This window comes from Nonomuraea sp. NPDC059023 (assembly GCF_042740095.1).
Lineage (GTDB): Bacteria > Actinomycetota > Actinomycetes > Streptosporangiales > Streptosporangiaceae > Nonomuraea.
The window spans coordinates 112,869-160,859 of record NZ_JBHYIO010000030.1; the positions used below are offsets into that span (position 1 = coordinate 112,869).

The window sequence follows — 47,991 nt, forward strand, 5'->3', positions numbered from 1 at the left end:
GACCGAGTCGTTGACGACCAGCGGGGCGGGCATGGGAGATCTCCTTTGGTGAGTGCTCCTCTACGGTATCTGCCCGGTATGTGCGGCCAGCAACGGATTTTCCGGATGTGCCGATCAGCGCGCGCATGTGACTATGAGGGGAACGCTCTGCGGGAGAGGCGGATTCCATGGACGACCTTGCCGTGCGCATAGGCCTGACGGTGGTGCTGGCCGTGATCTCGGCGACGGCGTTCCTGCTGCTGCGCTGCCAGGGCAAGGGCCGCCCTTTCGGACCCGAGGGACGCTGGCTGGCGGTGTCCATCATCCTGCTGACCGGGCTGGTCTCGGCGGGGGTCGCCCTCCTGTTCGGCGCGATGCTCAACGACAACCTCGCCACCCTGCTCGGCGCGGTGGCGCCCAGCGGGTTATGGCTCAGCCAGGTACGCGCCCACGAGGAGGGCCGCCGCTCGCTGGCGAAGGAGGCGGCGACGTTCTGGCTGGTCTCGCTGCTGGCCAGACTCGACCAGGCGATGGCCGAGGATCAGCGCGCCTGGTGCGAGAGACGGATCGACGACGAGTGGAGCGTGTACGAGCTCAGCATGGCCGCCAACCGCTACCACGAGCGCATCGGCGAACGCCTGACCCCCGAAGAACGGCGCCGCGAACGCATCCACGCCCGCCTCGACGCCATCGACAGAAAACTCGACGTGGCCGCCCTGATCGAGGACGGCGCCCCGCGCTCCAAGGTCGTCACCGCCCTGGGCGGCTCCCGCCACACCCGCCTGGCACGCTACGACCGCTACCTCAACGACCTGACCCGCCTGCGCGGCATCCTGCGCCACGACGCGGAGAGCGAACTGCTGCGCCTGCTGTCGTCGGCCTATCGCAGCGGTTACCGTTCGCTACCCCTCTACACTCCGCCCTCACGTCTCGCCGCCGGGCCGGTACGCCCGCATCCCTAGCCGCAACCGGCTGCCGCGCGGGAGCGGGAGGTGACACCATGGCCGCATCTCCCAGAGGAGGCGGGATGGATCCGGTCACCTTGGTCGTGACGGCGCTGGCCGCGGGCGCGGCGCTGGGGCTGAAGGACACCGCGTCGGCGGCGGTCAAGGACGCGTACGAGGCGTTGAAGGGGCTGGCCAGACGGCGGCTCGACGGCCGTCCCGACGGCGAGCTGGCGCTGGATCGCCACGAACAGGCACCCGGCACCTGGCGCAACCCCCTGCTGGCCGAGCTGGCCGCCGCCGGCGCCGAGGGCGACGGCGAGCTGGTCACGGCGGCGCGGACGCTGATGGAACTGGCCGACGCGGCGGGGTCGCGGGCGGGCAGGTACACGGTCGACGCGCGCGGCGCGCACGGCGTGCAAGTGGGTGACAACAACCAGCAGGCCAACGTGTTCCACGCCCCGCCCGGCCGGTGACCGGGTGGACGCGCGCGCCGCCCAGGGCGTCCAGATCGGCGACGGGAACCAGCAGTTCAACACGTTCATGGTGGTTCCGGAGGCGGCCGGCGCGCCGCCGTTCACGGCGCCCGGCCTGCCGCGCCACTTCGTGCCACGGCCCAGGGAGCTCGAAGGCGTCGTCGGGCGCCTGCTCGGCGGGGCCGTCGTGGTCGTGCACGGCGGCGGAGGGTTCGGCAAGTCGACGCTGGCGGCCGCCGCCTGCCACGACGACCGCGTCCGCGCCGCCTTCCGCGACGGCGTCCTGTGGCTGCGCTTCGGCCAGGCCACCACGCGCGAGGGCGCGGTCGCGCTGCTGCACGACCAGATCCGGCTGCTGGCCCCGCACACCCACGCCGCCAACGACCTCGGCGCCGCCTCCGCCCAGCTGCGCTCCCTGCTCGCCGGGCGCGCCGTCCTGCTCGTGCTGGACGACGTCTGGTCGGCGGGCCTGCTGCCGTACTTCCTCTTCACCGGTACGCCCTGCCTGGTCACCACGCGGCTCGACGCGGTCCTGGGCCGGGCGGGCGGTCGTCCGGTGCCCGTCGGGGAGCTCACCGCGGAGCAGGCCGCCGAGCTCCTCATGAGATGGCAGCCGGAGCCGCCGGACGCCGCGGCCGCGGCCCTGCTGACCGCTCTGGCCGGGCGGCTGGGGGAGTGGCCGCTCATGCTCGAACTCGTCGGCGCCGAACTGCGCTCGCTCGTGGCCGCGGGCCGTACGACGGCCGAGGCGGTGGCGCACGTGGAGCGGCGCCTCGCGCTCGACGTCGGCTACCTCGACCGCCACAGCGACGAGGACCGCAACGCGGCGATCTCGTCGTCGCTGGACGCGAGCGTGTCGCTGCTCAGGCCCGAGCACCGGGCCCGCTTCGCCGAGCTCGCCGTCTTCCCGGCGGGCGCGGACGTCCCGTTCGGCACGATCTGGCGACTGTGGCGGGCGACGGCGGGTTACGACGCGCTGGCCGCCGAGGACGCGGTGGAGGAGATGTACCGGCTGGCCCTGTTCACCCGCTACGACGTCAGGCGCCGCCTGCTGCGGCTGCACGACGTCGTCCAGCGGCTGATCGTGGGCAGGGCCGGCGACCTGGACCTCCTGCACCGCCGGCTCCTGGAGTCGTGGGGCGACCCGCGCCATCCGCCCGACGCGTACGCCTGGACCTTCCTCATCCACCACCTGCACCAGCTCGGCAGGGACGAGGAGATCAGGCGGCTGCTGTCCGACTTCGACTGGGTGTACCGCAGGCTCCAGGCGACACCGGCGGCCGGGCTCATCGCCGACTACGCCGAGCGCTGCCCGGATCGCGACGGCGAGTTCGTCACCGCCGCGCTGCGCATGGCGGGGCCGGCGCTGTCGGACCCGGCGCAGCTGGCCGCCCAGCTCGTGGGACGGCTCGCCGGCGTGCCGCCGGGCCTGCCGATGGTCGAGCGGCTGCTGGAGGAGGCCCGCCGCTACGAGTCCGCGCCGTCGCTGCTGCCGGAGCGGGTCCACCTCCTGCCCGCCGACCGCGGCGTGCACACCAGGGTGCACGTGGGCTCGCCGATCCTGTCCGCGGCGCTCAGCGAGGACGGCGCGTACCTGCTGACGGGGCAGAACGACGGCACGGTCGGCGTCTGGGACTGGCGCCGCCACGAGCGCGTCTCCGTCCTTGCCTGCGAGGTCGGGCAGCCGTGGTCGCTGGCCGTCCAGGGCGAGCTGATGGCCGTCGGCGGCGCCCACGGCTCGCGGTCCGGCCAGCGGCCGCGGGCGCCCGTGCAGATCTGGAACTGGCGCACCGGTGAGCACGTCCGCGACCTCGGCGGTGATCTTCCGGACGTGGGCGAGGGCTACTGCACGCACGTGTGCGGGACGCTGGCCGCCGTCACGAACGGGGAGATGAACAACCGGATCGAGCTCCTGGACTGGATCCGGCACACGCGCGTGACGCTCGACGCCGACACCGGATCCACCTCCGGCCGGCCCGACGAGGTATTCCTGGCGCCGCCGTACCTGCTGCATCACAACGGTTCGTCGCGCCACACCTACGTCTACGACTTGCGCAGGCAGGAGTGGCTCGGTGGCACGAACGGGCAGGTCGGCATCCGCACGATCCCGTTCGTGATGGGCGAGGCGGTGTGCCTGGCGGTGCGCTGGACGGACGTGCCCGACGTGCCGGGGCTGCTGTTCCGGCGGAGGGCGGAGGCCGCGCGGCAGGGCGATCAGCCGCGGTCGGCCGACGCCGCGTGCGACATCTGGGGCTATGCGGCGACGGTGTCGGCGGTCGCCCGCGACGGGGCCCGCACGCTCGTCGGCGGGCACGTCGTGGACGTCTACGACCGGCTCGACCAGCCGCCCGTCGGCTGTCTCGAAGGCCACTCCGAGCTCATCACGAGCATTCACCCGGCGGGCGAGGCGCTGCTCACGACCTCCCACGACGCCACGATCAGGATCTGGGACCGGCGGCGCCCGCAGGCGCCGCCCGCGGGCGGGCGCTTCCACCGGCCCCCGATCTCGGCGCTCGAAAGGGAAGGAGAGTCCGTCTTCGCCGGGACGCTGTCGGGCACGATCGAGGAGTGGGACTGGCGCACGGCCACGCTGCGCGCGAGCGCCTCGGCCGGTAAGGCGGTGCGCGTCCTCGCCGCCAACGACCGGTGGCTCGTCCACAGCACCTTCGACCATCCGAAGCGCAGCGAGTTCACCGTCCGCGACCGGCGCCGGTGGACCGACCCGGCGGCGTCGGCGCCCGTGCGCGCCGGCGGGTCGGCGCGCGAGACCATCCTGGAGGCGCACCAGGCCGTGGTGGGCGCGCGGCTGTGCGGCGACTCCTGTGCCGTGGTCGTGCGGCCCTACTACACCCCGGCCAACTCCCTCGGCGGTCCCCCGTCGACCGGCAACTGGATCTGCGTGGCCGACCTGGCCACCGACACGGTCGAACTCGTCGTGGGCGAGTGGGTCTCCGCCGTCGACCTGTCCGGCGACCTGGTCGTCGCGGGCACGGCCGGGGGCGAGGTCCACCTCTGGACCAGGAGCGGCGCGCCCGTGTGGGGGTTTCCCGCGCACGAGGGCCTCGTGCTCGACCTGCGCATCTGCGGGGAGTGGCTGTTCACCTGCGGTGTCGACCGCATGGTCAGGAGCTGGCAGCTGCGCACGGGTATCGCGCGCCGCGCGTTCGGCCCCTTCGCGGGCCCGGTGACCGGGCTGCACGTACGCGGCCGGCTGCTGGTCACGGCGGCTGAGGACCAGTGCGTCACGGTCTTCGACCGTTACGACGGGCGCGAGCTGGCCCGCTTCGACGACGACGTTGCGGTGACCAGGGCGGTGGCGCTGGGGGATGACCTGGCCACGTTCGCGGCCGGCGGGATGTCGGGCTTCCTGCACGTGCTGCGGGCCAACGGGCCGCTGCGCGCGCGGTTCGAGGCGAGCCCCGGCACGGATGCCTAGGTGTGCTGGTCCTCGGCGTCGGAGAGGGTGAAGTCGAGGCGGGCGCCGAGGGCCGTGACGACGGCGCCGAGCGTGCGCAGGGTGAGGTTCTCGTCGCCCGAGAGGATCTGGCTGACGCGGCCCGCCGACACGCCCATGGAGGCGGCCAGGTCAGCGCGAGTGATCTTGTGTTCGCGCATGTACCAGGTGATCTCGTCCACGACTTCCTGCGCGAACGGCGACGTGTCCTCGCGTCTGCTGGCCATCTCCGGCTCACTCTCTGCTGACTGACTCCACTTTAGCTCTACCTAAACCTTTAGGCAAGCCTAAAGGCGGTCAATCCAACTGCAAGTCGGATATGCCACGATCTTGCCGACACCAACGGGGCCAAGTGGGGAGGCGCTGTGACGGCGATCGTCGGCGTGCACGGGATCGGCAAGTACAAGTACTACCTGGAGGCCGGAAACGACGTCGCCCGCGCGGCGGCGGCGATGCGCGCCAAGTGGGACGGCTACCTCCACGCGTCGCTCGGGGGCGAGACGCGCGCGTACTTCGCCGAGGTCGCCTACTTCGCACACCTGCTCAACGAGCCGCGCCCGCCCGGAGTTCGCGAGGCGGAGGCCATGCGGGTGCGCGAGCAGATGGTGCTGGCCGCCTGGGCCAAGGAACTCGGCGTCGGCGAGCACCTCACCGGCGCGCTCAAGACGTTCGCCGGCTGGCTCCTGGACCGGCTCGACGGGCGGGCGGCGGCCTTCGCCAAGCTGTTCTGCCCCGAGGTGGCCACCTACCTGGCCGACGCGGGCCGCCGCGAGAAGGTCCGCGGGCTGGTGGCCGCGTCGCTGCGCCGCCACCGGCCGAAGGTGGTGATCGCCCACTCGCTCGGCAGCGTGGTCACCTACGAGACGCTCTGGGCCAACCCGGACATCGAGGTGGACCTGCTCATCACGCTCGGCAGCCCGCTCGGCATGCGCAACGTGATCTTCGAGAAGCTGCTGCCCGCCCCGATCGACGGCCGCGGCGAGCGGCCGCGCGGCGTCGGGCGCTGGGTGAACATCGCCGACAAGGACGACATCGCCGCCATCCCTCCCGAGCTGCGCGAGAGCTTCGCCGGCGTCGACGAGGAGCAACTGGTCAACCTCGACTGGATCGACTTCCACACCGCCGGCAAGTACCTCGGATGCGGCGCGCTCGACCCGTACCTGCGACCCTATCTGGCATGACCTGGATAGTTTTCGACTACGGCGAAGTCCTGTCCCTGCCGCAGCCCGCGGCCGACGTCGCGGCCATGGTGCGCGCCGCGGGCGCCGAGCCCGCCGCGTTCGAGCGCGGCTACTGGGCGCACCGGCTGGAGTTCGACCGGGGCGCGCTGAGCGATGAGCAATATTGGTCGAAGGTGCTCGGCCGCGAGGTCTCGGGCGCGGAGGTGTCGCGGCTGGTCGCGCTCGACGTGGTCAGCTGGACACACCCGCACGACGGTACGGTGGCCCTCCTGCGCGAGCTCCTCGGCCGGGGCCAGGACGTGGCGTTGCTGTCCAACGCCCCGGTCTCCATGGCCGACGGCGTGGACCGGCTGCCGTGGATCGCCGGGATCGGCCCCCGCTTCTACAGCGGCCGCCTCGGCCTGGTCAAACCCGACCGGGAGATCTTCGAGCTGATGGCCCGGTCGCTGGACGCCCCGCCGCAGGAGATCGTCTTCATCGACGACCGGCAGCTGAACGTGGCGGGCGCCGCGCGGGCGGGCCTGACCGGCCTGCACTTCCGCGATCCCGAGACCCTGCGGCGGGAGCTCGGCGCGCTGCTGAGCTGACACCCGGCCGTCTTCTGGACTCCCCATAAATGTGGGGGTCTGTCGGGGTTGGTGATCTATGGTGACCGGCATGGACGTGGAGAGCCTGCTCGGTGAGGCGTACGGCATGCCGTACGGCGAGGCCAGGACCGTCGTGACCGAGCGCGCGCTGCGTGCGGCGGAGGCGGCCCGTGACCCCGGGCTGGTCGTGCTGACCCGCTTCGAACTGACCGCCGCCTACCAGCTCGGCGGCGAGCCGGCCAAGTCGTTCGCGGTCTTCTCGCGCAATCTGGCCGACTACGACCGCGACCCGTCGCTGTTCGGCGAGCGCCGGCTGTGGCGGCTGCTGTGGCAGTACAAGTGGATCGTCGGCAGCCTGCGCAGGTTCCCCGAGATCCCGCTGCGCCGCGCCCTGGACGGCCTGGACGACATGGAGCGGCGCTACCGCGAGGCCGGCGAGGGCCTGCAGGCCGTGTACGCCCGCCGCTGCCACGTCGCCCAGCACCTCGGCGACCGGGCCGCCGCCGAGGAGTGGTTCCACCGGTGGCGTACCGCGCCGCGCGACGAGCTGTCCGACTGCGCCGCCTGCGACGTGCGCGGGGTGATCGCGTACCTGGCCTGGACGGGCCGGGACGAGGAGGCCATCGTGGCGGCGGCGCCGGTCCTGTCCGGGGCCATGACGTGCAGCTCCCAGCCGCAGGGCATCCTGGAGGCGCTCCTGCTGCCGTACGTGCGCACGGGCCGGCTGGAGGAGGCGGCGTCGGCGCACAGGCGGGCCTACCGGATCGTCCAGGGGCGGCTGTCCGACCTCGACGACATGGGCACGCACCTGCGGTTCCTGGCCCTGACCGGCAACGAGAGCCGCGGCCTTGAAATCCTCCAGCGCGAGCTGCACCTGCTGGAGCGGCCGCCCTCGCCCAGCGCCGCCCGCGCCTTCATGACCGGGGCGGCCGTGCTGCTGCGCCGCCTGGAAGAGCTCGGGCACGGTGACACGCCGGTACGGCGCGGCGGCGCCGACATCCCGGTCGCCGGGCTGCGGGCCGAGATGGAGGCGGGCGCGCGCGGCGTCGCGGCGGCCTTCGACGCCCGCAACGGCACCGGCGAACACCTGCGCGACCTGGAGGAGGTGCTGGCGGCGGCGCCGTACCTCACGCGACTGGTGCTCACGCCCGCGGCCGGGGAGAGCGACCCCGCCAGGCTGCTCGCACGCGCGGGAAAGCTGCGCGGCGACGGCGAGGACGCCGAGGCGGCGGCGCTGTTCGAGCGCGCGGCCGGTCTGTACCGGCGGGCGGGCGACCGGGCGGGGGAGGCGCGGGCCATGCTCGGCTACGCCAAGTCCGTGTACTACGCCGCCGACGAGGGGGAGGAGATCCGCGCCGCCTACGCGCGGGCCCGGCCCGTCGTCGAGGCGGCGCGGGAGGAGTCGCCCCAGGATCTCGCCGAACTGGCCTACGACGAGGCGGTCGCGCTCGACTGGCTGGAGCTCCACGACGACGCGCTGCGCGCCTGCCGCGAGGCCGTCGCCCGCTACACCGCGCTGGGAATCACCCACGACGGGGCGATTTCCCTGCTCGAGGAGCTGGAGCATGACTGACGCTGTTCATCTGCCCTTGACTCCAGGGTCACGACCGGGTCAGCGGAGCCGGACATATCTGGAATCGTGGACCGCAGATCCTTCCTCGCAGCGGCAGCCGCCACCTTCGTGCTCCCCGCCCCCGCCACGTCCCCCTCCCGGACCCTCGCCCGCGACCCCTTCACGCTCGGGGTCGCCTCGGGAGACCCCTCGGCCGACGGCTTCGTGCTCTGGACCCGCCTCGCGCTCGACCCGCTCGGCGCCAACGGGCGCGGCGCCATGCCCTCCCGCGACGTCGAGGTGGACTGGCAACTGTCCGCCGACGAGCGTTTCGGCAAAATCCTCCGATCCGGTACGGCCGGCGCCCGCTGGAAGGACGCCCACAGCGTCCACGTGGAGCTGGACGGCCTGGAGCCGGGCAGGGAGTACTTCTACCGCTTCCGCGCCGAAGGCCGCCTCTCGCCCACCGGCCGCACCAGGACGGCCCCGTCCGGCGCCACCCAGCCGCTGGCCTTCGCCGTGGCCGCCTGCGCCCACTACGAGCACGGCTTCTACACCGCCTACCGCCGCCTGGCCGAGCAGGAGCCCGACCTGGTGCTCTTCCTGGGCGACTACCTCTACGAGTACGGCCCATCGGGCTACACGGCCCTCGCCGGCCGGGTGCGCACGCACACGCCGGGCAAGTGCGCCACGCTGGCCGACTACCGGCTGCGGCACGCCCAGTACAAGAGCGACGCCGACCTGCAGCGCGCCCACGCCGTCGCGCCCTGGCTGGTCTCCTTCGACGACCACGAGCTGGAGAACAACTGGGCGGGCCCCGTCTCCAGCACCGGCGCCCCCGCCTTCGCCCACCGGCGCGCCAACGCGTTCCGCGCCTACTACGAGAACATGCCGTTGCGCCGCGCCAGCCTGCAGGGCGCCGTCCTGCGGGTCAACCGCCGCGTCTCCTGGGGCACGCTGGCCCGCTTCCACCTGCTCGACACCCGCCAGTTCCGCGACGACCAGGCCTGCCTGGACGGCGTGCGGGCCGGTTGCGACGAGCGCCTGTCCGAGCGGCGCACGCTGCTGGGCGGCGACCAGTGGCGCTGGCTGTCGGACGGCCTGCGCGCCTCCACGACCCAGTGGAACCTGCTCGGCCAGCAGATCCTCATGATGCAGCGCGACTACAAGCGCGGCCCCGGCCGCGAGGTCAACCTCGACGCCTGGGACGGCTACGCCGCCGAGCGCGCCCGCCTGCTGGAACTGATGTCCACCACGTCCAACCCGGTCGTCCTGACCGGCGACGCCCACATGCACCACGCCGCCTCGCTGAAGCTGAACTTCGACGACCCCGACAGCCCGGTCATCGCCCCGGAGCTGGTCGCCTCCTCGATCGCCAGCGACGGCGACGGCTACCGGGACAAGGTGTGGATCGAGGAGGGGCTGGCGGAGAACCCGCACATCTCCTACATCGACCAGCGGCGCGGCTACATCATGGCCCGCCTGACCTCCACGGAGCTGTCGGCGGAGTTCCGCACGCTGGAGTACATCTCCCGCAGGGGCGCCCCGGCCAGGACCACGCACCGCGTCACGGTCCCGACCTCCGCGCCCTGACCGGGGGCCGGGTCAGCTGAAGGCGTAGCCGTACAGGCCGGAGCCGGTGCTCAGTTTGGTGGCCTTGTTCGCCCGCAGGCCCGGGTGGGCCCCCGGGCGGCGGGCGCCGGGCAGCAGCGTCAGGACGCCGTCGCCGGGGGCCGCCACCACCAGGCCGTAGACCGGGCGGGACCGGCCGAGCAGCCGGTAGCGCGGGGTCGCGGCCAGGGCGGTCATCGAGGCGCCGAAGTCGCGGCCCTTGCCCTTGATGAGCAGGTCGCCGTGGCGGGTGAGGCCGCCGGATCGGGTTCCGGCCAGCACCTGCACCGCGCGCTCGCCGGGCACGCCGATGGCCAGTTCCGCGTCGCCGTCGCCGTTGAAGTCGCCCGCGGCCAGCGAGGCGCCGAAGCGGTCGTAGTAGCGGGGCTCGCCGTTCAGGACCCGCTGCGTCCACGCCTCGCTGTGCGTGGTCCGCAGCCCCGAGCGCGAGCCGTAGATCACGTGGACCATGCCGTCGCCGTAGTCCATGGCGCGCTGGTTGGCGCTCAGGCCCTCGCCGGGCGCGCCGATCGCGAGGTCCGCGCGGCCGTCGGCGTTGAAGTCGCCGGTGGTCAGCGAGGCGCCGAACGCGTCCCACTTCTCCGAGGAACCCTTGATGCCGCGGCTGTCCTGGGTGATCTGGGCCGCGTGCCGGCGTACCGGGTCGAGGACCGTGGCCGAGCCCTGCCCGTCCGTGGTCACGCTGTCGGCGGGCGCGCCCACGACGAGCTCGGCGCGGCCGTCGCCGTCGAAGTCGCCGGTGGTCAGCGCCGCGCCCCACTGGTCGGTGACGCGCCCCTGCTGGCCGACCCAGCGGGTCTGCTGGGTGATCTGGTAGGGCTTGCGCTTCTTGAGGAAGTGCACGACCACGCCGCCGCCCGCCCCGAGGCCGGGGGCGCCGACGGCCAGCTCGTCGTCCCCGTCGCCGTCGAGGTCACCGGCGGCCAGCGCGGCGCCGTACCTGTCGCCACGCGGCTTGCCCAGGGCGAGCCGCCGCCAGGCGACCAGGCCGCGCGGGCCGCCGCGGAACACCTGCACGACCCCGTCGCCGTCGGCGCCCGGCCGGGCCGTACCGGTGAACTCCTCCGACACCCCGACCGCGAGGTCGGCGCAGCGGTCGCCGTCGAAGTCGCCCACGGCCAGCGCCGAGCCGAAGGAGTCGCCGGTCTCGGCGCCGTCCTGGCGCAGCGTCGCCTTGCGGCCGGAGCCGTAGAGGACGTTCACGGATCCGGCCCTGGAGCCGGTGTACGGCGCCGCCACCGCGAGGTCGGCGCGGCCGTCGTCGTCGAAGTCGGCGAGCCGCCCGCCGCACCCGGCGGAGGCGCCCGCGGAGGCGGGGGAGAGCAGGGGCACGACCAGGCAGGCGGCCAGCAAAGCGTTCATGTCTCCAGTGATGTCCGCACCGGCCGAACCCGGCATGAACACGGCGGGAACGTGCCACGATAGGCGGGTGAGCATCGACCTCGCGGATCTGGATTTCTGGCGCAGACCCCTGAAAGAACGGCACGAAGCCTTCGCCCGGCTCCGCCAGCTCGACCGGCCGGTGTTCTTCCCGGAGAAGAAGATCCCCTTCTTACGCTCCGGCGCGGGTTTCTACGCCCTGGTCCGCCACGCCGACGTCGTGGAGGCCAGCCGCAACGCCAAGGTGTTCTCCAGCGAGCCCGCGGTCACGAACCCGGAGCCGCCGGGCTGGGTCAAGCACGTGTTCGGCGAGTCCATGGTCAACCTGGACGATCCCCGGCACGCCCGGCTGCGCCGTATCGTCACCCGCTCCTTCAGCCCCCGCATGCTGGGCAACCTCCAGAACGACATCGACGCCGCCTGTACGCGCATCGTCGACGACGTCGTGGCCCAGGGCCCCGGCGACTTCGTCGGGCAGGTGGCGGCCCGCCTGCCCATCCACGTCATCTGCGACATGATGGGCATCCCCCAGCGATACCGGGCCAAGGTCCACGAGCACGTCGACGTCTCCACCGCCTACACCGGCGTGCGCCCGAGCCTGCTGCGCAGCGTCGCGCTGGCCGGGCAGAACATGCTCGCCCTGCTCGCCCTGCAGCGCCTGGTCATCAAGCTCGGCCACGAGCGCCAGCGCGAGCCCACGGGCGACCTGGTCTCGCTGCTGGTCAACGCCAACCCCGACGGCGAGCGGCTGACCGACAAGGAGCTCGGTTCGTTCTTCGCGCTGCTGCTGGTCGCCGGCAACGAGACCGCACGCAACACGATGGCCCACGGCATCAAGCTCCTCACCGACCACCCCGCCCAGCGTGAGCTGCTGCTCGGCGACTTCGACGCCCGCATCGGCGGCGCGATCGAGGAGATGGTCCGGCACGTCTCGCCGATCATCCAGTTCCGCCGCACGGTGACGCAGGACTACGAGCTGCGCGGCCTGCACCTGAAGAAGGGCGACAAGGTGGTGCTCTTCTACGGCTCCGCCAACCGCGACGAGAGCGTCTTCCCCGACCCGGACGCCTTCGACATCACCCGCGACACCAAGCCGCACGTGGGCTTCGGCGGACCGGGGCCGCACTTCTGCCTCGGCGCCAACCTGGCCAGGCAGGAGATGCGCTCGATGTTCCGCGAGCTGTTCACCCGGCTGCCGGAGATCAGGACGGTGGGCGAGCCCGAGCTTCTGCTGTCCAACTTCGACAACAGTGTCCGGACGCAGCGCTTCACAGGCTAACAATTCGGCTTATGTCACCCGGGGGAACTAGGGTGACTCGGCGTGGAGAACGCCTTTCAAGTTGACCTGCGCGGTGTCGTCGATCTCCTGAGCCGGCACCTGTATTCCAGCCCGCGTGTCTACGTGCGCGAGCTGCTGCAGAACGCCGCCGACGCGATCACGGCCCGCCGTACCGGCGACCCCGACGCCCCCGCGGCGGTGACGATCGAGGTCGGCGACGGCCGGATCGAGGTCAGCGACAGCGGCGTCGGGCTCACCGAGGACGAGGTTCACCTCCTGCTGGCCACGATCGGCCGCTCCTCCAAGCGCGACGAGCTCGGCTTCGCCCGCCACGAGTTCCTCGGCCAGTTCGGCATCGGGCTGCTGTCCGGCTTCCTCGTCGCCGACGAGATCCGCGTCGAGACCAGGTCCGTCACCGGCGCGCCCACGGTCGTGTGGACCGGCCGCTCCGACGGCCGCTACAGCGTCGAAGCCGCCCGCGCCGAACGCGCCGAGCCGGGCACCACCGTCACCCTGGCCGTACGCGCCGACGCCGCCGACTGGGTCACCGAGCGCACCGTCACCGAACTGGCCGGGCTCTACGGCTCGCTGCTGCCGATCGACGTCACCGTCAACGGCCGGCCCACCACCGTCGGCGGCCCGCCCTGGCAGGCCCGCCACGACGGCCCGGAAGACCGGCGCGCCGCCCTCCTCGCCTACGGGCGCGAGCTGTTCGGCTTCACCCCGTTCGACGTGCTCGACCTGAACGTCCCCGAAGCCGGGCTGAGCGGCGCCGCGTTCATCCTGCCCAGCCAGGCCAACCCCGCCGTCAAGGGCGCCCACCGCGTCTACCTCAAGCGCATGCTCCTCACCGAGCACGCCGAAGGGCTGCTGCCCGGGTGGGCGTTCTTCGCCCGCTGCGTCGTCGACGCCGGTGAGCTGCGCCCCACCGCCTCCCGCGAGGCGCTCTACGAGGACGACCTGCTGGAGCACGTACGCGAGCAGCTCGGCGCCCAGCTACGCGCCTGGCTGGTACGGCTGGCCGAGACCGACCCGGACGGCCTGCGCGCCTTCCTGCGCCTGCACCACCTCGGCGTCAAGGCCCTGGCCCTGCACGACGACGACATGCTCCGCCTGGTCGACCGCTGGCTCGAGTACGAGACCAGCTCAGGACCCATGACCCTCGCCCAGTTCCGCGCCCTGCACCCGCGCGGACGCTACACCGCGAGCGTCGATGAGTTCCGCCAGCTCGCCGGTGTCTCCGGCGCCCAGGGCATCGGCCTGCTCAACGGCGGCTACGTCTACGACGGCGACATCCTGCGGGGCCTGCCCCGCATCGACCCCGAGGCCCGCCTCGAACCCCTCGACCCCGCCGAGCTGGCCACCCACCTCGCCCCGGTCGACCCGGCCGCCGAGCTGGCCGCCCGCCCCTTCCTCAACGCCGCCGCCCGCGCCCTCGACCCGCTGGGCTGCGAGGTCGTGCTGCGCGACTTCGACCCCGCCTCGCTGTCGGCCCTGTACCTGACCAGCCGTGCCGCCGAGCACCACGCCCAACTGCGCGAGGCCAAGGAAGCCAGTGACGAGCTGTGGGCCGACGTGCTCGGCGCGATGGAGCGCTCCCTGGCCGCCGACCGGCCCCGTCTCGTGCTCAACCACCGCAACCCGCTCGTGCGCAAGGTGCTGTCGCTCAGCGACATGAACCTCGCCGGAACCGCCGTCGAAGCCCTCTACGGCATGGCGCTCCTGCACGGCCACCACCCGCTGCGCCCGGCCGACAGCGCCGCACTCAACCGCTCCTTCCTCGGACTCCTTGATTGGGCCACTTCGTGATCGACATCGACGACCTCATCGACGAAGCCTCCGACCTGCCCTACGGCGAGGCCAGGACCCTGCTCCTGGAGCAGGCGCTGCGCCACGCCGAGTCGGGCGGCGACCGCGAACAGATCCTCGCGGTGCGGATGGAGCTCACCGAGGCCTACCAGTTCGGCTCGGAACCGGCCAAGTCGTTCGCCACCTTCTCCCGCTGCGTGGCCGACTTCGACGCCGACCCCGAACTGTTCGACGACTGGCAGACGCACACGCTGCTGTGGCAGTACAAGTGGATCGTCGACTCCATGCGCGACTTCCCGCAGGTCCCGCTGGGCCGCGCGCACGACGCGCTGGCCGAGATGGAGCGCCGCTACCGCGAGGCGGGCGCCGGCCTGCACGCCGTGCACGCCCAGCGCTGCATGGTCGCCGGGCACGTCGGCGACCGGGCCGCCGCCGAGGAGCATTTCCACCACTGGAGCATCACGCCGCGCGACGAGATGTCCGACTGCGAGGGCTGCGACCCCGACGGCAAGATCATGCACCTGGCCGCGCTCGGCCGCGACGAGGAAGCGGTCACGCTCGCCGCCCCGGTTGTCGCCGGGCACCTGACCTGCGAGAACCAGCCGCAGAGCATCCTCAGCTGCCTCCTGCTGCCCTACGTCAGGACGGGCCGGCACGCCGAAGCCGCCCAGGCCCACCTCAAGGCGTACCGGCTGATCCAGGCCCTTCCCCACTACACCAGCAACCTCGACCTCCACCTGGAGTTCCTGGCTCGTACGGGCAACGAGAGCCGCGGACTCGAGATCCTGCAGCGCGAGCTGCCGCGGCTGGAGGAGCGGGCCTCGCCGCACACGCTCATGACCTTTCTGGGCGCGGCCGGGCTGCTGCTGCGCCGCCTGGAGGAGCTCGGCCACGGCGACCTCGCCGTCGCCGTGGGCGGCGCGGAGACGTCCGTCGTCGCGCTGCGGGCCGAGGTGACCGGGCGGGCGCGCGAGCTCGCCGCCGCCTTCGACGCCCGCAACGGCACCCGGGAGCAGAGCTCCAGGATCGAGGCCTTGCTGACGGCGGAGCCGCTGGTCGACCACCTTCCCCTGGTGCCCCACGCGCGCCGCGTCACCCTTTCCGGTACGGCGCCCGCGGAGGAGACCCTCCCCTCGATCAAGGTTTCCGGCGCCGACCAGGCCGTGGCCGAGCTCGCTCGCCTGGCCGGGGAGCACGCCGAGGCCGGACGCCGCCAGGAGGCGCTCGACCTGCTCGCCGGCACGCGCGACGGCTCACTGCTGCTCCTGCGCGCCCGCCTGGAGGAGCCCGTCACGGCCGCCCGCACCCTGCGCGCCGCCCGCGTGGCCCTGCGCGCGGAAGGCGACCTCGCCCAGCTGGCCACCGCCGCCCTGATCCACGGCGAACTCCTGCGCCACCTGGCCACGACCCCTCAGGACACCGAGCTGGACACCACCCCGGACGAGCTGCCGGAGGAGCCGGGCTCGCTGGAGGAGCTCCTGGCCGCCTACGGCGAGGCCGCCGCGGTGAGCAGGGACCCGGAGCAGCGGGCCGTCGCCCACGCGGTGCGCGGCGAGGTGCTGGTCGCGGTCGACCGGCCAGAGGAGGCGGCCGAGGACCTGATCGAGGCGGTGGCCCTGTTCACCGCGCTGGGCGGCACCGCCAACGCCGCGCTGGCCCGCGTCGACCTGGCCGCCGCGTACCTGTCCACGGACCGGGTGGTCGAGGCCGCCATCGCCGCGGAGGAGGCGCTCGGCCTCCTGGAACCCGGCGACTACGACAACCGCGTCAACGCCCAGTGGACCAGGGCGCACGCCCGCCGCATGCTCGGCGAACGGGAGGCGGCGCTGGCCGACTTCACCGAGCTGGCCGGGCTCTACGCCGAGCCGATCCGCGCCGCCCGCGCCTGGGAGGCGGCCGGCATGCTGCTGGGCGAGCTCGACCGGGACGAGGAGTCGTCCGGCGCGTTCTCCCAGGCCGTCCAGAACTACGTGGACGCCGGCGCCCGCGACGAGGCCGGCACCGCGATGCGCAAGCAGCTGTCCGCCCTGTACTGGGCCGACCAGGCCAAGGCCGCGCTGGAGGCGGTGGCGCCGGTCAGGGACTTCCTGCGTACGCTCGACGGCGAGCAGGCGGCGTTCGAGCTGGCGGCGCTCGACTACGACGAGGCCAGGATGCTGCTCTCGCTCGACCGCCACGAGGAGGCGGCGATCCGCGCCCGCGCGGCGGTCGCCGCCTTCACCGCCCTCGACCTGGCCGACCTCGCGGAAGCCGCCGCCGACCTCCTGGAGCACCTCGAACAGCCGGATCAGGACTGAACGTTCTCGTCCTCCTCGTCGGGGGCGAGCACGTTCCGCCGGATCGTGACCACCGTGATCAGCGCGGCCACCAGCATCATGCCCGCGCTGATCAGCATCGCCATCTCGAAGCCCGCGTCGAACACCCCGGGCTTCTTGAAGGCGTCGCCCACCAGGCCCACCACCGGCGGGATGGCGGCCACGGCGAACAGGCTGCCGGTCCTGGCCACCGCGTTGTTGACGCCGCTGGCCGTACCGGCGTAGCGCTCCTGCGCGCTGGCCAGGACGGTGGCGGTGAGCGGGGCGACCACCGCCGACAGGCCCAGGCCGAAGAGCGTGACCGACGGCATGACCTGCAGCCAGTACGAGGAGCCCTCGCCGATCGTGCCCATCCACAGGAACGCCGCCCCGGCCACCAGGATGCCGATCGTGATGGGCCAGCGCGGCCCGACCCGCTTGGCCAGCTCGCCCGCCCGCGCTGACAGCAGCAGCATGAGGATCGTCACCGGCAGCATGGCCGAGCCCGCCGCGATCGGGCCGAACCCGGACACCACCAGCAACTGCACGACCAGCAGGAAGAAGACGACGCCCATGGCCGCGTAGACGATGAACGTGACCACGTTGATCGCGGTGAACACATGGTCGCGGAAGATCCCGACCGGCACGAGCGCGTCGGGCGAACGCCGTACCTGCACCCAGACGAACGCGGCGCCCAGCAGGAGCCCGGCGATGAGCGGGACGGGTGTGCCCGTCTCGATGAGGCCGTAGGTGATGCCGGCCAGCGCGAGCGCGGCGAGCACCGCGCCGAGCACGTCGAAGCGGCCCGTGGCCTGCTCGTCGCGCGTCTCGGGCACGTGCCTGATCGTCACCCACACCACGAGCGCGGCGAACGGCAGGTTGATGAGGAACGCCCACCGCCAGCCGGCCGACTGCACCAGCCAGCCGCCCAGCAGCGGGCCGATCGCGCTGGCCACGCCGCCGAGCCCGGACCAGGCGCCCACCGCGCGCGGACGTTCGCCGCGCACGAACGAGGCCTGGATGATCGCCAGGGAGCCCGGCGTGAGCAGCGCGCCGCCGATGCCCTGCAGGGCGCGGGCGGCGATGAGCATCTCGATGTTCTGCGCCGCCCCGCACAACGCGGAGGCGATCGCGAACCAGACGGTTCCGATCAGGAAGACCTTGCGCCTGCCATAGCGGTCGCCGAGTGAGCCGCCGAGCAGGATGAGACCGGCCAGCGTGAGGGTGTAGGCGTTCACCGTCCACTGCAGCCCGGCCATGTCGGCCTTCAACTCCTCGCCGAGGGCCGGCAGCGCGACGTTGACCACGGTGCTGTCGAGCATGGCAAGCCCCGAGCCCAGCACGGTCGCCGCGAGGATCCACCGCCCCTGTGCGGATTTAAGAGTGATGTGGCCGTTGTCCATGGGGCAATCCTGTCACCGGGTTCTGAGAACGCTCGGCCGCCCCCGGGTTGCGCGTCAGCCGTGACCCAGCGCGCGCAGGACGAAACCGGAGACCAGCTTCTCCGCCTCTTCCGGCGTCAGCGTCCCGCTGATCAGGGGAACCCGCTCGGCCCCGATCACCGCGAGGATCATCCGCGCGGTCGCCTCCACGTCGGTGACCTGGAAGGCCCCGCTCTCCAGAATCCCGACGAGCACCCGCTGCATCGGCGCCACGTGCTCGGCCAGCTGCTGGTAGGCGTCGGGGCCGAGGGTGGCGCTCAGGTCGGCGGCGCCGGGGTGCGGGTGGGCCAGCAGCCCGGCCAGCTGCAGGCGGATGAACGCGCGCAGCCGGTCGGCGGGGGAGGCGTCCGCGGGCAGGTCACGCTCGTAGCTGTCGAGAAAGTACTGGGTGACCCGCTCGGTGAAGGCCAGCAGCAGCGCGGCCTTGTCCGGGTAGTAGTTGTAGAGCACCGTGCGGGTGATGCCGGCCTCACTGGCCACGTCGGTCATCGAGATGGCGTCGATCCCGTGCACGCGCGACAGCCGCGAGACCGCCTGCAGGATGCGGTCCTGCGTCTGGGCGCGGTGCTCGCCTATGGTCGCGGCGCTGATCCGGGGCATGACCTCATGTTAGGCGTACGGCGCCGCCTAAGCCGCTGCCTTGACCGTGTGAAGGAGTTCCGCCAGGACCTCGGTGTTGAGCTGGTAGGCCAGTTTGACCTCGCGGATCACCCGCCGCTGCTCGCGATCGTCGAGGTTGAGCGCGTCCAGGCGGGTCCGGTACTCGTTCTTGAACCGGGGCAGGCTGCCCACCTGGTCGAAGATGTAGAAGTCGACGCCGCCGCCCTTGGAGTAGCCGTAGATCTTCTGCAGCTCCATCCGGATGAACTGGCCGCCGGACAGGTCGCCCATGTACCGCGTGTAGTGGTGGGCGACGTAGCCGCAGGGCCAGTCGGCGACCTGGTTGATCCTGGCCACGAGGGTGCGGGTGGCCTTGGAGGGGGCGATCCGGTCGCGCCAGGCGGGGCCGTAGACGGTGTGGAGGTCGCGTTCCAGGGCTTCCTGGCGGTAGAGCTCGGGGAAGACGAAGCGGCCGGCGACCGGGTCTCCGGCCAGCGCCTTGGACGCGCCGTCGAGGGCCAGGTAGGCGAAGTAGTGCTGGGCGATCATCTCGCCATACTCCTCCGCGCTCAGGCGGCCGCCCATGAGCTCCTTGAGGTAGCTCTCGTCCTCGGCCGACTCGTGGTCGGCCCAGGTGGCGGTCTTCAGGATCTCGGAGAACGACGTCACGGCTCACCCCGTACTGGACTGGTGTTTCACGACACAGTGTCACAAAGCGTGGGGCGGCCGTCAAGCTGACACTGTGTCATCAACCCTTGGGGAACGCTATGCGAAACGCATAACCGCGAAGATCACTCCTTACTTTCGTGGGGCGAGTGACGGGCGTGATATTTGTTGGCTAGCGGGGTGATGTGTCCGATAAGCGGAGCGTCGGGAACTCCGATACTCTCTTGCTTCAAGCACGGCGGACGCGAAGAAACCTCGCGTCGGGGCTGTGCTTCCCCACCTGAAATCACCCCGGGAACGTTCCTAGGGGTGATTTCTCGATTTCGCCATTCTTGGGCCCTATAAAGGCCCCTTTGGGGACGAGAGGGATTTATCACGGCGTACCTGTTGCAGCAGGTATGCCGCGTCCCTCCCGTCCCTTCGACTCACCAAGGTGAAGGTAAGGAGTCGAGTGATGACCAAACATCATCCGCTGATGTTCATCATCGCGAGCAGGCGGCCCGTTACACCCGGCCCCCGGGCCCACCCCAGGTGCCCGCGCGGCCCTCGGGATGCCCGGGTCCGGCTGGGGAGCCGACCGGGAACCCGGTGAACCCGTTGACCGGGAGGGGGCATGTTCGCCGCTCACCAGAAGACGCCGGAGGGGCGCCGGCGGTTGCCATGCCATGCCCAACCCACCTCCCCCCACCCACCCCCGCACCCTCGGCCTGTCCCACCCCCGCGGGCACCGCTGCGCCCACCCCCGCACCTTTCCCCCGTCCCGGACCCACCCCCACGGGCACCGCCCCACCGGCCCCCGTCCCGACCGGCCCTCCGCCCCGGCCGACCCGCCCAGCGCCCCGCACCACCCCTGGCCCGCTCCCGGATCGCCCTTGCCCCACCCCTGGCCAGCCTCTCGCCTCCGGCACGTGCCCACCGCCCCCGCACGTGCCCACCGCCCCGGCACGTGCCCACCGCCCCCGCACGTGCCACCGGCGGGCGTGGCCCTTGCCGGTGTGCCCTGGGTGGCTGGGCGCTGTGCGCGTTGCGCCGGGTTCCGGGCGCGGCGGTGCTCGCCGTACCGGCGCTCAAGAGCGTGGGAGGGGCGCGCTCTCGGGTGGGCGTCGCCCGCACAGGCCATTGCCCGGCACTGCCTTGCCCCGCGCCGCATGGCCCGCGCCGCCCGCGCCGCCTGCGCCGCGCCGCATGGCCCGCGCCGCCTTGCCCGCGCCGCCTTGCCCTGCGCGGGTCTTGCCCCTTGCGGGGTTGATCCGGCGATCGAGGGTGTGGGGAGGGGGTGCGTGTTCTCGGGTGGCTGGAGTTACGGGGGTGGGCGGGTGTAGCGGTGTTTGGTGCCGGGTGGGAAGTAGGTGGGGTCGGCGGTTTCGCGTAGGTGGATTGTTGGGGTTTGGTGGGGTTGTGGGACGTAGGCGGTGAACTCGCTGTTCAGGCGGTTCAGCTGGGTGCGGATTGAGGTGGCGGCCATTCTGGACAGGCTTGGGGTGGGTTTGGTGCCGGGGGCGAGTTCTATGGTGATGGTGAGGTGGCGGTTCCTGGTGTCGTCCTCTTCCACCTGCATGACGAATTTTCCGGTGACCGAGCCGGCGATCTCCGGCTGCTCCAGGCCGATGGCGATGTTCTCCGGGTAGATGTTGGCGCCGTAGTACGACACGGTGAAGTGGCTGCGGCCGAACACGTACGCGAACGGGTGCTCGGGGCCGGGGGCCGACGGGGTGAGGCCGTGGGACCGGGCGAAGGTGAGCATGTCCGGGTACGGGATGATGCCGCCTTCGTCGGCGATGTGGTAGCGGATCAGCGGGATGCCGTTGTCGCCGGTGAACACCAGCGTGCCCGCGTGCTCCTCGAAGTAGCGCACGCCCGGGTCGTACTGGACCAGCGTGGGCAGCCGGGACTCCCCGAACAGGCGCCTGGCCAGGTCGGGACGGCCTGACAGGAAGCGGCGCAGTTCGATGGAGAGCGGGGTCTCGTTGCCGAGGACGCCCGCGTCGGCGGTGCCGTACAGGCTGGCGGTGGATGTGACGGGGTCGGCGATGCCGGCGCGCTCGCACACCAGCGTGCGCCACTCCTCGCTGAAGACCTCGCCCGCCGTGACCAGCTTCAGGTTGTACGCGGCCCAGCCGGACCCGGCGTCGATCACGTCCTTCAGGAACGGCGGGTAGCCGAGCAGGACGACCTGGTCGAAATGCGGCGCCAGCGGCGGGATCACCCGCAGGATCTCGCGTTTGTCGCTGCCGGGCGCGATCGCGGTGACGCGGTGGCCGCGCTCGGCCAGGTGGCGCACGCAGTTGAGCGTGAACAGGCCGCCCACCCAGGTGCCGAGGGCGAAGCAGACGACGGCGAGCGTACGGCGGGAGCGGGTCTCGAAGGCATCGAACACCTCCTCGAAGCGGTCGGCGATGACCCGCTCGTCGGCGGCGGAGCGGGGCCAGAAGGACGGTTCGCCGGTCGAGCCGGAGGAGACGGCGATCATGTCGCCGATCACGCCGCCCCTGCACAGGTCGGGCAGGGGGTAGCGGCGCGTGTAGGTGTCCTTGGTGGTCAGCGGGAGGTCGTGGAACGGCGTGGCGCGGGGGTCGGCGCCGTGCGCGGCGAGGAAGGCGCGGTAGGCGGGCACGCTGTCCGCCACGTCGTGGAAGAGCTGGACCGGATCCACGGTGCGACTGTACGCCACCTCGGACTTGCTGCGCAGCTGTCACAGATTCACGAAAGTTTTCATCGAAGGATTGCAAGCGCGGAAATGCCCCGGTAACGTCCCGGGCAATCCTCGCGAACCCCCCACAGGAGAGACCGCCCATGGACCGTCGCCGTTTCCTCCAGCTCAGCGCCCTGGCCGCCGGAGGCACCCTGCTCAGCGCCTGCGGCGGAGGTGGCGCCCAACCGGTCAAGGCGGGCCCCACCGGCACCGCCGCGACCGGCGAGATCACCGTGTGGAGCTGGCAGGGGCCGGCGGCGATGATGAAGGAGCTGGTCCCGGCCTTCACCAAGCAGTTCCCCGGCGTCAAGGTCGACGTCCAGGACATCGGCAACCCGGCCATCTGGGACAAGATCACGACCGGGCTCGCCGCCGGAGGGCAGGGGCTGGGCGACGTGCTGCACATCGGCGTCGACTACCTGCCCGCCTATATCGAGAAATTTCCGGACGGCCTCGCCGACCTCGTCCCCCTCGGCGCCGACAAGCACAAAGGCAGCTTCGCCCAGGGCATGTGGGAGACCGTCAGCCGCTCCGGCAAGGTCTACGCCCTGCCCTGGGAGGCCAACTCCGCGGGCTTCTACTACCGCGCCGACCTCTTCGAGAAGGCCGGCGTCGACGTCGAGGCCGTCCAGACCTGGGACGAGATGATCGAGGCCGGGATCAAACTCAAGGAGAAGACCGGCGTCCAGCTCCTCGGCATCGACAAGGCCGCCACCCAGGCCGACTCCGCCAACCTGTTCCAGGCGCTCATGCAGCTCCAGGACGCCTTCTACTTCGACATGCAGGGCAACATCACCCTCGACTCGCCCGCCGGGGTCACCGCGCTGACCATCATCAAGAAGCTCAACGACGCCGGCCTGGTCGCCGACTACGGCGGCGGCTGGGAGGCGATGATCGGCTCGATCAAGAAGGGCGGCGTGGCCGTCCAGCCGATGCCCACCTGGTTCGGCGGCATCATCGAGGAGACCGTCCCGGCCGAGAAGGGCAAGTGGAAGGTACGGCTCCCGCCCGCCGTCACCCAGGGCGGCAAGACCTCGGCCGTCGTCAACTCCACCCACCTGGCCGTCACCGGCACCAGCAAGCACCGCGAGGCGGCGTTCGCCTTCGCCGAGTTCGTGCTGACCCGCCCGGAGAACCAGGTCGCGATCTACAAGGGCAAGGGCATCGCGCCGGCGCTCATGTCCGCCTACGAGGACCCGGCCTTCCACGAGGCGTCGCCGTTCTTCGGCGGTCAGAAGAAGGGCGAGATCTTCCTCGACTCGCTCAAGCAGCCCTCCTACGTCACCAACTACTCCGCCGACTACCCGCGCGCGCTCAAGGCCGTCACCGACGCGCAGACGAAGGTGCTGCTCAAGGGCGCCGACCCGGCAGCGGTGCTCAAGGAGGCGGCCGACCTGCTCGCCGGCCAGACCGGCCGCAAGGTGCTGCGGTGACGGTGAGCGCCCTCAGGTCGCCGATGCGGCTGGCGCCGTACCTGTTCGTGCTGCCCGCCGTCGGGCTGTTCGCGATCTTCAAGCTGTACCCGATCGCCTGGTCGTTCGTGCTCAGCCTGTTCAGGACCGACGGGGCGCTGCAGACGTTCGCCGGCACCGCGAACTACGAGCGCCTGGCCGGCGACCCGCTGTTCTGGACGGCGCTGCGCAACACCGCGCTCATCATGGTCGTGCAGGTGCCGCTGATGCTGGGGATCGCGATCGCGCTGGCGGTGGCGTTCAACTCGCCGCTGCTGAAGATGAAGGCGTTCTTCCGGCTGGGCTTCTTCCTGCCGATGGTGACCGGGCTGGTGGCGTACGGCATCCTGTTCGGGGTCCTGCTCAACCCGCAGGGCGGGCTGGTCAACTGGTTCCTCGGGCTGTTCGGCGTCCCGGAGATCCCCTGGCTCACCGACACCCTGTGGGCGCGCATCGCCGTCGGCCTCGCGCTGACCTGGCACTACACCGGCTACAACGCGGTCATCTACCTGGCCAGGCTGCAGGCGCTGCCCAAGGACCACTACGACGCGGCCTCGGTCGACGGCGCGGGCGCCTGGCGCCGGTTCTGGCACGTGACGCTGCCGGGACTGCGGCCGGTGCTGCTGCTCACGGTGGTCATGTCGACGATCGGCACGCTGCAGCTGTTCGACGAGCCGTACGTGCTGACCGGCGGCGGACCCGACAACGCCACCCTGACGCTCGGCATGTACCTCTACATGAACGGCTTCCGCTACTTCGACTTCGGCTACGCCTCGGCCATCGCCTACGCGCTGGCGGTCATCATCGCGATCCTCGGCATCGTGCAGTTCAAGTTCCTGGGTGAAAAATCATGAGAAAGGTGATGCTGACCTCGACGCTGCTCATCACCGTCACCGTCGTCCTGGTGCCGTTCTACTGGCTGGCGATCGCGAGCACCCACAGCACCGGCGACATCTTCGGCAGCCCGCCCCCGCTGCTGCCCGGCGGCCACCTCCTGGACAACCTCGCCAACCTCGAAGAGGGCATCGGCTTCAGCAGGACCGTGCTCAACTCCCTGCTGATCTCGCTGATCTACACGATCCTGTCCGGCGCGGTCTGCACCCTGGCCGGGTACGGCTTCGCCAAGTACTCCTTCAAAGGCAGGGAACTCCTGTTCGGCCTGCTCATGCTCGGCCTGGTCATCCCGAGCCAGGTGACGCTGGTGCCGTTGTTCAAGATGATGCTGGCACTCGACTGGCTCAACACCTACCAGGCCATCGTCCTGCCGAACCTGGCGCTGCCGTTCGGGATCTTCCTGATGCGCCAGAGCATGTCCGCGCTGCCGGACGAGCTCCTGGCGGCCGGCCGCGCCGACGGCTGCGGCGAACTGCGGTTGTTCATCCGCATCGTCCTGCCGCCGATGCGCCCGGCCCTGGCCGCCCTGGGCATCTACCTGTTCCTCTACCAGTGGAACGACTTCGTCTGGCCCCTCATCGCGCTCCGGACCAAGGACGCCTACACCATCCCGCTGGCCATCGCCTCCCTGCAGGGCGCCACGGAGACCGACTACGGCCAGATCCTCGCCGGAACGGCCGTCGCCGCCCTCCCGATGGCCGTGCTGTTCCTGTTGCTGCAACGACACTTCGTGTCCGGACTTCTCGCTGGAGCTGTGAAAGAGTGAGCGTCACGACGGCGGGGCTGATGCCCGTGCCCACCGCCCACCTGCTCGATGACGTACGGCTGGCGGTGCTGCCCCCCTCCGCGCGCAGGGAGCTGAAGCGGCTGCCCGGCGGCGCCGCGGTGCTGGAGATCCACTCCGGGGAGGAGATGGAGATCCGGTTGTCGGTGGCGCTCGGGGACGCGGTGGGATTCTGGCACCCCGACTGCCGCTGGAGCCGGACGATCGTCGCCGACTGGGCGGGGCGGGCCGAGATCTCGCTGGTCAAGGGGGCCGCGGCCGGCTGCCTCTATGACAGCTCCGGCCGGACGATGCTGGCCTTCGCCGCCGCCGATCCGGTGCCCGAGTGTTCCATGCGCTTCGGGGTGTCGGAGGAGAACAAGGCTTTCGTGGTGCATCTGCGGGCGCCCGCCGGGACCTACCGGCTCTACCTCGCGCCCCGGTCGGCGAGTGTCGCGGTGGCGATGCGGCTGCTGCGGGCCGAGCTGGGAAGGGGGCTCGCGCCGGTGCCCGCCGCGGCCCGGGAGCCGGTCTACTCCACCTGGTACGGCTTCAGCCAGGCCGTCGAGGCGGCGGCCGTGGAGGAGGAGGCCCGGCTGGCGGCGGAGCTGGGCTGCGGTGTGGTCATCGTGGACGACGGCTGGCAGGAGAAGGGGAACGGGCGCGGCTATCCGGGTGTGGGCGACTGGCAACCCGATGCCACGAAATTTCCGGATCTCAAGGGTCATGTCGCCCGGGTCCGGGCGCTCGGCCTCAAGTATCTGCTCTGGGTCGCGCCGCTCCTGCTCGGGGCCGAGGCGGACCGCTTCGACGCGCTCGCCCGGTACGCCCCCGCCTCCGGCGGCCCGCCCGGCGCCCGCGTGCTCGACCCCCGCCGCCCCGAGGTCCGGCGGCACGTCGTGGACACGTGCGCCCGCCTGGTCCACGACTACGGCCTCGACGGGCTGAAGATCGACTTCCTGGACGACGCCATGGTCTACGCCGGCAAGCCCACCCACGGCGACGTCGCCGACGTGGGCGAGGCCATGCGCCTCCTGCTGACCGAGGTACGGGCGGCGCTGGGTCCCGAGGCGCTGATCGAGCTGCGGCAGCCGTACGTGGGGCCGGGCATGGCGGGCTTCGGGAACATGCTGCGGGCCGACGACTGCCCCGCCGACGCCGTGGCCAACCGGGTGCGCACGATCGACGTCGGGCTGCTGGCCGTGCGCGGGGCCGTTCACTCCGACATGCTCATGTGGGACCCGGCCGCGCCGCCCGCGAGCGCCGCCAGGCAGCTGATCGGGGCGCTGCACGCCGTACCGCAGATCTCCGCGCGGCTGGCAGGGCTCGGCGGAGAGCAGCGCGAGATGCTGCGCTTCTGGCTCGCGCAGTGGCGGCGGCTGCGTCCGCTGCTGCTCGACGGCGAGGTCGAGCCGGGCCGCCCGGACGAGCTCTACCCCGTCGTGCGGGCCGCGCGCGGCGACGCCTGCGTCATCACCGTCACGGCCGAGCGGGTGGCGGTCCTGGACACCGCCGGGCACCGTAAGATCACCTTGGTCAATGGTACGGCTTCGCCGCGCCTCGTCCTCGACGTGGCCGGGCCTGGAGGGGTGTTCGCCACCGTGGTCCACGACGCCGCCGGCCGTATCATCGAGCGGGCGCGGCGGCGGCTGGAGCCCGGCCTGAGCGTGCTGTCCGTGCCGCCCTCCGGGCTGGCGACTCTGGAGGGGACCCCGTGAAGATCGGCATCACCGAGCTGGCCGCCCGCGCGGGCGTGAGCGAGGCCACGGTCAGCCGGGTCATCAACCGGCGCTCCGGGGTCGCCGCGAAGACGCGCGAGGCCGTCGAGCGCGCCATGAACGAGCTCGGCTACGAACGCTCCACCCGCGGCCAGATCGTCGCGGTGATCACGCCGTGGCTGTCGAACCCGTTCTTCTCCGAGGCCAGCGAGCTGATCGAGGCGGCGCTGGCGCCCCACGGGCTCAAGGGCGTGCTCTGCCCGGCGCTGCCCGGCGGCATACAGGAGCGCGAGTTCGTCACGTCGCTGGCCGACCACGGCGTCGCGGCGGTGGTGTTCCTGTCGGCCAGCAACACCGTTGAGGGCGCCGACCCCGAGACCTTCAACGTGCTGGCGGCGCGCCGTATCCCGTTCGTCGGCGTCAACGGCGGATTCGAGGGCCACGACGCGCCCGTCTACTCCACCGACGACTTCCAGTCGGCCGAGCTGGCCGTCGACCACCTGTGGGCGCTGGGGCACCGCGCGATCGGCATCGCCTCGGGCCCGGTCGGCAACCAGCCCGCCGACCGGCGGGTCAAGGGCTTCCGCGCGGCGCTGGCCAGGCGTGGCGCCACCGAGACCGAGCGGTGGATCGTCCGGCAGCACTACACCATCGAGGGCGGCCAGTCCGCCGCGCTGAGCCTGCTCAAGCAGGGCGTGACCGCGATCGTCGCGGCCAGCGACTTCATGGCGCTCGGCGTGATCCGCGGGGCCCGCCGCGAGGGCCTGTCGGTGCCCGCCGACCTGTCCGTGGTCGGGCACGACGGCTCCATGATCATGGAGTTCGCCGACCCGCCGCTGACCACCGTACGCCAGCCGGTCGACCGGCTGGCCAAGGAGGTCGCCCGGGGAGTGGTCGCGCTGGTGAGCGGCCGCGAGGTGCCCACGGGCGAGCTGTTGTTCAACCCCGAACTGGTCGTGCGCGGCTCCACGGCTCCGCCCCGCGCCTGACCTCTTTCGTCCCGGTCCCTTCCTTCTTTAGTTCCGCACGATTCATCCGATCATCGGGAGACCCCATGAAACGCGTCGTGTTAACCTCCGCCCTCCTCGCCGCCGCTCTCGTCACCCCCGCCGAGGCCGCTTCCGCAGCCGCACCGCTCGTCATCGTCAACCCCGGCTTCGAGAAGGGCCCCGAGGGCTGGACGTTCACCGCCGGCTCCGGCGTCGCCACCAACAACCCCCACGGCGGCACGAGGCTCATCTACCTCGACTCCGGCCCCGGCAAGAGCGTCAGCCAGTCGATCACGGTGCCGGCCGCCGGCCGCTACTCGATCTCCGCCTGGATCGCCACCGGCGGCGCGGGCGGCACGTTCTCCGCCAAGGTCAACGGCGCCGAGGCGGCGAGCGTCACGCTGCCCGCCCGCGGCATCTACAGCCGCTACACCCTGTCGCGCCTGAGCCTGAACGCCGGCGACACCCTGGAGATCGCGTTTGGCTCCGGGTCCGGCTGGGTCAACGCCGACGACCTCATGATCTCCCCGGCCGCCCCCGCCGACCCGCGGGTCAGCTCGGGCAACCCCAAGGTCGTCGCGATGTTCGACTGGGCCAAGGCCAAAGCCGCCGGGTGGGTCCACCAGGACGGCGTCGTCGGGCCGATCAACATCGGGGCCACCAACCCGGTCGACCCGGGCGAAGCCCCGTACACCCCGACCTATTGGGGTGGTTACGCCCACCGCACCGCGTACTACTCGCGTGACTTCGCCCACCAGCTCGCCGGCGCGCACATCCTCGGCTTCGACGCCGAGAACAAGAACATGCTGCGCTCGTTCGCCGCCAGCGCCACGCCTGAGCACAAGTTCTATCCGGTGTGGGCGATCAACTTCGACGCCAAGACCTGGCACACCATCGACTACAAGTCGCCGACGAACTTCGTGCGCGAGGTGCCGGCCACGTTCGAGCTGGTGGAGAAGGCCAACCAGGCCTTCCGCTGGACCGGCGACCGCGCCTACCTCGACGACCCGGTCTTCTGGGACTACTACCGCAACGCCACCACCGGCTTCATCCAGCAGCACGACGGCGCCAAGCCGAACGGCGTCGCCGAGGGCACCGGCAGAGGCATCTTCCAGGGCGTGGCCAGCTACAACGAGGTCAGCCGCGAACCGCTGGCCGAGGCGGGCGACGGCATCGGCGCCCAGTACCAGGCCTACCGCGCGCTGGCCGACATGGCCCTGGACAAGCGTGAGGTACGCCTGTCGATGGAGACCGGGGCCCGCGCCCGCGACCTCAAGCGCTACTTCAACCAGACCTGGAGCGTGAAGCCCGGCTCGGATGAGTTCGTGCGCGCCTACACGATCGACGGCGCCCCGCTGACCGGCTTCGGCAAGGAGAACAGCTGGTTCATGCCGATGAAGGGCATCATCGACGCGGGCCCGCGCAACGACGCCTACCTCGACTTCGTCGACACGCAGGCCTCGGGCCCCGACCGGCCGGCCAACATCGAGGCGATCACCTACCTGCCCGACACCTTCTTCCGCCACAACCGCAACGACACCGCCTGGAAGTGGATGCAGCACGTCTACGACCAGCGCGACACCCGCCACGTCAGCAACCGCCAGGGCCTCAACGGGGACTACCCGGAGGTTCCGTTCACCCTGGTCAGCCAGACCGTCGAGGGCCTGATGGGCGTCCAGCCCGACGCCCCGAGGCGTACGGTGGCCACCCAGTCGCGCCTGCCCGGCGACATCCCCTGGCTGCGCGTGGACGCCGTCCCGGTCGGCGGCGGCACCGTGGACGTCCGCCACGACGGCCAGACCTCGACCACCTTCACCAACCGCACCGGCGGGCTCACGTTCTGGGAGGCCCGCTTTCCGGCCGGGCACCGCAAGCTGACGGTCGCCGGGCACCGCGTGCCGGGCATCCAGAAGACGATCGACGGCGTCCGGTACACCGTCGCGATCCTGCCGGTCCGCGACGGGCAGACGGTCACGGTCTCGGTCGCGAGCTGACGTCCCGGGAAGCCGGCGTCAGTCTCCCGGGCGGACGAGGCCGGTCTCGTAGGCGTAGACGATGGCCTGGGCGCGGTCGCGCAGGCCGAGCTTGGTCAGCACGCGGCCCACGTGCGTCTTGACCGTCTGCTCCGACAGGACCAGCTTGCCGGCGACCTCCTGGTTGGACAGGCCGCGCGAGACCAGGACGAGGACCTCGGTCTCGCGCTCGGTCAGCTGGCCCAGGCGGCGGGTGGACGGGGCGCGCGGGCCGCCGAGGCGGGCGAACTCGCGGATCAGGCGCCGGGTCACGGCGGGGGCGAGGAGGGCGTCCCCGCCGGCGACCACGCGGACGGCCTCGGCGAGCTGGACGGCCGAGGCGTCCTTCAGCAGGAAGCCGCTGGCGCCGGACCGCAGGGCCTCGTAGACGTAGTCGTCCAGGTCAAAGGTGGTCAGGATCAGGATTTTTGCCGAAATATCCTCGCGTTGGGCGATGATTCGGGTTGCTTCGAGGCCGTCCATCACCGGCATGCGCACGTCCATCAGGATCACGTCCGGCCGCAGCTCCGCCGCCCGCTCGACCGCCTGCGCGCCGTCGGCCGCCTCGCCCACCACCTCGATGTCGCTCTGGGCGCCGAGGAAGACGGTGAAGCCGGTGCGTACCATGCCCTGGTCGTCGGCGATCATGACCCTGATCACGCCGCCTCCAGCGGCAGCCGGGCGACGACCTCGAAGCCGTCGGCGATCGGCCCCGCCTCCAGCGTGCCGCCGAGCAGCACCGCCCGTTCCCGCATGCCCACCAGCCCGTGCCCGGCCCCGGCCGAGGATTCGGCGGGCCTGGCTCCGGGGCCGTTGGCGACCCGTACGACCAGTTCGTCTCCCTCTCGCGCGACCTCCAGGGAGACGGTCGCCCCCGGCGCGTGCCGCATGACGTTGCTCAGCGACTCCTGCACGATCCTGTACGCCGACAGTCCCACGGCCTGCGGCACCTCCTCCACCTGCGGCGATCTTCTGAACAGCACGGCCAGCCCGGCCGCCCGCGCGTTGGCCACGAGCGCGTCGATCCCCTCCAGGTCCGGCTGCGGCGTGGTCTCCTTGCGCCCGTCGGCGTCGCGCAGCACGCCGAGCACCTGCCGGAGCTGGGCGATCGCGTCCAGCGACAGCGAGCGGATCACCGCCAGCCCCTCCTCCAGCTGCCTGGCGTCCCCGGCCGCCTTGAGCGGCACCGCCTCGGCCTGGATGGCGATCACCGACATGTGGTGCGCGACCACGTCGTGCAGCTCGCGCGCGATGCGCGCCCTTTCCTCCAGTACGGCCTGCGCCCCCTCGGCCACCACCTTGAGCTGCGACTCCTCGACCAGCTTGGCCGAGGCCCTGCGCCGGGCCCGCACGTTGTAGCCGAGCACCAGCGGCACCGCGAGGACGGCCCCGCCGGCCGGCACCACGTTGGAGTTGAACACGAGCAGGTAGAGCACCGAGACGGCCCACACGGCGATGGACACGGCCTCGGAGTTGCGCGAGGCCACGGTGTAGAGGACCAGCAGGTACATCAGGACCAGCGGCCACGAGTACGTCATGCCCTGGTCGGGGAACCCGTCGATCATCCGGTCGATGTACACGTACGCCGGCAGCGTCACCAGCGCGGTCCGCCACGCGCCCAGCGGCCAGCGGTCGCGCAGGGCCACGGGCAGGGACAGGGACACGAGGGCGAGCTGGAACGGCAGAGCCGGTGGCGACGTCATCTGCTTGTCGTAGAGCCGCTGCCACAGGTCGGAGCTGGCCGTGGCGTAGAGGAGGATCGCGAGGGTCAGCTCGGCCAGCCGTACCCAGTCGAGGGTGGTGAAGGGGGCCAGCCAGCGCGGCGCGGAGACGCGCGTGCGGCGGGTCGCGAGAGGAGGCGGCTCGGCTTTGCCCGTGAACAGTGCGAACTTCAGCGGCCGCACCAGGGCGGAGATCACCTGAATGACCTTATGTCCGGCACCGGGTAGCCGGCGTCACTCTCAGGGGCTACTTACATGATTACGATCGCCGTGAGCGAACATCGGCAAGCTTGGGAACATTCGGGGGCTCTGATGAATTGAGTCGGTATAACTCAACCCTTTGGAGTTCGCATGAGTGAGAAGCTGATCCTCCCGGTGCTGCCGCTGGACGACGAGGTCGTCCTGCCCGGAATGGTGGTGCCGCTCGACCTGTCCGACTCCGAGGTGCGTGCTGCGATAGACGCGGCCCAGGCATCCGGTGGCAACAAGCCACGGGTGCTTCTCGTTCCCCGGATCGACGGCAGATATGGCGCGATCGGTGTGCAGGCCGTGGTGGAGCAGGTCGGAAGACTGCCGGGCGGTGAGCCGGCGGCGGTCGTACGCGGCGTGAACCGCGTGCGCGTGGGCACCGGCACCACCGGGCCCGGCGCGGCCCTGTGGGTCGAGGCCGACAGCGTCGACCGCGTGGAGGCCGGCGAGCAGGCGCATGAGCTGGCCCGCGAGTACAAGGCGCTGGCCACGACCATCCTGCAGAAGCGCGGCGCCTGGCAGGTGGTCGACCAGGTCAACCAGATCGACGACCCCTCCGTGCTGGCCGACAGCTCCGGCTACACGCCGTGGCTGACCACCGCGCAGAAGGTCGAGCTGCTGGAGGCGCCCGACCCCGCCGACCGGCTGGCCAAGCTGGTCGACTGGTCACGCGAGCACCTCGCCGAGCTCGACGTCGCCGAGACGATCCGCAAGGACGTCCAGGAGGGCATGGAGAAGCAGCAGCGCGAGTTCCTGCTCCGCCAGCAGCTCTCGGCCGTCCAGAAGGAGCTCAGGGAGCTCAAGGGCGACTCGGCCGAGAGCGAGGAAGAGGACTACCGCGTCCGCGTCGAGGCCGCCGACCTGCCCGAGAAGGTACGCGAGGCCGCGCTCAAGGAGGTCGACAAGCTGGAGCGGACCTCCGACCAGTCGCCCGAGACCGGCTGGATCCGCACCTGGCTCGACACCGTCCTCGACATCCCCTGGAACACCAGGACCGACGACACCTACGACATCAACGGCGCCCGTGAGGTGCTGGACTCCGACCACACCGGCCTCGACGACGTCAAGGACCGCATCATCGAGCACCTGGCCGTGCGCAAGCGGCGCCAGGACAAGGGCCTCGGCGTGGTGGGCGGCCGCCGCAGCGGCGCCGTCCTCGCCCTCGCCGGTCCTCCCGGAGTCGGCAAGACCTCGCTCGGCGAGTCCGTCGCGCGCTCGATGGGCCGCAAGTTCGTCCGCGTCGCCCTCGGCGGCGTGCGCGACGAGGCCGAGATCCGCGGCCACCGGCGCACCTACGTGGGCGCGCTGCCCGGCCGCATCGTCCGCGCGATCAGGGAGGCGGGCTCGATGAACCCCGTCGTCCTGCTCGACGAGGTCGACAAGGTCGGCGCCGACTACCGGGGCGACCCGACCGCGGCGCTGCTCGAAGTGCTCGACCCGGCCCAGAACCACACCTTCCGCGACCACTACCTCGAGGTCGAGCTCGACCTGTCGGACGTGCTCTTCCTGGCCACGGCCAACGTCCTGGAGGCCATCCCCGGGCCGCTGCTCGACCGGATGGAGGTCGTCACCCTCGACGGCTACACCGAGGACGAGAAGCTCGCCATCGCCCGCGACCACCTGCTGCCCAAGCAGCTCAAGCAGGCCGGTTTCGAGCCCGCGGAGATCTCCTTCGAGGACGGCGCGCTGCGCCGCCTGGCCACCGAGTACACCCGCGAGGCGGGCGTGCGCTCCCTGGAGCGCGCGGTCGGCAGGGTGATCCGCAAGATCGCGGCGAAGGACGAGGTCCCCGTCACGGTCAGCGCCGAGGCGCTCGTCGACTACCTCGGCCGTCCGCGGTTCGTGCCCGAGTCGTCGCTGCCGGAGTCCAAGCAGCGCACCTCGGTGCCCGGCGTGGCCACCGGCCTGGCGGTCACCGGAGCGGGCGGCGACGTCCTCTACGTCGAGGCGTCGCTGGCCGACCCCGAGACCGGCGACACCGGGCTCACGCTCACCGGCCAGCTCGGCGACGTGATGAAGGAGTCGGCCAGGATCGCCCTGTCCTACCTCCGCAGCCACGGCGCGGAGCTGGAGCTGCCGGTCACCGCGCTGAAGGACCGGTCGGTGCACGTGCACTTCCCGGCCGGCGCCGTCCCCAAGGACGGCCCGTCGGCGGGCGTCACACTCACCACCGCCCTGGCCTCGCTGCTGTCCGGCCGCCTCGTCCGCAACGACGTCGCGATGACCGGCGAGATCTCGCTCACCGGGCGGGTCCTGCCGATCGGCGGCGTCAAGCAGAAGCTGCTCGCGGCGCACCGGGCGGGCATCACCACGGTGCTCATCCCGGCCCGCAACGAGCCCGACCTGGACGATCTGCCCCAGGAGATCCGCGACGAGCTGACCATCCACGCGGTCGGCGACGTGCGCGAGGTCCTGGACATCGCCCTCGCCCCGGCCAAGGTCGCCGCCTCCGCGGCCGCCTGACGCCTCCCGCGCCTGCCCCGCCGTACCAGCTGGATCTGGTACGGCGGGGCAGCTTGGCGTTCCGGGCCCGTGAGGCAGCTCACAGCGGGCCGGGGGAATAGGGCACGGTAAAGAGGTCGTTGGCACCAGCGTGAACGAGGCATACGCGAAAGACATGAGCGCCATGGGCGACGTCATGTGTCGTGGCATGCGCCGAATGCGGGCGATGGCCTGTCCGGCCCGCTGAGCGACCCGCCCGCCCGTTCTCGCCGAAGGTACTTCCTCATGATCGCACCACCCAGCTACGTGCTGCGCAGGCTCAGCCACCTGCCCTTCCACCCCGGCACGCGCTAGCACTTCCCCCTCACCAGCCTGTTCCAGCTTGAGTTCGTCTCAGCGGCCCGCCAGCGCGTGGTCGCCATCCGTGATGGGGAAATTTCGTGATCCAGGCTTCTGGCCTGCGCAAGCAGTACGGGGACACCGCCGCGCTCGACGGCGTCGACCTGCACGTGCGCAAGGGCGAGATCTTCGGCGTGCTCGGCCAGAGCGGCGCCGGCAAGAGCACGCTGCTGCGCTGCGTCAACCTCCTCGAACGCCCCGACGCCGGCACCGTCACCGTCGACGGCCAGGACCTGACCCGGCTCGGCGACCGCGAGCTCAACCAGGCCCGCCAGCGCATCGGCATGATCCACCAGCACTTCGCCCTGCTGTCGTCGCGGACCGTCGCCGGCAACGTGGCCTTCCCGCTGGAGGTCATGGGCGTGCCCCGGGCCGAACGCGAACGCCGCGTGGCCGAGCTCCTCGACCTCGTCGGGCTCGGCGGCCGCGGCGCCGACCGCCCGAGGCAGCTGTCCGGCGGTCAGAAGCAGCGGGTCGGCATCGCCAGGGCTTTGGCCGGCAACCCGGCGGTACTGCTGTCCGACGAGGCCACCTCCGCCCTGGACCCCGCCACCACCGACTCGATCCTGGCGCTCCTGAAGCGCCTCAACACCGAACTCGGCCTCACCATCCTGCTGATCACCCACGAGATGAACGTCGTCAAGGCGGTCTGCGACTCGGTGGCCATCATGTCCGGCGGGCGCATCGAGGAATCCGGCACCATCGCCGGCCTCATCCGCACCCCGGGCTCGCGCCTGACCCGCGAGATCTTCCCCCTGCCGGCGCCGTCACCGGGCGACATCACCCTCACCTTCACCGGCCACGCCGACGAGCCGGTGATCTCGGAGGTCGTCCGCAAGTTCGACGCCGACATCAACGTGCTGGGCGGCGCCATCGAAGACCTCGCCGGCTCCCGGGTGGGCCGCCTGCGCGTCACCCTCTCCGGCGACCCGGCCGCGCTCTCGTACCTGCGCGACAAGGGCCTGCTCGTGGAGGTGGCCCCGTGATCGCCGCTCTCTCCGTTCTTGCTCCCGTCCGGGGGTTGTGGCGGTTCGCCGTTCTCGCTCTTCCCGTTCGGGTGGCCGCTGTTCGCGCTCTTCCGGTACGGCGGGGCCAGGTGGGCGCCGCCCGCCGCCGTGGGCTCGCGCCGATCATCCGAGCGCCGCGCACGCCGGACGTGGCCCCCACCGCCACGACGCGTACTCGGCCCGCCACCGTACCCCTGTCACCCGCCGCACCTGCTGCGCCGCCCACCACCGCCCACCACCCCGCCGTCTCGGCGCAGGAACGCGGGCTGGGATGGGTGCGGGTCGCGCCGGTCTCCGCCGCACCACGTCCCGCCGGCCCGGCGCCGGAGGGGCCCGGGGTCCGGTGGTCAGGGGTTGCCTCCGTCCGCCCCGCTCCGGTGCGTGACGCCGCCCTGGGCCGTGACGCCGCTGCGGTGCGGGGTGGAGGGGTGAGGGCTGTCTCGGTGGCCGGAGGGTTGGGGGAGGGGGTTTTGTGACCTGGGATGAGATTGTTCCGCTGCTCTGGGAAGGTGCCGGGCAGACGGCGGCCATGGTGGGGCTGGCCACTCTGTTCACCGTGGTGCTCGGGTTGCCGCTCGGCGTCTCGCTGGTCGTGTTCGACCGGGGTGGGCTGCGGCCGGTTCCGGCGCTCAAGGCGGTGCTCGGGGCGGTCGTCAACGTCGGGCGGTCGCTGCCGTTCATCGTGCTGATGATCGCGATCATCCCCTTCACCCGCCTGGTGGTGGGGACGACGATCGGGACCATCGCCGTGGTCGTGCCGTTGACCGTGGGCGCGGTGCCGTTCTTCGCGCGGCTCGTGGAGACGGCGCTGCGGGAGGTCGGCGGGGATGTGGTCCAGGCGGCCCAGGCCATGGGCGCAAGCCGTACCGCGATCGTGCGGAAGGTTCTGCTGCCTGAGGCGCTGCCCGGGATCGTCGCGGGGATCACCGTCACCGTGGTCGCTCTGGTCGGGTATTCGGCCATGGCGGGGACCGTCGGCGGCGGCGGGCTCGGGGACCTGGCCGTCCGGTATGGGTATCTGAGGTTCGAGGGGCAGGTCATGTTCGCCACCGTCGTGGTGCTCATCGTGCTCGTGCAGCTGATCCAGAGCCTCGGGGACCTCGTCGCGCGGCGGATGTCGCACAAGTAGTTCTTTCACATCAAAAGGAAGATCAATATGAAGATTCGCGCTTTCGTGGGTGTCGCTGCCCTTTCGTTGTTGCTCACCGCATGCGGCACGTCGCAGTCCGCCACCAGCTCGGCCCAGCCGGCGGCCGAGTCGGCCGACACGGTGCTCAAGGTGGGCGCCAGCCCGGTGCCGCACGCGGAGATCCTCACCTTCGTCAAGGACAACCTGGCCAAGCAGGCCGGGCTGAACCTCGAAGTGGTCGAGTTCACCGATTACGTGCAGCCGAACGTCCAGCTCAACGAGGGCCAGTTGGGTGCCAACTTCTTCCAGCACAAGCCGTACCTGGACGACTTCAACAAGTCCAAGGGCACCAAGCTCAGCTTCGTCACCCCGGTCCACCTGGAGCCGCTGGGCCTGTACTCGAAGAAGATCACCGACGTCGCCGCGCTGGCGAACGAGGCGACCGTCGCGGTGCCGAACGACGCCACGAACCTCGGCCGCGCGCTCAAGCTGCTGGCCGACAACGGCCTGATCACGCTGAAGGAGGGCGTCGGCACCGCCGCCACCGAGCGTGACGTCACCGGCAACCCGAAGAAGCTGACCTTCAAGCCGCTGGAGGCGCCGCTGCTGCCCCGCTCGCTGGAGGACGTCGACGCGGCGGTCATCAACGGCAACTACGCCATCGAGGCGGGCCTGAAGCCGGCCTCGCAGGCGCTGGTGCTGGAGAAGACCGAGGGCAACCCGTACGTCAACGGCCTGGTCGTGCAGGAAGGCCACGAAAAGGACGCGGGCGTCGTGACCCTGGGCAAGCTGCTGCAGGACCCGAAGGTCAAGGAGTTCATCAAGAGCAAGTACGCGGGCGCGGTCATCCCGGCCGAATGACCCGGAAAACAAAGATCCCCCTCCACGGCGATTTCCGGAGGGGGATCTTTATTATTTGTCAAAGATCGGGAAAAGAGCCTTATCAAGTAATTTGAAAGTGTTCGGCAATCCCGGCGGCGTACCAATGACGAGTCAGCACTACCTCTCCCGAGGAGGACCTCGAAGTGCGATTCGTCTCACGAATCCTGATCGGCGTCGCGGCGGCCACCATGGCCGCCGTCGCCGCCCCGGCCGTCGCCGGCGCGACGACCGCGACCACAGCGGCCACCACCACAACCGCCTCGTCGTACTACGACGCGGACTGGGGGCCCTACTTCTCCAGCGACCACAAGTCCAGGGCCGAGGGCCACGTCAGCGTCGACAAGAAGCCCTACAAGTTCTGGTACTGGAAGACCTTCCACGTCAAGAAGAAGATCTGCTGGAAGGACAAGCACGGCAACAAGCACTGCAAGTGGGTCGTGGAGAAGGTCAAGAAGAAGGTGTGGAAGTGGAAGCACCACTACTTCTACACAGTCGACAGCAAGCTCACCAACACCAAGTGGTGGGGCGGCAAGAAGTGCGCGTGGGAGACGTTCAAGGTCGTCGGCTTCGACGGCTCGACCTCCTTCAAGAACTTCAGAAACTGCACCAAGAACCCGAAGCACTACTCGTTCTCCGGTAAGAACGCCGCGCACATCTACGTGGACGTGAGCCGGGGCGGCTTCTTCGGGCCGAAGAGCCACCACTCGGGCTGGCAGCCCGTGTACCACTTCTCCTGATCCCCGCGGTTGGGCGGCGAAGCCGCGATCTCTCCCCGTCGAGATCGCGGCTTCGCCGTACCCGGGAGAAATTTTGGGGTGGGATATGCGCGAATGCGGCCATTGATAAAGGGTGCGCATTCTGATCGCGATATTGATGGTGATGCCGGGGCAGGCGGGGGACGGGCGGGTCGGCTATCAGCGGGAGGCCGGCGTCGCGGCCGGGCCCTTCGTGCGGGCGGGCGCCTGGGAGGTGGCCCGCTGGACCGGGCCGATGCGGCGGATCGGGTTCGCCGCCACCGAGATCGTGCCGTCGTGGACCGCCGTGACGCCGCCGGGCAGTTGGATCAAGGTGGAGCTGCGGGTGCCCGGATCGGGGTGGTACGTGATGGGGCGCTGGTCCTATGACGGCGTGCGGACCACCGTGAAAGGGCAGGCGGACGCGCGGGGGCGGGTCGCCGCCGACGTGTTCAAGGCCGGGCGGGCGGTAACTGCCTACCGGCTGCGCGTGTCGTTGTACCGGCGGCCGGGCTCCGCCGTACTGCCGGAGATCCGCACGCTGGGCGCGGTGGCCTCGCGCGCGGGCGGGACGCGGGCCCGCGGCGGGCGCGCGTGGGGGCGGGAGCTCGCGGTGCCGCGCAAGTGGCAGCTCGCGCACGCCGATCACGGCGGGGCGGCGTGGTGCGGCCCGACGGCCACCGCGATGGTGCTGGCCTACTGGAAGAAGGGGCCACGGCCGGGGGAGATGTCCTGGGTGCCGCGCTCCGATCCGGACCCGGCGGTCGACCACGCGGCCAGGCACACCTACGACAAGGCCTACGGCGGCACCGGCAACTGGGCCTTCAACACCGCCTATGCCGGAAGTTTCGGACTCGACGCGTCGGTGGCCAGGATGCGCTCGCTGGCCGAGGTCGAAGACCAGGTCGCGGCGGGGGTGCCGGTCGTGACCTCGCTGGCCTTCACCCGCGAGGAGCTCGGGTACGCCTCCGCCGGCCACCTCATGGTCGTCACCGGCTTCACCCGCGACGGCGACGTCATCGCCAACGACCCGGCGGCGCGCGGCGTGCGGGCGATCTACCCGCGCAGAACCTTCGAACGAGCCTGGCAACGTTCCAGTACGGGCACCGTCTACGTCATCAGGCCCTTCCGGGCGGACGCTTAACCGAATATCGTTCGGTTCATGTACCCGGGAGCCATCGCAGCAGTCACCCCCGACAAGCCCGCTGTGATCATGGCGGGCTCCGGGGAGGTCCTTACTTACCGCCGGCTGGACGAGGAGTCGAACCGGCTGGCCCACCTGTTCCGCTCCGCCGGGCTGCGGCCGGGCGACCACATCGCGTTCATGCTGCCCAACCATCCGCTCTTCCTGGCCGTGGCCTGGGCCGCGCACCGATCCGGCCTGTACTACACCGCGGTCAGCTCCCGGCTGCAGGCCGGCGAACTGGCCTACATCGTGGACAACTGCGAGGCCCAGGTCTTCATCACCAGCGCGGACCTGGCCGAGGTGGCGCAGGCCGTGACCGGCGTACGGCTGCGCCTCATGCTGGACGGCGTGGCCGACGGCTTCGACTCCTACGAGCAGGCCGTGGCCGCGCAGCCGGTCACGCCGATCGAGGACGAGTCGCAGGGCGCCGACATGCTCTACTCCTCGGGCACCACCGGCAGGCCGAAGGGCGTCAAGCCCAAGCTGTCGCACGCGGCGCTGGACGAGCCGGGGGCGTTGTTCAACCTGGTGTCGTTCCTGTTCGCGCCGGAGCGGGACAGCGTCTATCTCTCCCCCGCGCCGCTCTACCACGCCGCGCCGCTGCGCTACTGCATGACCTTCCAGCGGCTGGGCGCGACGGTGGTGGTGATGGAGAAGTTCGACCCGGTCCGCTATCTAGAACTTGTCGAGAAATATCACGTCACGCACTCGCAGCTCGTGCCCACCATGTTCATCAAAATGCTCAAACTTCCCGAAGAAGAGCGGACAAAGCGCGATATTTCCAGTCTCAAGTTCGCGATCCACGCGGCCGCCCCCTGCCCCGTCCCCGTCAAGGAGCAGATGATCGACTGGTGGGGCCCGATCGTCCACGAGTACTACGCGGGCACCGAGGGCAACGGCTTCCTCTACGCCGGCCCCCAGGACTGGCTCGCGCACAAGGGCACCGTCGGCCGCTCCCTGCTGGGCAAGGTGCACATCCTCGACGAGGAGGGCAACGATCTGCCGCCCGGCGAGCACGGCACGATCTACTTCTCCGACGGCCTCACCTTCGAGTACCACGGCGACCCCGGCAAGACCCGCGCCGCCCAGGACCCGGGTGGCCGCGGCTGGACCACCCTCGGCGACATCGGCTACCTGGACGAGGAGGGCTTCCTCTACCTCACCGACCGCCGGTCCTACATGATCATCTCCGGCGGCGTGAACATCTACCCCCAGGAGTCGGAGAACGTCCTGTCCATCCATCCCAAGGTGGCCGACGTGGCGGTCTTCGGCGTACCGGATGAGGAGATGGGCGAGCAGGTCAAGGCCGTGGTGCAGCCCGCCGACATGAACGAGGCGGGACCCGCGCTCGAGGCCGAGCTCATCGCGTACTGCAGAGCCCGGCTGGCGCACTTCAAGTGCCCCAGATCCGTGGACTTCCGGGAGGAGTTGCCCCGTCATCCCACCGGCAAGCTCTACAAGCGGTTGCTCCGTGACGAGTACTGGCCGAAGCCAGCCTGAGAATCGCATGAGAATCTCACCGCCCCTGACTCATCCGACCAGGGCGGATAAGGCCCGCGTCAGCCCGTTCAGAAGCCTCTGATCACCGGCTTAAGCTGCCTTAACAGCGACATTGGCACCCTTGAGACATCGGGACTTGAGGAGATGACGATGGACGCGAACGAGCCTCGCGAGCAGGGCTGGACCCAGTTCGGCGCCAAGCCGCCGGCCGCCGGGGGCTTCCCCAGCCAGGACACGGCGATCCTGACGCCGCCGCCCCCGCCACCGCCCGTGGCCAAGAAGCCGGGCTTCACCGGGGGGCAGAAGGCGATCGCCGGCCTGGCGCTGGCGGCCATGGCGATCGGCGGCGGCGTCGCGGGGGCGGCCATCACGAGCGCCTTCCAGACGCCGCAGATCGTGCAGTCGGCGCCGAGCCCGGCCTTCAAGCCGGCCTCCAACCCGATGACGATCAGTGAGGTGGCGACCAAGGTACAGCCGTCGGTCGTCATGATCCAGGGCCAGAACGCCGGCGGATCCGGCGTCGTGCTCTCCGAGGACGGCCTCATCCTCACCAACAACCACGTCGTCGCCGCCAACGGGAAGGGGAGCCCGCTGTCGGTCAAGTTCAGCGACGGCAAGACCGCCAAGGCCACCGTCGTCGGCACCGACCCGTCCACGGACCTGGCCGTCATCAAGGCCGACGGCGTCTCCGGGCTGACCAAGGCCGAGCTCGGCGACAGCGACCAGCTGAAGGTCGGCGACGCCGTCCTGGCCATCGGCAGCCCGCTCGGCCTGGAGGGGACGGTCACCTCCGGCATCGTCAGCGCGCTCGACCGCACGCTCAACGTCGGCGGCGAGCAGGAGCAGCAGGTCCCGCCCGGCTGGGGCCGCGGCGGTCAGGACTCCGCCCCGCCCACCAGCATCGGCGGCGCCATCCAGACCGACGCCTCGATCAACTCCGGCAACTCGGGCGGCGCGCTCGTCAACGCCGCCGGCCAGGTCGTGGGCATCAACACCGCGATCGCCACGAACGGCAGCAACGGCAGCATCGGCCTGGGCTTCGCCATCCCGGTGAACACCGCCAAGCAGGTGGCCGACCAGCTGGCCGCCACGGGAACCGTGAAGCACGCCTTCCTCGGCGTGAGCGTGACCGACGCCAGCGGGGACGTGCCCGGGGCGCTGGTCCGCCAGATCACCGAGAACAGCCCCGCCGCCAAGGCCGGACTGAAGCAAGGCGACCTCATCACGCGAATCGGCGACAAGCCGGTCGATGGTGGGGATACGGTGGTCGGACAGGTCAGAGGTTTCAAACCAGGCCAACAGGTCAAGATCATATACATGAGGGACGGCAAGCAGAGCGAAGTGACCGTTACCCTCGAAGAGAAGAAATAGGACCCCCTCACGGACGGGTGCGCCGTCGAGATCGCTGCGGACTCGGCGGCGCACCCCCGTTCGTATCCGGGGCGGCGGCTAGGAGAAGCGGCGCCCCTCGTCGCGGCGGTAGGCCCAGGCGGCCAGCACAGCCGTCAGGACGGTCCAGCCGGCCAGCGTCACCAGGGCGGTCACGTTCGGAGCGGCGCCCGCGACGGCCCACCACATGAGCTCACCGGCGCCCCTGCTGGGCAGGAACAACGACAGCGTCTGGACGAACGACGGCATCATCTGCAGCGGCAGCAGGAGCCCGCCCAGGATGGCCAGCGGGAAGAACGCCACCTGCGACACCGCGATCGCCCCCTTCGACGGCATCATGTAGCCGATGAACAGGCCCAGCAGCATGAACGGGATCGTCGCGACGACCAGCGCGCCCAGGGCGAGCGCCAGCCGTACCGGCGTGATCTGCGCCGTGGTGAAGGCGGCGGCGATGATCAGGACGGGGATCACCGAGATGACCATGGCGATCACCGTCGTCACGATCCGGCCGGCGAAGGCGGGCAGTGGCCCGGCGGGCAACGTGCGCAGGAAGGGGTTCCAGGGCTGCTCGCGATCCTGTGACACCGAGATCGACAGCGAGATCAGCGCGGCGGAGATGGCGCCGAAGAGCATCATGGAGCCCGTGGACGCCGTGGCGGCGACCGGGTTGTCGCCGGCGAACGGCACCACGAACGCCAGCATCGTGGCAGCGGGGAAGAAGGAGCTGGCCACGAGGCCGATCGGCACCCGCAACTGCTCGATCATCAGGTAGCGGGTGTGGGCCAGGATCAAGCTGGACATGCGCACTCCTCAGGCGGTGACGGGCTCGGGGGCGGTCAGGTGGAGGAAGGCCTCCTCCAGGGAGGTCGGCCGGATCTCCAGGCCGGTGAACGGCGTCCCGCTGCGGACCAGCGCCACCACCAGGTGGTCGGCGTCGGCGGTCATCAGGTGGGTGCGCTCGCCGTCCCGCTCGCTGGACAGCACGCCGGGCAGTTCCGGCAGGGCGGCGGCGGTCAGCGAGACACGCTGCACGCCGACCATGTCCCGCACCGCGCGGACGGTGTCGTCGGCCAGCACGCGGCCCTGGGCCACGACGACGACCCGCTGGGCCAGCGCCTCGATCTCCTCCAGGTAGTGGCTGGTCAGCAGCACGGTGCCGCCGTCCTCGTGGAAGGCGCGGATGCCGTCCCAGAGGGTGCGCCTGGCCTCGACGTCCAGGCCGGTGGTGGGCTCGTCGAGGAAGACCAGCCGCGGGTCGCCGGCGAAGGCGAGGGCCACGGCCAGGCGGCGCTTCTGGCCGCCGGACAGCCCGCCGATCTGGCGCCGGTCCAGGTCGGCCAGGCCGAAGCGCTCCAGGAGCTCGCCCTTGGGACGGGCCTTCGGGTAGTGGCTGGTGACGAAGCCGACGACCTCGCCCACGCGCAGCGCCTCCGGCAGGCCGGTCTCCTGCGGGGTGACGCCGATGCCGCGCCGTACCAGAGGGTCGGAGGGGGAGCCGCCGAGCAGCTCGACCGTGCCGGAGGTGGGGCGGCGCAGGCCGACGAACAGGTTGATGAGGGTGGACTTGCCGGCGCCGTTGGGGCCGAGCAGGCCGACGAGCTCACCGGCGCGGATCTCCAGCGAGACGCGGTCGAGGGCGAGCACGCCGCCGTAGCGCCGGGTGAGGTCGATGGTTCGCGCGAGAACGCTCATGTGGTGCCTCCAGCGGTGTCGAGCAGGGCGCGGATCGCTTTGGTGTACTCGTCGAAGGCCGCCCTGCCGCGCTTGGTCAGCGCGACGTAGGTGACGGGGGTGCGGCCCTTGTGTGTTTTGGTGATCTCCACGTAGCCGGCCTCTTCGAGCTTGGACAGGTGAACGGACAGGTTGCCGGCGGTCATGCCGAGCACGTCCTTCAGGCCGGGGAAGGCGAGCCGGTCACCGTCGGGCAGCGTGTTGAGCGTCGCCACCACCCTGAGCCTGGCCTGGGCGTGGATGACGGGGTCGAGCTCGTTGTTCACCGCCGCCTCCGCAGCCACAGGCCGGTGGCGACGGCGCCGCCACCTCCGAGGACCGCCAGCAGCAGGTAGATCCAGCCGCCGCCCAGCACGGTGCCGACCACGTCGACCACCACGACCCAGACACCCAGCAGGAACTGCGGCCACAGCCGGTAGATCGCGCCGCCGGCCATGTAGAGCAGCCCGGCGACCAGCATGAACAGAGCGGTGTAGAACGGCCCGATCGTGTCTTCCTGCAGATGCGGGACGAAGCGCGTGGCGATGATGCCCATGGCGTTGAAGCCGATGAACCAGGCCAGCCCGTACATCGCGCCACGGGTCTCGGACTCGCCCTTGATGTGGCCGCCGGAGCGGAGCACGGCGATGACCATGAGGACGAAGGCGATGATCTGGGTGGCCCAGAGCACGGACAGTCCCACCTGCCAGGTGATCGGCAGCAGCCCGTTCCCGTCGCCCTGGAGTCCCTGGCCGAGGAAGAGCGTGCCGAAGCCGATGAACCAGGCCGCCCCCCACGGCACGTACATGAGCAGCGGGTCCGGGAGGAAGCGGCGCATCGCCGCGGTCTGCTGCTGCTCGATGAGCCGGAGCATCTCCTCCGGGCTCGGGGCGGGCTCGTGGTCGTTCATCGCCAAACTCCTCGATAGCTCAAACTGGTTTGAACTATAAACCAAAGAGGTTTGCGATGTAAACCTGTCGGCGGGGAAGCCGGAATCAGCGGCGGGTGAGGGCCTCCGACTGCCAGAGGTCGCGGTAGTAGCCGGGGACGGCGACCAGGTCGTCGTGGCGGCCGCGCTGGATCGCCCGGCCGTGCTCCATGACGATGATCTCGTCCACCTGCTCCAGGCCCTTGAGGCGGTGGGTGACCAGCAGGGTCGTGCGGTCGTGGGTGACGTCCAGCAGGTCGGCCATCAGGGCGTCGGCCGTCTCCTCGTCCAGCGCCTCGGCGGGCTCGTCGAGGAGCAGCACCTGCGGGTCGTACAGGAGCGCGCGGGCCAGGGACAGGCGCTGCAGCTGGCCGCCGGAGACGGTCCTGCCGTCCTCGCCGAGCTCGGCGTCCCAGCCGGTCCTGCTCACCCACTGCTCAAGCCGGGCATCGCGTACGGCACGCGCCAGATCGTCGTCCGTCGCGCCGGGACCGGCCAGCCGGAGGTTGTCGCGCAACGTGGTCTGGAAGATGTACGGATCCTGGGTGAGCCCGGTCATCAGCGTTCTCACCTGGCCGGAGTCGAGCTCCGCGGTGTTCACGCCGTTGACGCGGACGCTTCCGGACTCCGGCTCCAGCAGGCGCATGAGGGCCGCCAGGACCGTGCTCTTGCCCGCGCCGCTCGGGCCCACCAGGGCCACGCGTTTGCCGGGTTCCAGCGTGAACGAGATGCCGTCCACGGCCGCGGGCGCGCCGGGCGCGTGCCGTACGACGAGGTCGTCGACCTCGACCGTCACCGGCCCCTCGGGCAGCGCGGCCGGAGCCGGCGGCTCGGTGACGGCCGGGGGAGCCGAGCGCACCTCGCGCAGGCGGCGCAGCGCGGAGGTGATGCCCGCCATGCGCTCGCCCGCCGCGGCCAGCGGCAGCACCGGCTCGAACGACACCAGCGCGGTCAGCGCCAGCACCGCCGTCGCCACCGTGTCCGCGCCCGCCGCGCGGGCGGCCAGTACGATCCCGGCCACCGTCAGGCCCTGCACCAGCGTGCCCACGCCGAGCGAGGCCGCGTGCACGCGGGACTGGCGGCGTTCCAGGGCGGCCAGTTCGGCGTCGGCCTCCATGGCCTTGGCCAGGGCACGCTCACCGGCCCCGTACGCGGCCAGGTCGGCCGAGCCGTGCACCAGGTCGGCCACCCGCTCGGCCAGCGCGGCCCTGGCCGGAGCCAGGCGGGCCGACCAGCGCCGGGCGGCGGCGGCCGTGCCGGCGGGCAGCAGCACGCCCGCCACCACCAGGCCCGCCAGCAGTACCAGCGCGGCCAACGGCGCCAGCGTCAGCGCGATCACGACCGCCGCCGCGCCGGTGATCAGGGCGGCCGTCGCGGGCAGCAGGACGCGCACCAGCAGGTCCTGGACCGCCTCGGTGTCGTCGACCATGCGGCTGAGCAGGTCGGCACCGCCGTGCCTGGGCTGCTGGGGCGCGATGAGCGCGCCGTAGAGCCGTTCGCGGGTGTCGGCCTGGGCGCGCAGGGCGACGTCGTGGCCGGTCAGGCGTTCGGCGTAGCGGAAGACGCCGCGGCTGGTGGCGAAGGCGCGGGTGGCCACGATCGCCAGGCTCAGCGCGGCCAGCTCCGGCTGCTCGGCGGCCCGCGTGATCAGCCACGCGGCGGCGGCGATCAGCCCGAGCCCGGCCAGATCGGCCGCGGCCCCGGCCAGCACGGCCCAGACGATCCGCAGGCCCATGCGCCGCTTCACCGGATCTCCCTCACGTCGTCGCCGGCGCCCGCCACGGTGGTGGCGTCGCGGCGGGTGTCGGACAGGACCCGGCCGGCGTGGATGCGGATCACCCGGTCGGCCAGGTCGATCATGGCGGGCCGGTGGGCGACGATGACCGCGGTACGCCCCTCGGCCAGGGCGGCGGTGGCCTCCACGACGGCGGCCTCGCTGCGGCCGTCGAGGCGGGCCGTGGGCTCGTCCAGGAGCAGGACCGTGGCGCCGGGGCGGCAGAACGCCCTGGCCAGGGCGATGCGCTGGCGCTGGCCCGCCGAGAAGTTGGCGCCTCGCTCGCCCACCAGCGTGTCGTACCCGTCGGGCAGGGCCTCGACGAAGGCGTCGGCGTGGGCGGCCTTGGCGGCCTGCCGTACCTCGGTAAAGGTGGCGCCGGGGGCGCCGAGGCGGATGTTGTCGGCGACGGAGGCCGCGAACAGGTGCGGGCGCTGCGGCACGAACGCCAGCTCGTCGGGGGTGTCCGGCGGGCGCCCGCCGACCAGCACGCGCCCGGAGGCGGGGGAGACGAAGCCGAGCAGCAGGTGCAGCAGCGTGCTCTTGCCGCCGCCGCTCTCGCCGACCAGCGCGACCCGCTCGCCGGGCGCGATCACCAGCGAGACGTCCTCCAGCGCCGCGTCCTCGCGGCCGGGGTAGCGGACGGTGACGTTCTCCAGCCGGATCTCCGGCGGCCCCGCACCGCGCTCCGCGTGAGCGGGCGCGGGCGCGGGCTTCACCTCCTCATCCGGTACGGCTTCATCCAGAACGGCGAAGGCCGCGTCCGCCGCCGCCACACCCTCCATCGAGGCGTGGAAGCGGGTCCCCATCATCCGCAGCGGCAGGTAGGCCTCGGGCGCCAGCAGCAGGACGAGCAGCGCGGTGGTGAGGTCGAGGTTGCCACCCAGCAGCCGGAGCCCGATCGGCACCGCCACCAGCGCCAGCGACAGAGACGCGCACAGCTCCAGCACCAGCGACGACAGGAACGCCACCCGCAGCGTGCGCATCGTGGCGCCCCGGTGCGCGTCGGCGACCTGCTCGATCACGGTGGCCTGGTAGCGGGCCCGGCCGAAGGCGCGCAGCGTGGGCAGCCCGCGCACGACGTCGAGGAAGTGCCCGCCGAGCCTGGCCAGCGCGTGGAACTGCCGCTCGGTGGTCGCCTTGGTGT

At 71.4% G+C, this 47,991-nt stretch carries 39 protein-coding genes (1 of these 39 cut by a window edge); 24 read left to right on the forward strand and 15 right to left on the reverse strand.

The window, feature by feature from the left end; translation table 11 throughout:
- Nucleotides 1-33: the 5' end (the start) of an alternative ribosome rescue aminoacyl-tRNA hydrolase ArfB gene (gene arfB, locus ACFWYW_RS40110; protein WP_379619730.1), read on the reverse strand. 375 nt of this gene lie to the left of the window's left edge; the window shows 33 of its 408 coding nt (coding positions 1-33); it begins with the start codon at nucleotides 31-33; its stop codon lies off the left edge, out of view.
- 134 nt (nucleotides 34-167) lie between these two features.
- On the opposite strand from arfB, the gene ACFWYW_RS40115 reads away from it, so the two are divergent.
- From ACFWYW_RS40115 to ACFWYW_RS40125, 3 genes are all read left to right on the forward strand, one after another.
- Nucleotides 168-941 (forward strand): hypothetical protein, encoded by a 774-nt coding sequence (locus ACFWYW_RS40115; protein ID WP_379619728.1) that lies wholly within the window; start codon nucleotides 168-170, stop codon nucleotides 939-941.
- Between the two features lie 65 nt (nucleotides 942-1,006).
- Nucleotides 1,007-1,399, forward strand: a complete 393-nt coding sequence (locus ACFWYW_RS40120; protein WP_379619725.1) for a hypothetical protein — start codon at nucleotides 1,007-1,009, stop codon at nucleotides 1,397-1,399.
- A 4-nt stretch (nucleotides 1,400-1,403) separates the two neighbouring features.
- Nucleotides 1,404-4,835 (forward strand): NB-ARC domain-containing protein, encoded by a 3,432-nt coding sequence (locus tag ACFWYW_RS40125; protein ID WP_379619723.1) that lies wholly within the window; start codon nucleotides 1,404-1,406, stop codon nucleotides 4,833-4,835.
- Here the strand turns inward: ACFWYW_RS40125 and ACFWYW_RS40130 are convergent.
- On the reverse strand, nucleotides 4,832-5,080 hold the full coding sequence (locus ACFWYW_RS40130; protein ID WP_379619721.1) for a helix-turn-helix domain-containing protein: 249 nt from the start codon (nucleotides 5,078-5,080) through the stop codon (nucleotides 4,832-4,834). The genes ACFWYW_RS40125 and ACFWYW_RS40130 overlap by 4 nt on opposite strands.
- 138 nt (nucleotides 5,081-5,218) lie before the next feature.
- Here ACFWYW_RS40130 and ACFWYW_RS40135 point away from each other — a divergent pair, with 138 nt between their 5' ends.
- The 4 genes from ACFWYW_RS40135 (at nucleotide 5,219) to ACFWYW_RS40150 (ending at nucleotide 9,766) form a co-directional block, all read left to right on the forward strand.
- Nucleotides 5,219-6,034, forward strand: a complete 816-nt coding sequence (locus ACFWYW_RS40135; protein ID WP_379619719.1) for a hypothetical protein — start codon at nucleotides 5,219-5,221, stop codon at nucleotides 6,032-6,034.
- Nucleotides 6,031-6,621, forward strand: coding sequence for an HAD family hydrolase (locus ACFWYW_RS40140; protein ID WP_379619717.1), 591 nt, complete (start codon nucleotides 6,031-6,033; stop codon nucleotides 6,619-6,621). Before ACFWYW_RS40135 ends, ACFWYW_RS40140 begins: the two co-directional genes overlap by 4 nt.
- 70 nt (nucleotides 6,622-6,691) lie before the next feature.
- Nucleotides 6,692-8,194: a hypothetical protein gene (locus ACFWYW_RS40145; RefSeq protein WP_379619715.1), complete on the forward strand. Its 1,503-nt coding sequence runs from the start codon at nucleotides 6,692-6,694 to the stop codon at nucleotides 8,192-8,194.
- A gap of 66 nt (nucleotides 8,195-8,260) precedes the next feature.
- Entirely contained in the window at nucleotides 8,261-9,766 is a 1,506-nt protein-coding gene (locus ACFWYW_RS40150; protein ID WP_379619713.1) for an alkaline phosphatase D family protein, read from the forward strand.
- Nucleotides 9,767-9,778: 12 nt separating this feature from the next.
- Here ACFWYW_RS40150 and ACFWYW_RS40155 read toward each other — a convergent pair whose 3' ends face one another.
- Entirely contained in the window at nucleotides 9,779-11,167 is a 1,389-nt protein-coding gene (locus ACFWYW_RS40155) for an FG-GAP and VCBS repeat-containing protein (protein WP_379641232.1), read from the reverse strand.
- 67 nt (nucleotides 11,168-11,234) lie between these two features.
- Between ACFWYW_RS40155 and ACFWYW_RS40160 the strand changes: the two genes are divergently transcribed.
- From ACFWYW_RS40160 to ACFWYW_RS40170, 3 genes are read left to right on the forward strand one after another with little or no spacing between them, the layout of a single operon-like run.
- Nucleotides 11,235-12,464, forward strand: a complete 1,230-nt coding sequence (locus ACFWYW_RS40160) for a cytochrome P450 (protein ID WP_379619707.1) — start codon at nucleotides 11,235-11,237, stop codon at nucleotides 12,462-12,464.
- A 42-nt stretch (nucleotides 12,465-12,506) separates the two neighbouring features.
- Nucleotides 12,507-14,273: an HSP90 family protein gene (locus ACFWYW_RS40165; protein WP_379619705.1), complete on the forward strand. Its 1,767-nt coding sequence runs from the start codon at nucleotides 12,507-12,509 to the stop codon at nucleotides 14,271-14,273.
- Nucleotides 14,270-16,570, forward strand: coding sequence for a hypothetical protein (locus ACFWYW_RS40170; protein ID WP_379619703.1), 2,301 nt, complete (start codon nucleotides 14,270-14,272; stop codon nucleotides 16,568-16,570). Before ACFWYW_RS40165 ends, ACFWYW_RS40170 begins: the two co-directional genes overlap by 4 nt.
- Here ACFWYW_RS40170 and ACFWYW_RS40175 read toward each other — a convergent pair.
- The 4 genes from ACFWYW_RS40175 to ACFWYW_RS40190 form a co-directional block, all read right to left on the reverse strand.
- The gene (locus ACFWYW_RS40175) at nucleotides 16,561-17,970 is read right to left on the reverse strand and encodes an MFS transporter (RefSeq protein ID WP_379641233.1); all 1,410 of its coding nucleotides are present in this window, start codon (nucleotides 17,968-17,970) and stop codon (nucleotides 16,561-16,563) included. The genes ACFWYW_RS40170 and ACFWYW_RS40175 overlap by 10 nt on opposite strands.
- A 54-nt stretch (nucleotides 17,971-18,024) precedes the next feature.
- A complete protein-coding gene (locus tag ACFWYW_RS40180) occupies nucleotides 18,025-18,609 on the reverse strand; it encodes a TetR/AcrR family transcriptional regulator (protein WP_379619699.1) in 585 nt (194 codons plus the stop codon).
- Between the two features lie 27 nt (nucleotides 18,610-18,636).
- Nucleotides 18,637-19,278 carry a heme oxygenase (biliverdin-producing) gene (locus tag ACFWYW_RS40185; RefSeq protein ID WP_379619697.1) on the reverse strand — a complete coding sequence of 214 codons (642 nt, stop codon included), beginning with the start codon at nucleotides 19,276-19,278 and terminating at the stop codon, nucleotides 18,637-18,639.
- A 1,297-nt stretch (nucleotides 19,279-20,575) separates the two neighbouring features.
- Nucleotides 20,576-21,928: a phenylacetate--CoA ligase family protein gene (locus ACFWYW_RS40190; RefSeq protein ID WP_379619695.1), complete on the reverse strand. Its 1,353-nt coding sequence runs from the start codon at nucleotides 21,926-21,928 to the stop codon at nucleotides 20,576-20,578.
- A gap of 140 nt (nucleotides 21,929-22,068) precedes the next feature.
- On the opposite strand from ACFWYW_RS40190, the gene ACFWYW_RS40195 reads away from it, so the two are divergent.
- From ACFWYW_RS40195 to ACFWYW_RS40220, 6 genes are all read left to right on the forward strand, one after another.
- Entirely contained in the window at nucleotides 22,069-23,400 is a 1,332-nt protein-coding gene (locus ACFWYW_RS40195; protein WP_379619693.1) for an ABC transporter substrate-binding protein, read from the forward strand.
- Nucleotides 23,397-24,272, forward strand: a complete 876-nt coding sequence (locus ACFWYW_RS40200; RefSeq protein ID WP_379619691.1) for a carbohydrate ABC transporter permease — start codon at nucleotides 23,397-23,399, stop codon at nucleotides 24,270-24,272. Before ACFWYW_RS40195 ends, ACFWYW_RS40200 begins: the two co-directional genes overlap by 4 nt.
- A complete protein-coding gene (locus tag ACFWYW_RS40205) occupies nucleotides 24,269-25,078 on the forward strand; it encodes a carbohydrate ABC transporter permease (protein ID WP_379619689.1) in 810 nt (269 codons plus the stop codon). Before ACFWYW_RS40200 ends, ACFWYW_RS40205 begins: the two co-directional genes overlap by 4 nt.
- On the forward strand, nucleotides 25,075-26,793 hold the full coding sequence (locus tag ACFWYW_RS40210; RefSeq protein ID WP_379619687.1) for a glycoside hydrolase family 36 protein: 1,719 nt from the start codon (nucleotides 25,075-25,077) through the stop codon (nucleotides 26,791-26,793). The genes ACFWYW_RS40205 and ACFWYW_RS40210 overlap by 4 nt, the downstream gene beginning before the upstream one ends.
- Nucleotides 26,790-27,782: a LacI family DNA-binding transcriptional regulator gene (locus ACFWYW_RS40215; protein ID WP_379619685.1), complete on the forward strand. Its 993-nt coding sequence runs from the start codon at nucleotides 26,790-26,792 to the stop codon at nucleotides 27,780-27,782. Before ACFWYW_RS40210 ends, ACFWYW_RS40215 begins: the two co-directional genes overlap by 4 nt.
- Before the next feature lie 65 nt (nucleotides 27,783-27,847).
- Nucleotides 27,848-29,776, forward strand: coding sequence for a hypothetical protein (locus ACFWYW_RS40220; protein ID WP_379619683.1), 1,929 nt, complete (start codon nucleotides 27,848-27,850; stop codon nucleotides 29,774-29,776).
- Nucleotides 29,777-29,794: 18 nt separating this feature from the next.
- On the opposite strand, the gene ACFWYW_RS40225 is transcribed toward ACFWYW_RS40220, so the two are convergent.
- A complete protein-coding gene (locus tag ACFWYW_RS40225; protein ID WP_379619681.1) occupies nucleotides 29,795-30,454 on the reverse strand; it encodes a response regulator in 660 nt (219 codons plus the stop codon).
- Nucleotides 30,451-31,713: a sensor histidine kinase gene (locus ACFWYW_RS40230; RefSeq protein WP_379619679.1), complete on the reverse strand. Its 1,263-nt coding sequence runs from the start codon at nucleotides 31,711-31,713 to the stop codon at nucleotides 30,451-30,453. The genes ACFWYW_RS40225 and ACFWYW_RS40230 overlap by 4 nt, the downstream gene beginning before the upstream one ends.
- Nucleotides 31,714-31,866: 153 nt before the next feature.
- Between ACFWYW_RS40230 and lon the strand changes: the two genes are divergently transcribed.
- The 8 genes from lon to ACFWYW_RS40270 all read left to right on the forward strand — a co-directional run bounded on the left by lon (nucleotide 31,867) and on the right by ACFWYW_RS40270 (nucleotide 42,414).
- On the forward strand, nucleotides 31,867-34,227 hold the full coding sequence (gene lon, locus ACFWYW_RS40235) for an endopeptidase La (RefSeq protein WP_379619677.1): 2,361 nt from the start codon (nucleotides 31,867-31,869) through the stop codon (nucleotides 34,225-34,227).
- 419 nt (nucleotides 34,228-34,646) lie between these two features.
- The gene (locus ACFWYW_RS40240; protein WP_379619675.1) at nucleotides 34,647-35,591 is read left to right on the forward strand and encodes a methionine ABC transporter ATP-binding protein; all 945 of its coding nucleotides are present in this window, start codon (nucleotides 34,647-34,649) and stop codon (nucleotides 35,589-35,591) included.
- Nucleotides 35,592-36,084: 493 nt separating this feature from the next.
- A complete protein-coding gene (locus tag ACFWYW_RS40245; RefSeq protein WP_379619672.1) occupies nucleotides 36,085-36,741 on the forward strand; it encodes a methionine ABC transporter permease in 657 nt (218 codons plus the stop codon).
- 27 nt (nucleotides 36,742-36,768) lie between these two features.
- Entirely contained in the window at nucleotides 36,769-37,602 is an 834-nt protein-coding gene (locus ACFWYW_RS40250; RefSeq protein WP_379619670.1) for a MetQ/NlpA family ABC transporter substrate-binding protein, read from the forward strand.
- Between the two features lie 164 nt (nucleotides 37,603-37,766).
- Nucleotides 37,767-38,360, forward strand: coding sequence for a hypothetical protein (locus ACFWYW_RS40255; RefSeq protein ID WP_379641234.1), 594 nt, complete (start codon nucleotides 37,767-37,769; stop codon nucleotides 38,358-38,360).
- A 112-nt stretch (nucleotides 38,361-38,472) separates the two neighbouring features.
- Nucleotides 38,473-39,501, forward strand: a complete 1,029-nt coding sequence (locus ACFWYW_RS40260) for a peptidase C39 family protein (protein ID WP_379619666.1) — start codon at nucleotides 38,473-38,475, stop codon at nucleotides 39,499-39,501.
- Between the two features lie 18 nt (nucleotides 39,502-39,519).
- Nucleotides 39,520-41,043, forward strand: a complete 1,524-nt coding sequence (locus ACFWYW_RS40265; RefSeq protein ID WP_379619664.1) for an acyl-CoA synthetase — start codon at nucleotides 39,520-39,522, stop codon at nucleotides 41,041-41,043.
- A gap of 150 nt (nucleotides 41,044-41,193) precedes the next feature.
- Complete coding sequence (locus tag ACFWYW_RS40270; RefSeq protein WP_379619662.1) at nucleotides 41,194-42,414, forward strand: S1C family serine protease; 1,221 nt, start codon at nucleotides 41,194-41,196, stop codon at nucleotides 42,412-42,414.
- Nucleotides 42,415-42,492: 78 nt separating this feature from the next.
- Here the strand turns inward: ACFWYW_RS40270 and ACFWYW_RS40275 are convergent, their stop codons facing one another.
- From ACFWYW_RS40275 to cydD, 6 genes are all read right to left on the reverse strand, one after another.
- Complete coding sequence (locus ACFWYW_RS40275) at nucleotides 42,493-43,233, reverse strand: ABC transporter permease (protein WP_379619660.1); 741 nt, start codon at nucleotides 43,231-43,233, stop codon at nucleotides 42,493-42,495.
- Nucleotides 43,234-43,242: 9 nt separating this feature from the next.
- Nucleotides 43,243-44,124: an ABC transporter ATP-binding protein gene (locus ACFWYW_RS40280; RefSeq protein WP_379619658.1), complete on the reverse strand. Its 882-nt coding sequence runs from the start codon at nucleotides 44,122-44,124 to the stop codon at nucleotides 43,243-43,245.
- Nucleotides 44,121-44,429 (reverse strand): transcriptional regulator, encoded by a 309-nt coding sequence (locus ACFWYW_RS40285; RefSeq protein ID WP_379619656.1) that lies wholly within the window; start codon nucleotides 44,427-44,429, stop codon nucleotides 44,121-44,123. The genes ACFWYW_RS40280 and ACFWYW_RS40285 overlap by 4 nt, the downstream gene beginning before the upstream one ends.
- Nucleotides 44,426-45,052, reverse strand: coding sequence for a hypothetical protein (locus ACFWYW_RS40290; protein WP_379619654.1), 627 nt, complete (start codon nucleotides 45,050-45,052; stop codon nucleotides 44,426-44,428). The genes ACFWYW_RS40285 and ACFWYW_RS40290 overlap by 4 nt, the downstream gene beginning before the upstream one ends.
- A gap of 85 nt (nucleotides 45,053-45,137) precedes the next feature.
- Complete coding sequence (gene cydC / locus ACFWYW_RS40295; protein WP_379619652.1) at nucleotides 45,138-46,817, reverse strand: thiol reductant ABC exporter subunit CydC; 1,680 nt, start codon at nucleotides 46,815-46,817, stop codon at nucleotides 45,138-45,140.
- On the reverse strand, nucleotides 46,814-47,991 hold a 1,178-nt coding region (gene cydD / locus ACFWYW_RS40300), incomplete at its 5' end, for a thiol reductant ABC exporter subunit CydD (RefSeq protein ID WP_379641236.1). The genes cydD and cydC, both read right to left, overlap by 4 nt.

Bases quoted from the DNA above. Each gene is read 5' to 3' on its own strand.
- ACFWYW_RS40115 (WP_379619728.1), top strand. From the start codon at position 168: ATGGACGACCTTGCCGTGCGCATAGGCCTGACGGTGGTGCTGGCCGTG.
- ACFWYW_RS40120 (WP_379619725.1), top strand. From the start codon at position 1,007: ATGGATCCGGTCACCTTGGTCGTGACGGCGCTGGCCGCGGGCGCGGCG.
- ACFWYW_RS40130 (WP_379619721.1), bottom strand. From the start codon at position 5,080: ATGGCCAGCAGACGCGAGGACACGTCGCCGTTCGCGCAGGAAGTCGTG.
- ACFWYW_RS40140 (WP_379619717.1), top strand. From the start codon at position 6,031: ATGACCTGGATAGTTTTCGACTACGGCGAAGTCCTGTCCCTGCCGCAG.
- ACFWYW_RS40145 (WP_379619715.1), top strand. From the start codon at position 6,692: ATGGACGTGGAGAGCCTGCTCGGTGAGGCGTACGGCATGCCGTACGGC.
- ACFWYW_RS40155 (WP_379641232.1), bottom strand. From the start codon at position 11,167: ATGAACGCTTTGCTGGCCGCCTGCCTGGTCGTGCCCCTGCTCTCCCCC.
- ACFWYW_RS40175 (WP_379641233.1), bottom strand. From the start codon at position 17,970: ATGGACAACGGCCACATCACTCTTAAATCCGCACAGGGGCGGTGGATC.
- ACFWYW_RS40180 (WP_379619699.1), bottom strand. From the start codon at position 18,609: ATGCCCCGGATCAGCGCCGCGACCATAGGCGAGCACCGCGCCCAGACG.
- ACFWYW_RS40195 (WP_379619693.1), top strand. From the start codon at position 22,069: ATGGACCGTCGCCGTTTCCTCCAGCTCAGCGCCCTGGCCGCCGGAGGC.
- ACFWYW_RS40205 (WP_379619689.1), top strand. From the start codon at position 24,269: ATGAGAAAGGTGATGCTGACCTCGACGCTGCTCATCACCGTCACCGTC.
- ACFWYW_RS40220 (WP_379619683.1), top strand. From the start codon at position 27,848: ATGAAACGCGTCGTGTTAACCTCCGCCCTCCTCGCCGCCGCTCTCGTC.
- lon (WP_379619677.1), top strand. From the start codon at position 31,867: ATGAGTGAGAAGCTGATCCTCCCGGTGCTGCCGCTGGACGACGAGGTC.
- ACFWYW_RS40250 (WP_379619670.1), top strand. From the start codon at position 36,769: ATGAAGATTCGCGCTTTCGTGGGTGTCGCTGCCCTTTCGTTGTTGCTC.
- ACFWYW_RS40265 (WP_379619664.1), top strand. From the start codon at position 39,520: ATGTACCCGGGAGCCATCGCAGCAGTCACCCCCGACAAGCCCGCTGTG.
- ACFWYW_RS40270 (WP_379619662.1), top strand. From the start codon at position 41,194: ATGGACGCGAACGAGCCTCGCGAGCAGGGCTGGACCCAGTTCGGCGCC.
- ACFWYW_RS40275 (WP_379619660.1), bottom strand. From the start codon at position 43,233: ATGTCCAGCTTGATCCTGGCCCACACCCGCTACCTGATGATCGAGCAG.
- ACFWYW_RS40280 (WP_379619658.1), bottom strand. From the start codon at position 44,124: ATGAGCGTTCTCGCGCGAACCATCGACCTCACCCGGCGCTACGGCGGC.
- ACFWYW_RS40290 (WP_379619654.1), bottom strand. From the start codon at position 45,052: ATGAACGACCACGAGCCCGCCCCGAGCCCGGAGGAGATGCTCCGGCTC.